This is a genomic window from Streptomyces sp. I05A-00742, assembly GCF_013055795.1.
Classification (GTDB): Bacteria; Actinomycetota; Actinomycetes; order Streptomycetales; family Streptomycetaceae; genus Streptomyces.
The window spans coordinates 1-57043 of the sequence record NZ_JABETO010000029.1; the positions used below are offsets into that span (position 1 = coordinate 1).

The 57043-nt window shown below is 72.8% G+C and carries 51 protein-coding genes and 1 pseudogene (1 of these 52 cut by a window edge); 22 read left to right on the forward strand and 30 right to left on the reverse strand.

All coding sequences use genetic code 11. From position 1 onward, the window contains the following. On the reverse strand, positions 1 to 858 hold an 858-nt coding region (locus HN013_RS23510), incomplete at its 3' end, for an alpha/beta fold hydrolase (protein WP_312018697.1). Between the two features lie 613 nt (positions 859 to 1471). Between HN013_RS23510 and HN013_RS23515 the strand changes: the two genes are divergently transcribed. The 3 genes from HN013_RS23515 to HN013_RS23525 are packed head-to-tail and all read left to right on the forward strand — an operon-like array spanning position 1472 to position 4612. Then, complete coding sequence (locus HN013_RS23515; RefSeq protein WP_212764722.1) at positions 1472 to 2599, forward strand: FAD-dependent monooxygenase; 1128 nt, start codon at positions 1472 to 1474, stop codon at positions 2597 to 2599. A gap of 41 nt (positions 2600 to 2640) precedes the next feature. Continuing rightward, positions 2641 to 3582 (forward strand): VOC family protein, encoded by a 942-nt coding sequence (locus tag HN013_RS23520; protein WP_171169446.1) that lies wholly within the window; start codon positions 2641 to 2643, stop codon positions 3580 to 3582. Positions 3583 to 3634: 52 nt separating this feature from the next. Further along, positions 3635 to 4612 carry an AraC family transcriptional regulator gene (locus tag HN013_RS23525; RefSeq protein ID WP_171169448.1) on the forward strand — a complete coding sequence of 326 codons (978 nt, stop codon included), beginning with the start codon at positions 3635 to 3637 and terminating at the stop codon, positions 4610 to 4612. Between the two features lie 78 nt (positions 4613 to 4690). On the opposite strand, the gene HN013_RS23530 is transcribed toward HN013_RS23525, so the two are convergent. From HN013_RS23530 to HN013_RS23555, 6 genes are all read right to left on the reverse strand, one after another. Continuing rightward, positions 4691 to 5263: a hypothetical protein gene (locus HN013_RS23530; protein ID WP_171169451.1), complete on the reverse strand. Its 573-nt coding sequence runs from the start codon at positions 5261 to 5263 to the stop codon at positions 4691 to 4693. Between the two features lie 5 nt (positions 5264 to 5268). Beyond that, positions 5269 to 6390: an ROK family glucokinase gene (locus tag HN013_RS23535; protein WP_171169458.1), complete on the reverse strand. Its 1122-nt coding sequence runs from the start codon at positions 6388 to 6390 to the stop codon at positions 5269 to 5271. Between the two features lie 217 nt (positions 6391 to 6607). After that, positions 6608 to 7561, reverse strand: a complete 954-nt coding sequence (locus HN013_RS23540; protein WP_249375309.1) for an ATP-binding cassette domain-containing protein — start codon at positions 7559 to 7561, stop codon at positions 6608 to 6610. Continuing rightward, positions 7558 to 8604: an ABC transporter permease gene (locus tag HN013_RS23545; protein WP_171169460.1), complete on the reverse strand. Its 1047-nt coding sequence runs from the start codon at positions 8602 to 8604 to the stop codon at positions 7558 to 7560. Before HN013_RS23545 ends, HN013_RS23540 begins: the two co-directional genes overlap by 4 nt. Continuing rightward, positions 8601 to 9572: a sugar ABC transporter substrate-binding protein gene (locus tag HN013_RS23550; RefSeq protein ID WP_312018699.1), complete on the reverse strand. Its 972-nt coding sequence runs from the start codon at positions 9570 to 9572 to the stop codon at positions 8601 to 8603. Before HN013_RS23550 ends, HN013_RS23545 begins: the two co-directional genes overlap by 4 nt. A 242-nt stretch (positions 9573 to 9814) precedes the next feature. Beyond that, positions 9815 to 10564: a GntR family transcriptional regulator gene (locus HN013_RS23555; protein WP_171169464.1), complete on the reverse strand. Its 750-nt coding sequence runs from the start codon at positions 10562 to 10564 to the stop codon at positions 9815 to 9817. Positions 10565 to 10792: 228 nt separating this feature from the next. On the opposite strand from HN013_RS23555, the gene HN013_RS23560 reads away from it, so the two are divergent. After that, entirely contained in the window at positions 10793 to 11419 is a 627-nt protein-coding gene (locus HN013_RS23560; RefSeq protein WP_171169466.1) for a LysE family transporter, read from the forward strand. 229 nt (positions 11420 to 11648) lie between these two features. Here the strand turns inward: HN013_RS23560 and HN013_RS23565 are convergent, their stop codons facing one another. Both HN013_RS23565 and HN013_RS23570 read right to left on the reverse strand, forming a co-directional pair. Further along, the gene (locus HN013_RS23565; protein WP_171169468.1) at positions 11649 to 12296 is read right to left on the reverse strand and encodes a bifunctional 4-hydroxy-2-oxoglutarate aldolase/2-dehydro-3-deoxy-phosphogluconate aldolase; all 648 of its coding nucleotides are present in this window, start codon (positions 12294 to 12296) and stop codon (positions 11649 to 11651) included. Between the two features lie 297 nt (positions 12297 to 12593). Beyond that, positions 12594 to 13016 carry a ribonuclease domain-containing protein gene (locus HN013_RS23570; protein ID WP_171169470.1) on the reverse strand — a complete coding sequence of 141 codons (423 nt, stop codon included), beginning with the start codon at positions 13014 to 13016 and terminating at the stop codon, positions 12594 to 12596. A 137-nt stretch (positions 13017 to 13153) separates the two neighbouring features. Between HN013_RS23570 and HN013_RS23575 the strand changes: the two genes are divergently transcribed. The 3 genes from HN013_RS23575 (at position 13154) to HN013_RS23585 (ending at position 14826) form a co-directional block, all read left to right on the forward strand. Continuing rightward, positions 13154 to 13798 carry a helix-turn-helix domain-containing protein gene (locus HN013_RS23575; RefSeq protein WP_171169472.1) on the forward strand — a complete coding sequence of 215 codons (645 nt, stop codon included), beginning with the start codon at positions 13154 to 13156 and terminating at the stop codon, positions 13796 to 13798. Continuing rightward, entirely contained in the window at positions 13791 to 14066 is a 276-nt protein-coding gene (locus HN013_RS23580; protein ID WP_171169442.1) for a DUF6126 family protein, read from the forward strand. Before HN013_RS23575 ends, HN013_RS23580 begins: the two co-directional genes overlap by 8 nt. Before the next feature lie 100 nt (positions 14067 to 14166). After that, positions 14167 to 14826, forward strand: coding sequence for a transcriptional regulator (locus HN013_RS23585; protein WP_171169474.1), 660 nt, complete (start codon positions 14167 to 14169; stop codon positions 14824 to 14826). A 22-nt stretch (positions 14827 to 14848) separates the two neighbouring features. Here the strand turns inward: HN013_RS23585 and alc are convergent, their stop codons facing one another. Both alc and allB read right to left on the reverse strand, forming a co-directional pair. After that, positions 14849 to 16021, reverse strand: coding sequence for an allantoicase (alc, locus tag HN013_RS23590; RefSeq protein ID WP_171169476.1), 1173 nt, complete (start codon positions 16019 to 16021; stop codon positions 14849 to 14851). Continuing rightward, on the reverse strand, positions 16018 to 17352 hold the full coding sequence (allB, locus tag HN013_RS23595) for an allantoinase AllB (protein WP_171169478.1): 1335 nt from the start codon (positions 17350 to 17352) through the stop codon (positions 16018 to 16020). Before allB ends, alc begins: the two co-directional genes overlap by 4 nt. A gap of 229 nt (positions 17353 to 17581) precedes the next feature. Here allB and HN013_RS23600 point away from each other — a divergent pair, with 229 nt between their 5' ends. After that, positions 17582 to 18367: an IclR family transcriptional regulator gene (locus HN013_RS23600; protein ID WP_171169479.1), complete on the forward strand. Its 786-nt coding sequence runs from the start codon at positions 17582 to 17584 to the stop codon at positions 18365 to 18367. Between the two features lie 71 nt (positions 18368 to 18438). Here the strand turns inward: HN013_RS23600 and HN013_RS23605 are convergent, their stop codons facing one another. After that, positions 18439 to 18843, reverse strand: coding sequence for a DUF5955 family protein (locus HN013_RS23605; RefSeq protein ID WP_249375311.1), 405 nt, complete (start codon positions 18841 to 18843; stop codon positions 18439 to 18441). 156 nt (positions 18844 to 18999) lie between these two features. On the opposite strand from HN013_RS23605, the gene HN013_RS23610 reads away from it, so the two are divergent. The 3 genes from HN013_RS23610 to HN013_RS23620 all read left to right on the forward strand — a co-directional run bounded on the left by HN013_RS23610 (position 19000) and on the right by HN013_RS23620 (position 22418). Continuing rightward, positions 19000 to 19686, forward strand: a complete 687-nt coding sequence (locus HN013_RS23610) for an NTP transferase domain-containing protein (protein WP_171169481.1) — start codon at positions 19000 to 19002, stop codon at positions 19684 to 19686. A 235-nt stretch (positions 19687 to 19921) separates the two neighbouring features. Then, on the forward strand, positions 19922 to 21538 hold the full coding sequence (gene aceB, locus HN013_RS23615; RefSeq protein ID WP_171169483.1) for a malate synthase A: 1617 nt from the start codon (positions 19922 to 19924) through the stop codon (positions 21536 to 21538). 121 nt (positions 21539 to 21659) lie between these two features. Continuing rightward, on the forward strand, positions 21660 to 22418 hold the full coding sequence (locus HN013_RS23620) for a MerR family transcriptional regulator (RefSeq protein WP_171169485.1): 759 nt from the start codon (positions 21660 to 21662) through the stop codon (positions 22416 to 22418). Positions 22419 to 22453: 35 nt separating this feature from the next. Here HN013_RS23620 and HN013_RS23625 read toward each other — a convergent pair whose 3' ends face one another. From HN013_RS23625 to HN013_RS23650, 6 genes are all read right to left on the reverse strand, one after another. Further along, on the reverse strand, positions 22454 to 24001 hold the full coding sequence (locus HN013_RS23625) for a YfcC family protein (protein WP_171169487.1): 1548 nt from the start codon (positions 23999 to 24001) through the stop codon (positions 22454 to 22456). Positions 24002 to 24049: 48 nt separating this feature from the next. After that, a complete protein-coding gene (locus tag HN013_RS23630; protein ID WP_171169489.1) occupies positions 24050 to 25525 on the reverse strand; it encodes a nucleobase:cation symporter-2 family protein in 1476 nt (491 codons plus the stop codon). Between the two features lie 108 nt (positions 25526 to 25633). Further along, positions 25634 to 27016: an 8-oxoguanine deaminase gene (locus HN013_RS23635; protein WP_171169491.1), complete on the reverse strand. Its 1383-nt coding sequence runs from the start codon at positions 27014 to 27016 to the stop codon at positions 25634 to 25636. 24 nt (positions 27017 to 27040) lie between these two features. Then, the gene (pucL, locus tag HN013_RS23640) at positions 27041 to 27958 is read right to left on the reverse strand and encodes a factor-independent urate hydroxylase (protein ID WP_171169492.1); all 918 of its coding nucleotides are present in this window, start codon (positions 27956 to 27958) and stop codon (positions 27041 to 27043) included. A 7-nt stretch (positions 27959 to 27965) separates the two neighbouring features. Continuing rightward, positions 27966 to 28832 (reverse strand): 2-oxo-4-hydroxy-4-carboxy-5-ureidoimidazoline decarboxylase, encoded by an 867-nt coding sequence (uraD, locus tag HN013_RS23645; protein ID WP_171169494.1) that lies wholly within the window; start codon positions 28830 to 28832, stop codon positions 27966 to 27968. A gap of 166 nt (positions 28833 to 28998) precedes the next feature. After that, positions 28999 to 29400, reverse strand: a complete 402-nt coding sequence (locus tag HN013_RS23650; protein ID WP_171169496.1) for a helix-turn-helix transcriptional regulator — start codon at positions 29398 to 29400, stop codon at positions 28999 to 29001. Between the two features lie 108 nt (positions 29401 to 29508). On the opposite strand from HN013_RS23650, the gene HN013_RS23655 reads away from it, so the two are divergent. After that, a complete protein-coding gene (locus HN013_RS23655; protein WP_171169498.1) occupies positions 29509 to 30756 on the forward strand; it encodes an MFS transporter in 1248 nt (415 codons plus the stop codon). 124 nt (positions 30757 to 30880) lie between these two features. On the opposite strand, the gene HN013_RS23660 is transcribed toward HN013_RS23655, so the two are convergent. From HN013_RS23660 to HN013_RS23670, 3 genes are all read right to left on the reverse strand, one after another. Continuing rightward, entirely contained in the window at positions 30881 to 32002 is a 1122-nt protein-coding gene (locus HN013_RS23660) for a serine hydrolase (protein ID WP_171169499.1), read from the reverse strand. 248 nt (positions 32003 to 32250) lie between these two features. Next, a complete protein-coding gene (locus HN013_RS23665) occupies positions 32251 to 32628 on the reverse strand; it encodes a helix-turn-helix domain-containing protein (RefSeq protein WP_398980597.1) in 378 nt (125 codons plus the stop codon). Next, positions 32625 to 32903 (reverse strand): hypothetical protein, encoded by a 279-nt coding sequence (locus HN013_RS23670; protein WP_171169587.1) that lies wholly within the window; start codon positions 32901 to 32903, stop codon positions 32625 to 32627. The genes HN013_RS23665 and HN013_RS23670 overlap by 4 nt, the downstream gene beginning before the upstream one ends. 552 nt (positions 32904 to 33455) lie before the next feature. Here HN013_RS23670 and HN013_RS33205 point away from each other — a divergent pair. The 6 genes and pseudogenes from HN013_RS33205 to HN013_RS23700 all read left to right on the forward strand — a co-directional run. Next, positions 33456 to 33695: pseudogene (locus tag HN013_RS33205) on the forward strand (transposase); the annotation flags it as partial. Positions 33696 to 34088: 393 nt separating this feature from the next. Further along, positions 34089 to 37946 carry a type I polyketide synthase gene (locus HN013_RS23680; RefSeq protein ID WP_212764725.1) on the forward strand — a complete coding sequence of 1286 codons (3858 nt, stop codon included), beginning with the start codon at positions 34089 to 34091 and terminating at the stop codon, positions 37944 to 37946. 174 nt (positions 37947 to 38120) lie between these two features. Further along, on the forward strand, positions 38121 to 38918 hold the full coding sequence (locus HN013_RS23685) for a TIM barrel protein (protein ID WP_171169505.1): 798 nt from the start codon (positions 38121 to 38123) through the stop codon (positions 38916 to 38918). Positions 38919 to 39189: 271 nt separating this feature from the next. Then, a complete protein-coding gene (locus HN013_RS23690) occupies positions 39190 to 40077 on the forward strand; it encodes a 2-hydroxy-3-oxopropionate reductase (protein WP_171169507.1) in 888 nt (295 codons plus the stop codon). Beyond that, positions 40074 to 41801, forward strand: coding sequence for a glyoxylate carboligase (gcl, locus tag HN013_RS23695; protein WP_171169509.1), 1728 nt, complete (start codon positions 40074 to 40076; stop codon positions 41799 to 41801). Before HN013_RS23690 ends, gcl begins: the two co-directional genes overlap by 4 nt. 147 nt (positions 41802 to 41948) lie before the next feature. Next, entirely contained in the window at positions 41949 to 42638 is a 690-nt protein-coding gene (locus HN013_RS23700; RefSeq protein WP_171169511.1) for a hypothetical protein, read from the forward strand. Positions 42639 to 42657: 19 nt separating this feature from the next. Here the strand turns inward: HN013_RS23700 and HN013_RS23705 are convergent, their stop codons facing one another. Together HN013_RS23705 and HN013_RS23710 are read right to left on the reverse strand one after the other, a co-directional pair. Then, positions 42658 to 42876, reverse strand: a complete 219-nt coding sequence (locus tag HN013_RS23705) for a hypothetical protein (RefSeq protein WP_171169513.1) — start codon at positions 42874 to 42876, stop codon at positions 42658 to 42660. 293 nt (positions 42877 to 43169) lie between these two features. Then, the gene (locus tag HN013_RS23710) at positions 43170 to 44060 is read right to left on the reverse strand and encodes a LysR family transcriptional regulator (protein WP_171169515.1); all 891 of its coding nucleotides are present in this window, start codon (positions 44058 to 44060) and stop codon (positions 43170 to 43172) included. A gap of 98 nt (positions 44061 to 44158) precedes the next feature. Here HN013_RS23710 and HN013_RS23715 point away from each other — a divergent pair, with 98 nt between their 5' ends. Further along, entirely contained in the window at positions 44159 to 45160 is a 1002-nt protein-coding gene (locus HN013_RS23715) for an NADP-dependent oxidoreductase (protein ID WP_171169517.1), read from the forward strand. A 270-nt stretch (positions 45161 to 45430) separates the two neighbouring features. Here HN013_RS23715 and HN013_RS23720 read toward each other — a convergent pair whose 3' ends face one another. After that, positions 45431 to 47062, reverse strand: a complete 1632-nt coding sequence (locus HN013_RS23720; RefSeq protein WP_171169519.1) for an AMP-binding protein — start codon at positions 47060 to 47062, stop codon at positions 45431 to 45433. Next, positions 47059 to 48816, reverse strand: coding sequence for an AMP-binding protein (locus HN013_RS23725; protein WP_398980601.1), 1758 nt, complete (start codon positions 48814 to 48816; stop codon positions 47059 to 47061). The genes HN013_RS23720 and HN013_RS23725 overlap by 4 nt, the downstream gene beginning before the upstream one ends. A 429-nt stretch (positions 48817 to 49245) precedes the next feature. On the opposite strand from HN013_RS23725, the gene HN013_RS23730 reads away from it, so the two are divergent. Both HN013_RS23730 and lysA read left to right on the forward strand, forming a co-directional pair. Beyond that, positions 49246 to 49665: an SAV_915 family protein gene (locus HN013_RS23730; RefSeq protein ID WP_249375313.1), complete on the forward strand. Its 420-nt coding sequence runs from the start codon at positions 49246 to 49248 to the stop codon at positions 49663 to 49665. A 110-nt stretch (positions 49666 to 49775) separates the two neighbouring features. Continuing rightward, positions 49776 to 51119, forward strand: coding sequence for a diaminopimelate decarboxylase (gene lysA, locus HN013_RS23735; protein ID WP_171169522.1), 1344 nt, complete (start codon positions 49776 to 49778; stop codon positions 51117 to 51119). 149 nt (positions 51120 to 51268) lie between these two features. On the opposite strand, the gene HN013_RS23740 is transcribed toward lysA, so the two are convergent. Both HN013_RS23740 and HN013_RS23745 read right to left on the reverse strand, forming a co-directional pair. Further along, positions 51269 to 52120, reverse strand: coding sequence for a helix-turn-helix transcriptional regulator (locus HN013_RS23740; RefSeq protein ID WP_171169524.1), 852 nt, complete (start codon positions 52118 to 52120; stop codon positions 51269 to 51271). A 130-nt stretch (positions 52121 to 52250) separates the two neighbouring features. Continuing rightward, the gene (locus HN013_RS23745; RefSeq protein ID WP_171169526.1) at positions 52251 to 52763 is read right to left on the reverse strand and encodes a GNAT family N-acetyltransferase; all 513 of its coding nucleotides are present in this window, start codon (positions 52761 to 52763) and stop codon (positions 52251 to 52253) included. Between the two features lie 249 nt (positions 52764 to 53012). On the opposite strand from HN013_RS23745, the gene HN013_RS33210 reads away from it, so the two are divergent. Continuing rightward, positions 53013 to 53696, forward strand: a complete 684-nt coding sequence (locus tag HN013_RS33210; RefSeq protein ID WP_171169529.1) for an L-2-amino-thiazoline-4-carboxylic acid hydrolase — start codon at positions 53013 to 53015, stop codon at positions 53694 to 53696. 24 nt (positions 53697 to 53720) lie between these two features. On the opposite strand, the gene HN013_RS23755 is transcribed toward HN013_RS33210, so the two are convergent. The 3 genes from HN013_RS23755 to HN013_RS23765 all read right to left on the reverse strand — a co-directional run. Further along, a complete protein-coding gene (locus HN013_RS23755) occupies positions 53721 to 54521 on the reverse strand; it encodes an MgtC/SapB family protein (RefSeq protein WP_171169531.1) in 801 nt (266 codons plus the stop codon). Between the two features lie 219 nt (positions 54522 to 54740). Further along, positions 54741 to 56591, reverse strand: coding sequence for an FG-GAP-like repeat-containing protein (locus tag HN013_RS23760; RefSeq protein ID WP_171169533.1), 1851 nt, complete (start codon positions 56589 to 56591; stop codon positions 54741 to 54743). Between the two features lie 288 nt (positions 56592 to 56879). Next, a protein-coding gene (locus HN013_RS23765; RefSeq protein WP_171169535.1) for an alkaline phosphatase crosses the window boundary here: on the reverse strand, positions 56880 to 57043 show its 3' end. Its footprint extends 1438 nt past the window's final position; the window shows 164 of its 1602 coding nt (coding positions 1439-1602); its start codon lies off the right edge, out of view; the stop codon is at positions 56880 to 56882.

Sequence of the window (57043 nt, forward strand, 5' to 3'; positions counted from 1 at the left end):
CGCGGCTGCCGTCGGCAGCGGGCCGGCCGGCGGGGCCGGGGCGGCGGCGGGGCCGCGCTGCGGCCGGGTGCCCGGCAGCCGCCAGTCGGCAGTGAAGTGGCGTACGAGCAGGTCGGTGACGGCGGCGGGCTGCTCGACCGGGGCGAGGTGCCGGGTACCGGGGACGACCGCGAGCCGCGCGTCGTGGATGCCGGCGACGAGCACCCGGGCGTCCGCGGGCGGAGTGACCGGGTCCTCGGCGCCGACGAGCACGAGCGTGGGCACGCCCACCCGGTCCAGGCCGGAGCGGACGTCGAAGGCGGCCAGCGCCTCGCAGGCGGCGGAGTAGCAGGGGACGTCGGTCGTGCGCACCATATGAACGGCCCAGTCCACTATGGCGGGCTGGGCCGCGGCGAAGCCGGGGCTGAACCAGTTCTCGGGCGCGGCCCTGGCCGCCGGGTCGAGGCCGTGCGAGCGGGCCTCGGAGGCTCGTACGCCCCAGCCGTCGGCCGACCCGAAGCGGGCGGCGGCCCCGATGAGGGCGAGGGAGCCGAGCCGGTGCGGGTGGCGCAGGGCCAGGTCGGCGCCGACCGCGCCGCCGATGCAGCATCCGGCGTAGGCGAAGTGCTCGACGCCGAGTTGCCCAAGGGTGGCGAGCAGCCGGTCGGTGAGGTCGCCAACGGTCACAGCGGGCCGGGCGGGTGCCCCGCCATGACCGGGGAGGTCGAAACGGAGGACGCGCCAGTGGCGCGTGAGTTCCGGTACCTGCCGGTCCCACATATGCCAGGTGGTGCCCAAGGCGGGCCCCAGGACCAGGACGGGAGCGTCCTCTGGCCCGTCAGAGCGGTATTGCAGGGTGTTCGCCGGTGTCTCACTCACCCGCCAGACCCTCTCATGTATCACACCGCTCCCACGACGGGGGGCATGACTATACGGGCCTGACCAGGTGGAAGACCTTCCGGGCGTCGTGGTCCACGGCGTCCTGCGGCGCGAGGGCGTCAGGTGCGGCCGAACGCCGTGTCGCCGGACCATCCGTCTCCGGTCTGCGGGCAGTGCCCGGCCCGGCCTCGTCGCGCGCGGCTTCTCTCCCGGTCCGACCGCTCTCAATACCCGCTGGTGTGGCGACATCACCTACGTCCCTTGTCTCCTGGCGGGTGGCCGGCCGGGCCACCGCCGGCCGTCTGTGGATCGAGCTGGTCTCCGACGCCCTGGAGGGGCCGTCGGCACACCGGCGCCGAATCCACCGCTCAGAGTCCCGAGTTCGGCTCCGGATCTCGGTCGGCCGTACGTCCAAGCACACCGGGCACTCCCGGATCGGTGGCCCGCGACCGAGCCGGGACGGGCGGGACGTCGACGCCTTCCCACCGGATGCAGTCGCCGATCAGGTACAGGCAGTCGATTGCGGGCAGCGGATACCCGCCGCCTGATTCGGATGAGGCGGAGCGCCGACGGAGCTTACGGTTCCGAGGAAATCAGGCGTCCTGGAGGCGGCATGAACAGTTATCGCGGTCCGCGTACGGCGGTGGTCGTGGGCGCGGGCGTTGCCGGTCTGACAGCGGCCGCTGCTCTGGCGGGCGCGGGATGGCAGGTTGAGGTCGCTGAGATCGACTCGTCGAGGGCGGCTTCGGGCTGGGGGTTGTGCCTGACCGGTCCTGCGCTGCGTGCTCTGGCTGGGCTGGGTCTCGTGGACGACTGTCTGGCCGCGGGCTACGGCATGAGCGTGATCACGCACGTGGACGTGGACGGCGAGCCCGCGGGCGAGACCCGGCTGCCGCGCCTGGCCGGTGCGCGGCGACCGTCGATGGCGGGCGTGGCACGCCCCGTGCTGCACCGCGTCCTGTGCGCGGAGGCCGAGCGGCGCGGCGTGGTCGTGCGGCAGGGACTGACCATCACGGCGGTGGACCAGGAGGGGGAGCTGGTCCGCGTGCGGTTGTCGGACGGGACGGTCCGGCGGGTGGCGCTGTTGGTGGGTGCGGACGGGATCCGTTCAACTACCCGGAGCCTGCTGGGCCTCGGTGCCTCGCTCGACTATCACGGGCAGATGGTCTGGCGGGCTCTGGTGCCCCGCCCGCGGTGGGCCACCGGGATCCACCAGTTCGCCGGGGAGGCCGGCACGGTCGGCCTCGTGCCCGTCTCGGTCGGCCGGGCGTACGTGTTCCTGACGGAGAACGGAGTGGAGCGGAGCGTCCTGCCCGAGGCCGAGCTCGTCCCGCGTCTGCGGCGGCTGCTGGGAGCCTTCCCGGACCGGGTGGCGGAGATCCGCTCTCTGGTGTCCGCGTCGGAGTGGGTGGTGCGCCGTCCGGTGCTGACCGCGTTCCTGGAGGGCGCCTGGAGCCGGGGCAACGGCGTCGTCATCGGTGACGCCGCGCACGCGCCGGCACCACAGATGGCCGGCGGCGCGGCGCTGGCCATCGAGGACGGGCTCGTGCTGGCCGAAGAGCTCGGGCGGCACAGGTCGGTCGGGGCGGGGATCGAGGCGTTCGTGAGGCGGCGCGGGCAGCGGTGCCGAACGCTCGTGGAGACCTCGGTGGCGATCGCCCGCCTGGAACAAGCGCGACGCCATCGCGAAGCGTATCGGCTCACGGATTCCGGTCACCGGCTCATGGCCGGGCCCGCGTGACCGTCCGGCGCGAAGAGACCGACTGGGCGAGGGAGTTCACCATGAGCAACAGCAGTCTGATCACCCACCTGCGGCACATCGATATCGCCATGCCGAACTTCGCCGAGCAGCGTCGGTTCTACACCGAGCTGTGGGGGCTGACGGAGACGGCCGGTGACACCGGTGTCTCGTTCCTGGCGGCCGAGGGCTCCCCGGAGCAGTATGTGGTGCGGCTGCGCGAGGACGCCCGCAAACGCACCGATCTGATCGCCTTCGGCGCTGCCGGCGCCGGCGATATCGACGCCCTGGCCGCACAGTTGATCGCGCAGGGGGTGCGGCTGGTCCACGAACCGAGACCGCTGGACACGCCCGGGGGCGGCTACGCGGTCCGTTTCTTCGACAACGAGGGCCGCGTGGTGGAGGTCTCCGCCGATGTCGCCGCGCGCCGGCACCGCAGGATCGAGGCCCGCGAGCCGGTCCCCGTGCGCCTCTCCCATGTCCTGATGAACTCCCCCACCCCCGAGGCCACGGTTGCCTGGTACATCAGACACCTGGGGTTCCGCCTCTCGGACACCATGCGCCTCGGCGGCCGCGGCGAGATCATCTGGTTTCTGCGGTGCAACACCGTCCACCACAGCTTCGGCATCGTGCGCGGGCCGCACGCGGCCTTCCACCACGCCTCCTTCGAGATGCGCGGAATCGACGAGTACATGCGCGGCACCGGCCGGATGCGGCGCATGGGCATCGAGCGGCTGTGGGGGCCGGGGCGGCACCGTGCCGGTGGCAACTCCTTCAGCTACTTCCTCGACCGGGCCGGCAACACCGTCGAGTACACCACCGAGCTGGAGATCCTGGACGAGGACACCTGGCACCCCCACATCTATGATCTGTGCGACCCCGCCAACGCGGACGAGTGGGGCACGGCCGATGAGATGGACGAGTTCATCGCCGCCAAGTCCCACAACGACGTGGACCCGGGGCTGTTCGTCGCCCCACCGATGTGAGCGGGTCCGCGGAGCGACTCACAGATCGGGCGCACCGAGGGAGGCGAACGCCGTGCCGGAGCCGCTGCGCACCCACCTCATCAGCAGATCCCGGAACCCCGTCGACCTGCTGAACGCCGCCACCCTGCTCTTCGGTGGTTCTGTCGCCGCCTCGCCGCTGGACGGTCTGTGCGGCGGCGATCACGAGCTGCGCGGCGTGGCCGCTCAGGACTTCGCGGTGGGCTACTTCGCCTCGCCGCTCGATGTGCGCGTCGCCCCGGCCGAGGGCGGCCACAGGTCCTACTTCGTCAACATCGGTGTCTCCGGCGCGATCTCGGCGGCGCTCGGCGGCCTGCGGACGACCCTGGACGCGTCGACGGCGGGAGTCGTCAACCCCGGGGACTCCCAGGAACTGCGGCCCGTGCGTGCCCGCGGGACGCGGTTCCTGGGGCTGCGCATCGACGCCGCCCTGGTCGAGCAGGAGTTCTGTGCGCTGACCGGGCAACCGCCGCTGTCCCCCATACGTTTCGACTTCGCCCTGGACCTGGCCACCGCCAAGGGCCGGGCGGTGCGGCTGCTGGTCCGTTCCCTCCTCGAACAACTGGACTCGGGAGACCCCCTGTTCCAGCGCCCGGACGTGCAGCGCGGCCAGCTGCGGTCCATCGTCACCGCCCTGCTCCTGGCGCAGCCGCACTCGCACACGGCCGGGCTGCGCGACGGTCCTCCACCCTGCCACCCGCGTGCTGTGCGCGCGGCCCTCGCGTTCATCGAGGCGAACCTCGCCGATCGCATCAGCCTCGGTGACATCGCTCAGGCCGCCCGGTGCAGCCCCCGCACCATCAGCTCGGCGTTCCGCGACCGGCTCGGCGTCCCGCCCCTGTCCTACGTCCGCAACGTGCGGCTCGACCGGATCCGTGCGGACATCCTCGCCTCCACCGACCCCATCGGCACGATCGCCTACCGGTGGGGCGTCTCCCACCTCGGCCGCTTCGCGAGCGCGTATCGCGACCGCTTCGCCGAACTCCCCTCCGACACCGCGGCCCGGAGATGACCCCGGCGACGCGTCGTCCCGGCCGCGCCACCTCGGACCGGCCGCACCGCCTCGAACCCGCCGCGCCGCCCCGGACCGTCAGGGCGTCGTCGTGGAGACCACGAACACCCGGGGGTACCGCGGGTCGTCGAGGTTCGCGGTCACCTCCAGGTTCGGCTTGGGCTTGTCCTCCTCGCGGACCGTGCCCGTCCAGCGGTGCTTGCCGTCGAAGTCCCAGCCGACCGTGCCGGCCTCTTCCTCGTCGATGGTCACGTCACCGTCCTCCAGGTCGGAGGAGTTCATCCCGTGGTCGCCCAGCCACTGGCCGAACTTCTCCTGGGTGGTGGTGAACTGGAGGAACAGCGAGCTGGACTTCCAGGAGTTGGTCTCGAAATGGGCGACGTCCTCGGCGCCCGACGGCACCGTCACCTCGTAGATGCGCCGCTGGAGCCGGGAGGGCCAGCCCTCCTCCAGCCCGGTGACGGTGGCCTCCTCCTGCTTGTCGCCGTTGCCGTTCCGGCTCTGCATCGCGGAGATGTAGAGGTAGCCGGCGGGGATCGCGATCAGCAGGAAGACGATCAGGGGCTTGAGCCAGCGACGGGTCCCGCGGGTGCCGTCCGGGCCGTCCTCCCCGGGCGTCCGGGCGTCCGTCGTGCGGTCGGTGTGCTCCATGGTGATCACCCGCGGCCCGCCTGCGCGTACCGCTCGTACCGTTCGACGCGGCGCCGGTTGGCGCGCCGGAAGCGGCGGGCGACCAGCCGGGCCAAGTCCGCGGCGCCGACCATGCCGGCCTCGGGGCCGAGCTGGGCCTTGACGATACGGGCCTCGGGCCGGTAGCCGCGGCCGGTCAGATGGCGGCGGAAGGCGTCCCGGGCGGGGCCGATCAGCAGGTCGTCGGCGGCGCTGACGCCACCGCCGATGACGAAGCAGGACGGGTCGAGGGCGGCGGCCAGGTTGGCGATGCCGACGCCCAGCCACTGGCCGATGTCCTGGAGCAGCTCGACGCACATGGCGTCGCCGTTCCGGGCCAGCTCGGTGATCAGCGGGCCGGTGATCTCGGGGATGTTGCCGCCGACGCGGTCGATGATCCCGTACGCCACCGGGGACTCCGCGGCGGCCAGCTCGCGGGCCTCGCGCACCAGCGCGTTGCCGGAGCTGTACTGCTCCCAGCAGCCGCGGTTGCCGCACGGGCAGCGGTGGCCGCCGGGCACGACCTGCATATGCCCGAACTCCCCGGCCACCCCGAACTTGCCGCGCTTGACCTGCCCGTCCTCCAGGATCGCGCCGCCGATCCCGGTGCCGAGGGTGATCATCACCAGGTGGTCCTCGCCCCGGCCCGCGCCGAAGCGCCACTCGGCCCAGGCGGCGGTGTTGGCGTCGTTGTCGACCATGACGGGCACGGCGAGCCGGCCCGCCAGCCGGTCGCGCAGCGGCTCGTTGCGCCAGGAGAGGTGCGGGGCGAACAGGATGCGGTTGCGGTCGGCGTCCACCCAGCCCGCCGCGCCGATGCCGACGGCGTGCACGTCGTGCCGGTCGGAGAGGTCGAGGACCAGCTCGACGATGGTGTCCTCGACGACCTTGGGGCTCTTGGACTTGTCGGGGGTCTCGGCGCGCACCTTCTCCAGGATGGCGCCGTCGGCGTCGACGACCCCGGCCATCACCTTGGTGCCGCCGATGTCGATGCCGACGGTGGGGACGCGGGGCGCGGTCAGGTGCGAACGCCGTTCCCGCGATCCCGCGGTGCGCAGGACGGTCGCCCGCGCGGAGCCCCGGTAGACCCGCTCGCGGTAGATGCTCATCGCGACACCTCCGTGCCTCGGTGGGCTCCGGCGGCTGATCGGGGGCGTGCTCGCACGAGGTCGTCGTCCCTGCGGTGCTCGGGGAGGCCCGGGGCCTCGCGGTTTGCGGTCGGTGCGGGTGCTGCCCGCGTCGCCGATTGTGCCTCACCGGGGGCGTTCGCCGCACAACGGGCGGCGGGGCCCGGCACCACTCCCGGCGCCGGGCCCCGCGTCATGATCAGGAGTCCCCGTCGCGGGCCCCGTCCGCCGTCCCGGCGGTGGGGCCGGGCTTCCCGGCCGCGGGGTCGGGCTTCCCGGCCGCAGGGCCGGGCGTCTCGACCGCGGAGCCGGACTTCCCGACCGCAAGGTCCGGCTTCCCGACCGCGGGGTCGGGCTTCCTGGCCGCGAGGTCCGGAACGGGCGCGCGCTCCAGCTCGTGGCTGAGCTGCTCCAGCTCACTGCCGCCCGCCATCTGCCGGGTGAGCTCGTCCAGGGCGATGTCGGCCTTGGCGTGGCTGCCGGCCATCGCGCCCCGCTTGAGCAGCACGAACCGGTCGCCGACGAGGTACGCGTGGTGCGGGTTGTGGGTGATCAGCACCACACCGAGGCCCGCGTCGCGCGCGGCGGCCACGTACTTCAGGACGACGCCCGACTGCTTGACGCCGAGCGCGGCCGTCGGCTCGTCCAGCACCAGGACCTTGGCGCCGAAGTGGACCGCCCGGGCGATGGCCACGCACTGGCGCTGGCCGCCGGAGAGGGTGCCGATGGGCTGGTCGACGTCGTGCAGCTCGATGCCCATCCGGGCCAGCTCGGTCCGGGTCGTCTCCCGCATGGCGGCCACGTCGAGGCGCTTGAACGGGCCCCGGCCCTTCGTCGGCTCCGAGCCGAGGAAGAAGTTGCGCCACACCGGCATCAGGGGCACCACGGCGAGGTCCTGGTAGACCGTGGCGATGCCCCGGTCCAGGGCCTCCCGGGGCGAGCCGAGACGCGCCTCCTCGTCCTCGATCTCGAAGGTGCCGGCGTCGTGCCGGTGCAGCCCCGCGATGATCTTGATGAGGGTGGACTTGCCGGCCCCGTTGTCGCCCAGCACACAGGTGATCTCCCCCGCGTGCACCTCCAGGGAGACCCCTTCGAGGGCGCGGATGCTCCCGTAGAACTTGCTGACGTCGGTCAGCCTGACCAGAGCACTCATTTACTGGCCTCCGCGCGCTTCCGTACCCAGGCGTTCAGCAGGGTCGCCAGCAGGAGCATCGCGCCGAGGAAGAACTTGAACCAGTCCGGGTTCCACTGCGCGTACACGATGCCCTTGCTCGTCATACCGAAGATGAACGCGCCGATCGCGGACCCGACGGCCGAGCCGTAGCCGCCGGTCATCAGACAGCCGCCGATGACGGCCGCGATGATGTAGAGGAGCTCGTTACCGACACCCTCGCCGGACTGGACGACGTCGTACGACATCAACAGGTGCTGGCCCGAGATCCAGGCGCAGAAGGCGACCGCCATATAGAGGCCGATCTTGGTGCGCCGGACGGGCACGCCGACCGCGCGGGCCGCGTCCACGCCGCCGCCGACCGCGAAGATCCAGTTGCCGGCGCGGGTGCGCAGCAGCACCCAGGTGGCCACGGCGACCAGGCCGAGCCACCACAGGACGGTGACCTGGAGGTCCACGCCGCCCACCGTGAAGTGCGAGGCGAAGAGGGCACGGGCGGACTCGAAGCCCTCCATGTCCCCGATGGTCTTGGTGGAGACGGTGCCGCTGATGAGCTTGGTGAAGCCGAGGTTGAGGCCCGTGAGCATCAGGAACGTACCCAGCGTGATGATGAAGCTGGGCAGTTTGGTGCGGGTGAGCACAAAGCCGTTGAAGAAGCCGATCGCCAGGGTGGCGAGCAGGGACACCCCGACGCCGACCCAGACGTTGGCCGTCATCTGGTAGCTGAACATCGAGGAGATCAGCGCGGAGCTGGTCACCATCACACCGGCGGACAGGTCGAACTCGCCGCCGATCATCAGCAGCGCCACCGGTACGGCCATGATGCCGATGGTCGACGACGCGTAGAGCACGGTGGAGAGGCTGGACGCCTCCAGGAAGGAGTCGGCGACGATCGCGAAGAAGACGAAGACGGCGGCGGCGCCGACGACCGCGCCCAGCTCGGGGCGGCCGAGCATACGGCGCAGGTAACCCCGGTGCGCCGGCCCTTGGTCCGCCTCGGGGACGGTGGCGGCGGTACTGCTCATCGGGTCCCCCGCTTGGTGTACTCGGCCAGGACCTTGGCGTCGTCCTTGGTGACGATCTGCGGGCCGGTGAGGACCGGACGGCCGCCGCCGAGCATGTCGCGGTTGTAGCGGTACAGCCAGAGCAGGTCCACGGCCTCGTAGCCCTGGAGGTAGGGGTCCTGGTCGACGGCGAACCCGAGCGAGCCCTCCTTGAGCGCCTCGGCGACCTTGGCGTTGAGGTCGAAGGTGTCGACCTCGGCCTTGCTGCCGGCCTGTTCGGCGGCCTTCACCGCGGTCGGCGCGAAGGGGGCACCGAGCGTGACGACGGCGTCGACGTCCTTGTCGGACTGGAGCTTGGCCTCGATGGAGGACTGCACGCCGGGCATATTGGTGCCCTCGACGTAGAGGTTCACCACCTCGCCCTTGAAGGACTTCTTCACGCCCTCGCAGCGCTGCTCGTGGCCGATGTTGCCCTGCTCGTGCAGGACACAGACGGCCTTCTTCCTCCCGCGCTCGTTGAGCTGCTCGCCGACGGCCTCGCCGGCGACGACCTCGTCCTGCCCGATGTGGGTGAGGGCGCCGAACTCCTTGGACTTGTCCGAGCCCGAGTTCACGGTGATCACCGGGATGCCGGCCTTCTTCGCCTTCTCCACGACGTCCTTCATGGCGTCCGGCTTGGCGAGGGTGACGATCAGACCGTCGACCTTCTGGTCGATCATGGCCTGGACGCTCTGGGCCTGCTTGTTCCCCTCCACGTCGTGGGCGTAGAGGAACTTGATGTTGTCCTTGACCGCCGCCTGCTTGGCACCGTTCTGCACGATGTCCCAGAAGGTGTCGCCATCGCCCGAGTGGGTGACCATCGCGAAGGTCCACCGGGGCGTGTCGACCGCGCTGCGGCCCTGGGCGGCCTTGGCGGCCCGCTCCTCGGCGCGCTTGCCGCCCGTACTGCTGCACCCCGCCAGTGTGGCGCCGAGCACCGCTGCCAGCACGGCGCTCACCGCACGTACGCCTGTCCGAACCCTTGCCACGAGGACTTGCCCTTCCACTGTCTGTCACGGTGCGGCCGGGCCCCGGTCCCGCGAGCCCAACCGCCCAAGTATCCGTCACGATCCGTCACGGCCGACCGCGGGGGCTTTCACCCGGTGCGGTGTTCAGGTGTTCTAGTGGCGCGCGCCACACCACGTCAATACTTTGTCAGAACATTCTGACGACCGAGCGGTCCCCGACCGTCTCACGGCCTGGCCAGCAGCTGGAAATCGAAGGAGTAGCGGGAGGCGCGGTAGAGGTGGGAGCCGAACTCCACGGCCCGTCCCCTGTCGTCGAACGTCGTCCGCTCCATCGTCAGCAGCGGCGCCCCCTCCGGCTCCGCCAGCCGGCCGGCCTCGTCCGCCGTCGCGGCCCGGGCGCCGATGGTCTGCCGGGCGCTGTGCAGGGTGATGCCCGCGGTGCGCATCAGACGGTACAGCCCGGTCCCGGCCAGGACGTCACCGTCGAGATCGAGCAGCCCGACGGGCAGATGGTTGCACAGGTGGGCGACGGGCTCCCCGTGCGCGAGCCGCAGCCGCTCCAGCCGGACCACATCGGCGCCCTCGGACACCCCGAGGGCGGCGGCGACGGCCGCGGGGGCGGGCACGGCGGCCAGCTCCAGCAGCCGGGTGGCGGGCTGCTGGCCCGCCGCCTCCAGGTCGTCGTAGAGGCTGCTCAGCTCCAGCGGCCGTCTGACCTGGCTGTGCACGACCTGCGTCCCGACGCCCCGGCGCCGCACCAGCAGACCCTTGTCGACGAGCGACTGGATCGCCTGGCGGACGGTCGGCCGGGACAGCCCCAGCCGTGCGGCGAGCTCGATCTCGTTGCCGAGCAGGCTGCCGGGCGCGAGTCCGCCCCGCTCGATGGCGGCTTCGAGCTGCTGGGCCAGCTGGTAGTAGAGCGGGACGGGGCTGCTGCGGTCCAGGGTGAACTGGAGGGATCGGTGCTCTGCCACCCGAGGGAGGGTAGCCGGGGGACCTGATGACGGGAAGTCCGGAGGTCCGGTTGTCCGGACATATGCGTCGTGACCTGTGCGTGCGAGCGGGGTGCCGTGGCGCGCGCGGCCGTTGAGCGCTCCCCCGGTCGCGCGGCCGCGCCGGTCCGCGCGGGCTGCCGTACGGGCCCCGGATGCGCGAGGATCGGCCCGGCGCGGGACGCGGTGCCCGCGGGAGGGGGAGCGCCGGTGAAGGTCCTGGCCCTCGGTGTGGCGCTGGGCCTGAGCGCGGGTGTCAGCCCGGGGCCGCTGCTGGCCCTGGTGGTGTCCGGCACTCTGCGCGGTGGGCTGGGCGTGGGCCTGCGGGTGGCGGCCGTGCCGGTGCTCACCGATCTGCCGGTGATCGTGCTGTCGGTGACCGCGCTGTCCGCCCTGCCGGACCGGGCCGTCGCCGCGGGCGGCCTCGCCGGTGGCCTCTTCCTGCTGTGGCTGGGCGGCTCGACGCTGCGGGAGGCACGCACGGCCGAACTCCCGCGCCCGGACGACGCCGGGGCGCCCGCCGAAGGCCGTCGGACCGTCCGGCAGGGCGTGCTGGTCAACCTCCTCAGCCCGCACCCGTGGCTGTTCTGGCTGACCACGGGGTCACCGCTGCTCGTCGACGCGTGGCGGGACGGGCCCGGGGGCGCGGGCGGCTTCCTGGCCGGCTTCTACGCCCTGCTCGTCGGCAGCAAGGCGCTCCTCGCCCTGGTCGTGGCCCGCACCCGGCGCCGGATGACGACCCGGGCCTTCCGGCTGCTGCTCGCCGGGGCGGGCGGCCTGCTCCTGGCGGCGTCCGCGCTGCTGCTCGCGGAGTTCGGCGGGGCGCTGACCGCCTGACCGGCGGCCCCGCGCTGACCGCTCGACCGGCGGCCCCGGGCAGGGCAAGGCGCCGACCGACCGACCGGGGGCCGGCCACGGCAGGACGCCGACCGACCGGGGCCCGGCAACGGCAAGACGCCGACCGACCGGGGCCCGTGCATGGCAAGACACCGACCGACCGCCGGACCGGAGGCCCGTGCGCGTCGGTCCGGGGAGGCCCGTGCCCGTCGGCCCGGACAGGCCCGCGCTACGTTCCCCCCGCGCGATCCGCCTCCGCGAGCCGCCCGATCAGCTCCTCCACCCGCTTCGCCACCGAATCGCGGTCCCCGTCCGCCAGTTCGGCGCCCATGCCGCAGGCGACCGCCCCCGCGGCGATCCACTCGGGAGCGGCGTCGACGTCGATCCCCCCGCTCGGCACCAGGGCCGCCTGCGGCAGCTCGGCGCGGATCTCCCGGATGCGCTCGGGGCGGTGGCAGGTGGGGCAGGAGGAAGGGAAGAGCCTGAGCGCGTCGGCGCCCAGTTCCAGCGCCCGGACGATCTCGGCCGGGGTCGAGACGCCCACGAAGACCGGGACGCCGTGGCGGTGGCCGGTGCGCAGCACCTCGGGGTCGAGGGCAGGCGAGCTCAGGAAACGGGCGCCCGCCTCGACGGCCAGCCGGGCGGAGGCGGCGTCCAGGACCGTGCCGGCGCCGATGACCGCCTCGTCACCGACCTCCCGGACCAGGGTGGCGACGGCGTCCAGGGCGAAGGGAGTGGCGAGGGATATCTCCAGGCTGGTGAGTCCGGCCGCGAGCAGGGTGCCCGACGTCAGCGTCGCCTGGTCGTAGCTGTCGCCGCGCACCATGGCGAGGACGCGTTGCCCCAGCGCTGCCCGGGTGATCTCCCAGCGATACACAACAGTTCGCCGCCCTTCTCGTCACGCGTGGAACGTCACGCGTGCGTCGTCTGCGGAACGAGAAGAACGGTAACGGCAGGGACTGACATCCGCCCCCGCCGCGCACCCCGCCGCCGAGGCGAAGGCGTGCGCCGGGGCACGGCCGGGCGTGACGGCACCTGCACTGTTGCACGCCGTATCTGACGCTCCGTCAACTCCTGCTACCGGGCACCCAGAAGTGGAATCCATCGTTCCAACAACGCCGGGCCGGCCGGGGCGACGCGCACCCGGCCGGCGAAGGGGCGGTCAGGAGAGGGGTCAGCAGGAGAAGTCGACGCGGGCGAAGGACCGGTAGTGGTCGGCGGTGTAGTAGTCCTCGCGGCTCTTCTTGCCGGCGACGATCCGGCGGGCGCCCCGGTCGGGCGAACCGGGCGTGATCACCGTGTACTCGTGGTAGTAGCCGCTGCTCTGCTTCGGCAGGACGCCCTCCCGGTTACTGAAGACTGTCCCGTCCTTGGGGTACGGGTACGGGCCGCCCTCCTCGATCAGGTCCAGGGTGTCGTGTGCCTGCGAGGGCAGCCCGGAGTAACAGATGTGGCCGACGCCCCGCACGGCGACGGACACGGTTCCTCCGTCCGCCGAGGGGGCGGCGGCGGTGGCGACGGTGGGGGTGCCGACGAGGAGGGAGGAGGCCAGAACGGCGAGCGCGCCGACGCGCGCGAAACGGTGGGGGATGTTCATGCGCCCAGCATGACGCGCGTAGCACATGTCATGTCAACGACAAACACGCGATGTTCCCCCACCGTTCACCGACTCCGCGTATTGCCTGGGAGGCAAAGAGTTTTGCCTTTGAGGCACGGCAGGGCTATACCGGGAACATGAGCCCACAGACCGGAACGGAAGACCCCGCGACCGAGGATCTCCCCGCCGTCGCCCCGCAGTTGCGCGCGCTCAGGACCCGCAGCGCGCTGACGCTGGAGGTCGCGGCGGCCCGGGCCGGGCTGTCGCCCGCGCATCTGTCCCGGCTGGAGACCGGACGCCGTACGCCGTCGCTGCCCATGCTGCTGGCCCTCGCGCGCACCTACGGAACGACGGTATCCGACCTCCTCGGGGAAGTGCCCCAGACGGCGGACCCGATCGTGCGCGCGGACCGGATGGAGGCGCAGCGGGCGGGCGGCTGGACGTACTGGCGGGCCGGCGGCTCGGGCCGCGCCATGCAGGCCCTGCGGCTGCACGTGCCGCACGGCCAGGACGCGGCGGGCCAGGAGGAACTGGTGCGGGTGCACCCGGGCGAGGAGTGGCTGTACGTCACCGGGGGCCGGCTCCGGCTGGCGCTCGGCGGGACGACGCACATGCTCGGCCCCGGCGACGCGGCCCACTTCGACTCCCTCACCCCGCACCGCATCGCGGCCGCCTCCCACGGCGGGGTGGACCTGCTGTTCATGCACACGCTGATGCAGAGCGGCGCGGCCGGGCTGTGCCTCGGCGACGCCGGACCGACCCGGAGGGGACACCATGACTGACACCGTGCACCGCCAGGCGGCGGACCACAGCGAGACGGCCACCACCGGGACCGCCCCCGCCCCGGAGGAGGCCGCCAACGGGCCGGAGGTCACGGCGGGTCCCGTCGTCCACGCGGCCGGGGCCGGGATCGGGGCCGGTGCCGGAGCCGGCAAGGCCGAGGTGGAGGACCGCGCCCCGATGGGCATGAAGGTCCGGGTCTTCATTTACCTCGTCGCCGTCCACTTCATCTCCGCCTTCTTCTTCCTCCTCTTCTACATCGGCAAGTAGACCGCCACCCGGCACGTGGGCCCCGGTTCCACCGGCGTCCGCCGGTATCCTGAGCGCCCCGTCCCTGCACCTTGGGCTCGCCGCCCGGGAAGGCGGAACGATGGCGCGCACGGCGCAGGACGTCCTGACGGACGCGGTGCGGGAACTCGCCCCGGACACGGGCGCGAACCGGCTCGTCCCCCTGATCGCGACCGGCGCGGCCCCGCGCTCGGCGATCGCCGCCTTCGCCCTGGAGCAGCACCACGTCATCGCCTCCGACCGGCGCAGCTACCGGCACCTGGCGGAGCGGTCGGCCGCCCGTCCGGCGGTGGCGGCGTTCTTCGACCCGCTCGCGCGGGGCGAGACCACCGCGCTGGAGCTGCTCGGCCCGCTCGCGGCGGCCTGCGGGCTGGACGAGCGTGCGGTCGGGGCGTACGAGCCGACGCCCGGCGGCCAGGCGTACCCCGCGTACACGGCCTGGCTGGCGCTCCAGGCCGAGCCGGTGGACGTGGTGGTGGCCGTGACCGTCAACTTCGCGGCGTGGGGCGGCTACTGCACCACGGTGGGCCGGGCGCTGCGCACGCACTACGGGTTCGACGACACGGCGTGCGGTTTCTTCGACTTCTTCGCCCGGCCCGATCCGGACGCCGCCGAGCGGGCGCTGGCCGCGGTGGCGGCCGGGCTGGCGGACGGGGTGCTCACGGAGCGGCTGGCGCACCGGTACGGGCGGCTGTTGCAGGGCTACGAGACGATGTTCTGGAACTCCCTGCCGGAGGGCTGAGGCCTTCCCCCGGAGCCGTACCTCATCTCCCCCGGGCCTCCAGCGCCTTCGTCCCCGCCTCCGTGAGCGCGCCGTGGGCCCTCAGCCGGGCGATCCCGCCGTCCGGGTGGACGTCGAGGCGCAGGTGCGTGGCGACCACCCCGCCCCCGCCCAGCGGGAACCGGTGGACGGAGTCGGGCTGGAGGCGTGTGCGCGGCAGGATCTCGGTCCATCCGCCGTCGCCCTCCGCGTCGCGTGCCGAGAGTGACGCCCAGCCCGCCGCGTTGCCCTTGAGGCAGGCGGTGTCGATCTCGACGGCACGCAGGAGCGACTGTCCGGCCAGCCGGTAGCGCACCCAGTCGTGACCGCGGTCGCGGCGGCGGCGGGTCTCCCAGCCGTCGTCCATCCGCCGTGAGCGGCCCGGCAGGATGGTGCCCAGCGGGGAGGAGTAGAAGCGGTCGGAGGCGTCCTCGACCAGGCCGCCGTTCTCCAGCGCCGCCACGTCCACGGTGCCGAGCGCGGCGAGCCAGGCCGGGTCGGGCACGGGCTCGCCGTGGACGCGCAGCCGGGCGATGCCGCCGTCGGGGTGCTGGTTGAGGCGCAGGTGGGTGAAGCGCCGGGCGCGGTGGACGGCGAAGGCGTTGGCGGCGTGGCCGCCGACGGGGGTGCGCGGGACGAGGACCGTCCACTCCACGTCGTCCGCCAGCAGCTCCTCCGGGGACGGCGTCCCGGGCAGGGCGGCCGCCTCGACGCTCACGGCCCGCGGGTGGTTGCCGCGGAAGTGGGCGGTGTCGACGACGAGGCCGTGGACGACGCCGGGGGCGCCGAGCCGGACGAGCGCCCAGTCGTGGTCGTCGTCCGCGGGGTACGGGTGCGCGGCGGACGGCCCGCGGCGGCGGCGGGTCTCCCAGCCGTCCATGATCTTGCCCTTGTGGCCGAAGCGCTCCGGGTAGAACCGGGCGGGCCCGGGGACGAGCAGGTTCTCGCGCTCGGCGAAGAACTCGTCGTTGGCGGCGGTCACGGCGCCGCCGAGCCGGCGGTCGGCGAGGTCGGGGAGGTGGCCGAACGGGAGGTCGGCGGTGCGGTAGTCGGCGTACGGGTCGCCGCCGGGGTAGGGGCTCGCGGGGCCGGTGAAGGAGGTGACGGCGGTGAACGGCGGGGTGCTGGTGAACGACGAGGTGGCGGTGACGGCGGTGGGTATACCGCTCGGGGTCATACGCGCTCCAGGAGTCGGCCGGTGGGTTCGGTGAGGGCGCCGCGGTGGTGGATCCTGCGGCCGCGCAGCCAGGTGGACCGGACGACGCCGCGCAGGGTGCGTCCCGCGTAGGCGGTGACCGGGTTGCGGTGCTGGAGCGCGGCCGGGTCGACGGTGAACGTCTCGTCGGGGGCGAGGACCGCGAAGTCCGCGTCCCGGCCGGCCTCGATGGCGCCCTTGGCGGTGAGGCCGGCGAGGGCGGCGGGGGCGGTGGCCATCCAGCGGGCCACGTCGTGCAGGGTGTGGCCGCGGCGCCTGGCCTCGGTCCAGACGGCGGGCAGGCCGAGCTGGAGGGAGGAGATGCCGCCCCAGGCCCTGCCGAAGTCGGGGACCTTGAGGTCGGCGGTGCACGGGGAGTGGTCGGAGACCACGCACTGGACGGTCCCGGCGGCCAGCCCGGCCCACAGCGCGTCCTGGTTGGCGGCCTCCCTGATGGGCGGGCAGCACTTGAACTCGGTGGCGCCGTCCGGGACTTCCTCCGCCGTGAGGGTGAGGAAGTGCGGGCAGGTCTCGGCGGTGATCCGCACGCCGGCCGCCCGGGCCGCGTCGAGCGTGCCGAGCGCGTCGGCGGAGGACAGGTGCAGGACGTGGACCCGGGTGCCGTGCCGCCGGGCGACCTCGACGAGCCGTGCCACCGCCTCGTTCTCGGCGTCGCGCGGGCGGGAGGCGAGGAAGCCGGCGTACCGGCGCCCGTCGGGGCGGGGCGCGCGGTCCAGCCGGTGGGGGTCCTCGGCGTGGACGATCAGCAGGCCGTCGAAGGCGGCGAGCGCGGCGGCGACCGTCTCCAGGTCCCCGGCGTCCAGGTGCGGGAACTCGTCGACGCCGGACGGCGAGAGGAACGCCTTGAAGCCGAACACCCCGGCGTCGTGGAGCGGGCGCAGGTCCGCCCGGTTGTCCGGCAGCGCCCCGCCCCAGAAGCCGACGTCGACGTGGGCGGCCGGGCGGGCCGTCTCCCGCTTGACGCGCAGGTGGCCGACGGTGGTGGTGGGCGGGACGCTGTTGAGCGGCATGTCGACGAGGGTGGTGATGCCGCCGGCCGCCGCGGCGCGGGTGGCGGTGCGGAATCCCTCCCACTCCGTGCGGCCCGGGTCGTTGACGTGCACGTGGGTGTCGACCAGGCCGGGGAGCAGCACGTCGTCGCCGAGGTCCTCGACCCGGACGCCGGGGCCGGGCGCCGCGGTGTGGTCCCGGACGGCGGTGATGCGGCCGTCCTCGACGGCGACGGAAGCGGGGCGGATGCCCTCGGGCGTCACGACACGTCGTGAGCGCACCACCAGCTGCCGGTCGGACACGACGCCCCCCTGAGGGTCAACAGGCGGATTTCAACGTTCTGTTGAACAGCGATGGCCCGCAGTCTCCATTCCCGCCGGAGGCCCGTCAACCCCCGGGCCGCCACCACTCCCCCCACATGCCTCTTTTCGGATACCGGGAGAGCGGTTTCGTGCACCAGAACCGAGCGTGAGCCACTCGCCACGGCCCGGTAGGCTGCTCCCACCCCACCCCCCGGAAGGACCGCGACCAGTGCCCTCGTCCGCCGAGCCCAGAACCCCGTCCGCCACCGGGGGCGTCCAGTCCCTCGAACGCGCCTTCGACCTGCTGGAGCGCATGGCCGACGCCGGCGGCGAGGTGGGCCTGAGCGAGCTGGCCACCAGCAGCGGGCTGCCGCTGCCCACCATCCACCGGCTGATGCGCACCCTGGTCGCCAGCGGCTACGTCCGCCAGCAGCCCAACCGCCGCTACGCGCTCGGCCCCCGGCTGATCCGGCTCGGCGAGAGCTCCGCCCGGCTGCTGGGCACCTGGGCCCGCCCGTACCTCACCCGCCTGGTGGACGAGACCGGCGAGACGGCGAACATGGCCCTGCTCGACGGCGACGAGGTCGTCTACGTCGCCCAGGTGCCCTCGCGCCACTCCGTGCGGATGTTCACCGAGGTGGGCCGGCGGGTCCTGCCGCACACCACCGGCGTCGGCAAGGCCCTGCTCGCGCAGGCGCCGGACGACGAGGTACGCGCGATCCTGGGCCGGACGGGCATGCCCGCCGCGACCGAGAAGACCATCACCGCGCCCGAGGTGTTCGTCGACGCGCTGGCGCGGGTCCGGGAGACCGGCTACGCGGTGGACGACAACGAGCAGGAGATCGGGGTCCGCTGCCTGGCGGTGCCGGTGCCGGGCTCCCCCACGGCGGCGGCCATCTCCATCTCCGGTCCGGCGGGGCGGGTCACGGAGGAGTCCACGGAGCGGATCGTTCCGCTGCTGAAGCAGATCGCGGCCGAGCTGTCGGCCGCCCTCGCGAGCACGACGCCGTCCTGATGCCGGCCTGATGCCGTTCCTGACGCCGTTCCTGACGCCGTCCTGACGCCAGGAGTCCTGTCGTGGGCCGGTCAGCCCCTGCGCTCCGGCCGGGCGGGATGCGCGGCCGCATGCTCGCCGAAGTCGCCGTGCTCCCCGAACTCACCCTGCTCACCGGCCAGCCGCCCGGCGAACCGCTCGACCGCCTCGCGCACCTCGCCGAGGGCCGGGGCCAGGGCGCTGACCGAGCCGACGGCGCCGGCGACGAGCAGCAGGGAGCTGCGCAGCCGGGAGATCTCGGGGCCGCCCGCGCGGGCCATCGCGTCGAGCGCGGCGAGTTCGTCCTCGGCGGCGTCGCGGTCGGGTAACCGGGCGGGATGCGCAGCCAGGGCCCGCCGCAGCCGGGCGACGGCCGCGCTCAGCTCGTCCACCCTCGGATCCCGCTCACCAGGACGGCCCGTCAGCTCCTGTTCCACCACTACGGCGCCTTCCGCCATGACTCTCCCCCTGCCCACGCCCACGCGCGGATCAGTTAACGCCACTTTCCGTGTGCCGCGCCACACGGAAAGCGAAATTCAGGCCGCATCTTCTCTGGCGAGTGACGAACAGACGTATGGCGCACACGCTGCCACGATTGCGCTATGCAATGAGACATGGCGCTGACGAGGGACACGAATACGACATACGGGGGAGCATCGCCCGTCGCCGGGCTGCTGCTCGCGGGCGGCGGCGGCCGGCGGCTCGGCGGGCGGCCCAAGGCGCTGCTGGAACACCGGGGGCGCACCCTCGTGGAGCACGCCGCCGCCGCGCTCGCCGCGGGCGGGTGCGGACCCGTGCACGTGGTGACGGGCGCGGCCGCCGCGGACGTCAGGGCCCGGCTCGACGGATCGGCGTGCGTCGTCGTGGAGAACCCGGGGTGGGCCGGGGGCATGGGGTCCTCGCTCCGCGCGGGGCTGGCCTCGCTCGCCGGGGCCGAGGTGTCCGGGGCCGAGGTGTCCGGGGCCGAGGTGTCCGCGGTGGTGGTGTCCGCGGTGGTGGTGTCCGCGGTGGTGGTGACGCTCGTGGACCAGCCGCGGATCGGCGCGGCCGCCGTGGCCCGGGTGGTGGCCGCGCACCGGGCCGGGGCGGGCCTGGTGGCGGCGGCCTACGGGGGCCGGCGCGGCCACCCGGTGCTGCTGGCCCGGGAGCACTGGGCGGGCGTGGCCCGGGAGGCCACCGGGGACCGGGGCGCGCGGGCCTACCTCCGGGCGCACGCGGACGCCGTCCGGCTCGTCGAGTGCGCGGACATCGCCGCGCCCGACGACGTCGACACCCCGGACGACCTCGCGCTCCTCGCCTGACGCCGCCCGGGCGCTCCGGGTGGCACTCCGCGCCACTTCCGCCGCTTCCACCGCCTCTGCCGCGGCCGCCCGCGCACCGGCCGGAAAACACCTGCGGTATTGAACTTCCGTCATACGAAAACTACCCTCCCGAACACCGCCGGGTGCACTTCCCGGCACTCCGTGCCACTGCCCCGTCCCACCGCCCGGACTCCGCACCCCACCCCCCGAACAGCCCTGCGAGGAGTGACAGCCCATGCCCGCATCAAGGCCGACCCCGTTGACCGTCGCCGGCACCCCGAGCGTGCCGCGCCGGGAGGAGGTCCTGACCGGCCCGGCACTGGAGTTCGTCGCCGCCCTGCACAAACGGTTCACCCCCCGCCGCGACGAACTGCTGGCCCGCCGCGCCGAGCGGCGCGCCGTGCTCGCCCGCACCGGCACCCCGGACTTCCTCCCCGAGACCGCCCACGTCCGCGCCGACCCCACCTGGCGGGTGGCCCCCGCCCCGGCCGCGCTGGAGGACCGCCGGGTGGAGATCACCGGGCCGACCGACCGCAAGATGACGGTCAACGCCCTCAACTCCGGCGCCCGGGTGTGGCTCGCCGACTTCGAGGACGCCTCCGCCCCCACCTGGCAGAACGTCGTCCAGGGCCAGGCGAACCTCATCGACGCCTTCGAGCGCCGCATCGACTTCACCAGCCCCGAGGGCAAGACCTACGCCCTGCGCCCCGACGGGGAGCTGGCGACCGTCGTCGTCCGCCCGCGCGGCTGGCACCTCGACGAGCGTCACCTCACCGCCGCCGGCCGGCCCGTCCCCGGCGCCCTCGTCGACTTCGGCCTCTTCTTCTTCCACAACGCGCGCCGCCTCGCGGAACGGGGCAAGGGGCCGTTCTTCTACCTGCCGAAGACCGAGTCGCACCTCGAAGCCCGGCTGTGGAACGACGTGTTCGTCTTCGCCCAGGAGTACCTGGGTCTGCTGCACGGCACCGTCCGGGCCACCGTCCTGATCGAGACGATCACCGCGGCCTACGAGATGGAGGAGATCCTGTACGAGCTGCGGGACCACGCCTCCGGCCTCAACGCGGGCCGCTGGGACTACCTCTTCTCGCTCATCAAGACCTTCCGCGACTCCGGCGAGAAGTTCGTCCTGCCCGACCGCAACGCGGTCACCATGACCGTGCCCTTCATGCGCGCCTACACCGAACTCCTCGTCCGCACCTGCCACAAGCGCGGCGCCCACGCGATCGGCGGCATGGCGGCCTTCATCCCGTCCCGCCGCGACCCCGAGGTCAACGAGGCCGCCCTGCGCAAGGTCCGGGCCGACAAGGAGCGCGAGGCGGGCGACGGCTTCGACGGCTCCTGGGTCGCCCACCCCGACCTGGTGCCCGTCGCCCGTACCGCCTTCGACGCCGTGCTCGGCGAACGCCCCCACCAGAAGCACCGGTTGCGCGAGGACGTCCGGGTGACCGCCGACCAGCTCATCGCGCTCGACACCGTGGAGGCCCGGCCGACCTTCGAAGGCCTGCGCAACGCCGTCCAGGTCGGCGTCCGCTACATCGAGGCATGGCTGCGGGGGCTGGGCGCGGTGGCCATCTTCAACCTCATGGAGGACGCGGCCACGGCCGAGATATCCCGGTCGCAGATCTGGCAGTGGGTGCACACCGGAGTCGACCTGGAGGGCGGCGGCAAGGCGACGCCCGACCTCGTCCGCGAGGTGGCGGCCGCCGAACTCGCCGCCCTGCGCGAGGAGAAGGGGGACGCGGAGTTCGCGTCCGGCCGCTGGCAGGAGGCCCACGACCTGCTGCTGAGGCTCGCCCTCGACGACGACTACGTCGAGTTCCTCACCCTCCCCGCGTACGGGCTGCTCGACTGATCGCTACCGGGACGGCCGGGGAGTTCCGGGCCGGGCCCAGGAGGGGCCGGACCGCGCCGGGAAACGGATCCGGGAGAGGATCGGAGGGCGTACGTCGTTCTCGGAGAGCGGGCAGGATTCGATGGAGTGGACCATCCAGCAGGTGGCACGGAAGGCGGGTGTGACCACCCGCACCCTGCGTCACTACGACGACATCGGGCTCCTGCCTCCCTCCAGGACCGGCCACAACGGCTACCGGTACTACGACGCGGACGCGGTGGCCCGCCTCCAGCGCATCCTCCTGCTGCGGGACCTCGGCCTCGCCCTGCCCGTCATCGTGGACGTCCTGGACCGGGAGCGGGACGAGGAGGGTGCCCTCGGCGAGCACATCGGGCTCCTCGAAGCCGAGCGCGACCGCCTGGACCGACGGATCCAGGCGGCCCGGCACACCCTCGACGCCCGGCGCTCCGGGAGCGACCCCTCCATGAAGGTGATGCTGGAGGGGTTCAACGACAGCTACCGGGACGAGGTCGTCGGACGCTGGGGCGAGCACGCGTTCCGGCAGAGCAACGACTGGTGGCACGGGAAGAACCTGCAGCAGCGGATCGCGTGGAAGCGGGACACCGACGCGCTGGTCACCGCGTGGACCGCGGCCTGGAAGGACGGCGTGTCCCCGGAGTCGGAGCGCGCGCAGGCGCTGGCCGCCCGGCATGTGGAGTGGCTCGGCGGGATCCCGGGCACCCCGGTGGCTGAAGGGGACCATGAGCGGTCCGTCCAACTCGTGTGCGGGCTGGGCGACATGTACGTCGAGGACCCGTGCTTCGCCACCACCTACGGGAGCCCGGAGGGCGCCGCGTTCGTCCGCGACGCCCTCCACGAGTACGCCAGGGTCTCCATGTAACAGCCGGGCCTTCCTATGACGGCCGCCCGGAGAAACTACGTCGCCACCGCCCCGAACGCCACGAACCCGCAGATCAGCACCGCCAGGACGGCCAGCAGCGGCCAGACGAAGCGCAGGTACCGGTCGTAGCCCACCTTCGCCAGCGAGACCCCGCCGACCACCACGGCCGTCGTCGGCACCCACAGGTTCATCCACCCGCTCGCCGCCTGCCACGCCGTCACCACCACCGCCCGGGAGACGCCGGCGAAATCGGCGAGCGGGGCGAGGATGGGCATGGCGAGGGTGGCGTGGCCGGAGGTGGAGGGGATGAGGAAGGCGAGGGGGAGGTTGACGACGAAGACCATGATGCCGAAGAGGGACGCGGCCGTGCCGGAGACGGCGCTCTCGATGGAGTGCAGCACGGTGTCCGTGATACGGGCGTTGTTCATGATGACCGTGACCCCGCGGGCGAGGACGATCGTCAGCGCCGGCGCGATGAAGTCGGCCGCGCCCTGGACGATCACCGCGCTCAGCCGCTGCTCCCCGAGGCGGGCGACGATCCCCACGAGCAGCGCGGCCGTGATGAAGAGGGCGGCCAACTGGGCGAAGGACCAGTTCAGTTCCCAGCCGTAGGGCTCGGCGTCCGCCCGGCCGGTGAGCGCGCTCGACCAGGGGATCACCGAGAAGATCATAAAGGCGAAGACGAGGGTGACGACGACGAGCACGGTCCGGTGCAGCCCGGTGAGCGAGGGCGGCTCCTCGGACGCGGCGGCCAGCTCCCGGTCACCGGGCAGGAAGCCGACGAGGGAGCGCTCCGGACGGGCGCGCACCCGGTGGGCGTACCAGAGGACGTAGCCGATGGTGACGCCGGTGAGGACGACCCACATCGCGAAGCGCAGCGCGATCCCGTCGCCGAGCGAGACGTCGGCGGCGGACGAGGCCACGCCCGTGGCGAAGGGGTTGACGGTGGAGGCGAGCACGCCGACACCGGCCCCGAGGATGATCGCGCCGGTGGCGACCATGCGGTCGTACCCGAGGGCGAGCATCAGGGGCACGATCAGTCCGTAGAAGCCCAGCGTCTCCTCGGCGAAGCCCTCCACCGTGCCCAGCAGCGAGAAGACGGCCATGATGCCCGCGATCAGCAGCGCGCCGCGGGCGCGCAGCCGGTGGGCGAGGCGTTCGATGCCGCGGTCGAGGGCGCCGGTGGCGAAGACGACGGTGATGAACGCGCCGATGGCGAGGACGAACAGGAAGACGGCGGCGCTGCCGTAGAGGACGCCGGTCGCGTCGGCCGCCACCTGGCCGGTCCGGGGGTCCCGCACCCCGTAGAGGCCGTTGACCGGGGCGAGGAACAGTTCGCCCAGCCGGTGGACGAAGTCGCCGGGCGCGGCGTCGCGGTGGTAGGTGCCCTGGACGGGGGTGCCGTCCTCGGTGCGCCGGTAGGTGCCGGCGGGGATGACGAAGGCGAGGGCCCAGACGACGATCGTCACGGCGGCCAGCACGGTGAGCGCGCTGGGGAAGACGAACCCCCGTTTGCCGTCGGCCCCGTCTCCCTCGGCCCCGGTGGGCTGCCCGTCGGCGTCGTCGTCCGTGCGCCGGTCCATGGGGGCCCCTCTCCGCACGACAGTGCAGCCGGTTTGCCCCGATTATCACTAGATCATTGGTTTTTCCCCTTCCGCCACGCGGGGCGGCCCGGCATTCCCTCCGCCGCGGCCCAGGTGGTGGAAGGCGAGGTTGAGCAGGACGGCCGTCAGACATCCGGCGCTGACGCCGGAGTTCAGGACGGTCTTGACGGTCTCGGGGACGGTGTCGCCGGCGTAGAACGTCCTGGAGACGACAGGGATCATGCCCATGCCAAGCGAAACGGCGGCGATCAGCAGGTTGTCGCCCCGGTCGAGACCGGCCTTGAGCAGGACGCCGACGCCGCTGGCCGCGACCGTCCCGAACAGCACGAGGCCGGCGCCGCCGAGCACCGGCTGCGGCACCAGGGCGATCAGCGAGGCGAAGGCGGGGCTCAGCCCGAGCCCGACGAACATCAGCCCGCAGGCGGCGACGGTGAAGCGGCTGCGGACGCCCGTGATGGCGACCAGCCCGATGTTCTGCGCGAACGCGCTGTTGGCGAAGCCGTTGAACACCGGGGAGACCGCGCTGCCGAGCGTGTCCGCCCGCAGCCCGCCCGCGATGACCTTCTCGTCCGCCGGACGTCCGACGATCTCACCGAGGGCGAGCATGTCCGCGGTGCTCTCGGTCATACAGACGAGCATCAGGATGCACATGCTCACCACGGCCGAGAGCTGGATGTGCGGGGTCCCGAAGTGGAAGGGCTCGGGGAAGCCGACGAGGGCGGCGTGCCGGGTGGCGGACGTGTCCACGGCCCCCGCGGGGACGGCCAGCAGGGTGCCGACGACCATGCCGAGCAGGATCGCGATCTGCTGGAGGAACCCGCGGAGCACCCGCCGCAGCACCAGGACGGCCACGAGGGTCGCCCCGGCCAGCCAGAGTCCGGTCCCGGTCGCGGGCCGCTCCGGGTGGCCGCCCTGGATCCAGCCGAACGCGACCGGGAGCAGGGTGAGGCCGATGAGCGTGATGACCGTCCCGCTCACGACCGGCGGGAAGAACCGGACGAGCCGGCAGAAGTACGGCGCCAGGAGGAAGCCGAGCGCCCCCGCCACCATGACGGCCCCGAACACCACGGGCAGGGCGTCCCTCTTGTCCGCCTGGCCGTCGGCGAGGGCCAGCACGGGCGCGACGCCCGCGAAGGAGACGCCGTTCACGAAGGGCATCCGGGCGCCGACCTTCCAGAAGCCGATGGTCTGGAGGAGGGTGGCGATCCCGGCCGTGAAGAGGGCGGCACCCACCAGGAAGGTGGTCTGCGCGGTGGACAGCCCCACCGCGGCGCCGATCACCAGCGGCGGGGCGACCACTCCCGCGTAACTGGCGGCGACGTGCTGGAGTCCGCCGGCCACCAGCCGCCCGGCCGGCGGGACCTCGTCGACGGGGTGCCGCTGCCCGGATCCGGTGGTCCGGGGCGGTGGGGTCTTGTCGCGGGCCGGTTCACCGGTGGCGTCGGCGGGGGCGGGCCGGTCCGCGTCGGGCTGGTCCGCGGGTGGGGTGGGGAGTGCTGTCACGGGGCCTCCTGTCGGCCGGTGCACTGCCGCGTCGGACACGTCGGACTCGTCGGGCTCTTCGGAACCCCGTGGACCCCGGCCGGGGGCCGTCCCCCTCGGCCGGGGCCGTCATCGGTCGCCGTCGGCGATCCGGGCCAGGCGCCGGGCCTCGGCGCGGGCGCTCCGGGCGATGTCCTCCTCGTCGGCGGTGACCAGCCGCCCGTCCTCGACGACCACCCGTCCGTTGACCAGCGAGAGCCGGACCGGCGCGGGCGGGCCGAGGACGAGGGCGGCCACCGGGTCGGCGATGGTCGAGTGGCCGAGCCCGTCGAGCCGCCACAGCACCACGTCGGCGAGCTTGCCCGGCTCCAGCGACCCCAGGTCGTCCGCCCGGCCGAGGACCCGCGCGCCGCCGTACGTCCCCATCCGCAGGACCTGACGGACCGTCAATGCATCGGCTCCGCCCGCGAGTCGGTGGATGAGCAGGCTGTTGCGCAGCTCGGTGTGGAGTTCGCCGGACTCGTTGGAGGCGGTACCGTCCACGCCGAGGCCGACGGGGACGTCCGCCGCGAGCAGGGCGGGGACGGGCGCGATGCCGGCGGCCAGGCGGGCGTTGGAGGACGGGCAGTGGGCGACGCCGGTGCCGGTGCGGGCGAAGGCGGCGATGTCGGCGTCGTTCATGTGGACGCAGTGGGCCATCCACACGTCGTCGCCGAGCCAGCCGGTGGAGTCCAGGTAGTCGGTCGGGCCCATTCCGAACCGCTCCTTGCAGAACCGCTCCTCCTCCACGGTCTCCGAGCCGTGCGTGTGCAGCCGGACGCCCTTGCGGCGCGCCAGCACGGCGGCCTCGCGCAGCAGGTCGGTGGAGACGGAGAAGGGGGAGCAGGGCGCGACGCCGACGCGCAGCATGGAGCCGGGCGACGCGTCGTGGTGGGTGTCGATCGCCTCCTCGGTGGCGGCGAGCGCGGCGTCCGTGGTCTCCACGGCGAAGTCGGGCGGCAGCCCGCCCGCGGACTCGCCGAGGTCCATCGACCCGCGCGTCGGGTGGAAGCGCACGCCCAGTTCGCGGGCGGCGCGGATCTCGGCGCCGAGCAGGTCGCCGCTGCCGCGCGGGAAGACATAGTGGTGGTCCATGGCGGTGGTGACGCCGCCGCGCACCATCATGGCGAGGGACGCGCGGGCCGCCTCGTACACCATCGGCTCGTCGATGCGCGCCCACACCGGGTAGAGGGCGGTGAGCCAGTCGAAGAGAACGGCGTCCTGGGCGAGGCCGCGGGTGAGCCACTGGTAGAAGTGGTGGTGGGTGTTGACCAGCCCGGGGGTGGCCAGGTGGCCGGTGCCGTCCACCCGGCGGACGACGCCGGTGAGCCCCTCGGGGGCGGGACCGGGGCCGGCGGACTCGATCCTGTTGTCCGCGACGACGAGGTGGCCGGAGGCGTGTTCGGTGTCGTGCGCGTCGACGGTCGCGAGGGCGCAGTTCTCGATGACGATGCGGGTCGGCGGTGCTGTCACGGGATTGCCCTTCGGCGGTGGGGGTCAGAGGCGGGTCAGGTCCACCGGGATGCCGGGTTCCGCGCCCTCGCGCAGGACGGTGGCCTCGATGAGGCCGTAGGGGCGGTCGGCCGCGTAGTACACCTCGTGGTTGTTCTTGAGGCCGAAGGGCTCCAGGTCCACGAGGAAGTGGTGTTTGTTGGGGAGGGAGAGGCGTATCTCGTCGATCTCGGGGTGGTGGTCGATGACGCGGGCGCCCATCGCGTACAGCGTCTGCTGGAGCGAGTGGGAGTACGTACCGGCGAAGGCGTGCAGCAGGTGGTCGCGGACCCGCGTCCAGCGGTCGTCCCACCGCGGCGCGGGCCGCTCGTCGTCCGTCCATCCGTACCGCCAGCGGGAGTTGACCTCGGTGGCGAGGACGCGGTCGCCGGTCTCGGGCAGGGTGGTGTAGCGGTCGCGGGCGAAGCCGCGGAACTCGGAGCCGGTGGAGTTGAGGACGACGAGGTCCTTGAGGCCGGAGATCACCTCCCAGCGCGCGCCGTCATAGGTGATCTGCGCGGTGCGCGTCTCACGCCCGGCCCGGACGAAGGAGTGCCGGGCGTCGCCCCCGCCGGGGACCTCGATCCGGTCCCAGGTGTGCTCCTCCACGCGGATGCGCGCGCGGTGGATGGCCTCCTGGCCGGTGACGAAGTGCCGGGCGAGATGGATGCCGAACTCCTCGGCGGAGGCGATCCCCCGCTCCTTGGCGAAGGCGAAGACGGTGTTCTTGGTGGTGTCCGTCGTCAGCACATTGGCGTTGGAGCCGGAGCGGTGGACCTCCGCCATCTCGCCGGACAGGGAGACGGAGACGTCGAGGTCCTTGATGTGGTGGGTGGTGCCCTCGCGCGTGACCCTGACGACATGGCACTCGGCCTTGCCGTACTGGTTCTGGCCGAGCACGGGCCGGCCGGCGGCTTCGGTCATGGGCGTGCTAGCTCCCTCGGTAGACGGAGTAGCCGAAGGGGCTGAGCAGCAGCGGTACGTGGTAGTGCTCGCCCGGCGCGACGGCGAACGCCGCCGTCACCTCCGGGAAGAACGCTGCGCCCCCGGCTCCCTCACGGGACAGATGGGGTCCGACCTCGAACAGCAGCTGTGCGTGGGTGACGTCCCCCGGCAGCGCGGGAAGATCCGTGCACCGGCCGTCGCCATCGGTCTCGGACGCCGCGAGCGCCGTCCAGGCGCCCTGACTTCGTACGGCGAGCGTCACGGTCACACCGGCCGCGGGCCGGCCGGCGGCGGTGTCCAGGACGTGGGTGGACACCGTGGCTCCGGCGGGTGCGGCTTCCCCGTCCGAGGCGGCGGCGACGAGCCGGGCCAGCCGCAGGCGGTTGATGCGGCCCAACTCCCGCCGAACGACGTCCCGTTCGCTATCAGGTGAGTTGCCGATCCGCTGACGGAGTGCCTCCCGCAGCTCGTCGGCGGTCAGTCCGGCGGCACAGACGAGAAAAATGTGCCCGAACTTCTCCCGGTAGGCGTGGTTGAGTTCGCGCATCTCGGCGGCGAGGTCCGCCGGGGCGTCGGCCATGCCGCGCTGCTCGCGGGCCGAGACGGAATCGTCCGGTGCGGGCCGCCCGATCGGCGGATGACCGTCCGCCGCCTCGGCGAGACCCGCCGCGTCCAGCGCCGCCACCGCTGCGTCGGAGGCCGCGAACAGCGCCTCGGCGTCGGGGTACGGGCGGCGGGCCAGCAGCGCGGCCACCCACGCCGAACTCGCGCAGACCTCCAGCAGCGCGGCGCGTGCAGCGCCGTCCTCCGCCGCGTTGAACCGGGTCAGCCCCGGCGTCGAACTCGCAGTCACGGGAACCTCCGTGGCGCTTCTCGCCGCGCTCGGAAACAAGCTGCGGATAGCTAACGCCCCGGACACCCCGACGTCAACAGTTTGTTGAAAGGCTGCCCCGATCGGACCGCGTGGCCAACCGCCGCCCCTTCCGCGCGGTGAGCCGGCTGCCTGCACAAACGTCCTGTTACCGTCCCCCGCCCGAGCCGCCCTCCTCCCCCGCTCCGGATTCTCCGGAGGCGGCGGTTCCTTCCGGGCCGGACGTCACCGCCGGCGCGGCGTCCAGGATGGAGGCGAGCAGTCCGGGGAAGCGCCGGTCCAGCTCCTCCCGGCGCACCGCGCTGATACGCGTGTTGCCCTGCAGGTGCGTCTCGACCAGGCCGCTCTCGCGCAGGGTCCGTAGATGGTGGGAGACGGTCGAGCGTTTGACCGGGACGTCGAGCCCGCCGCACGGGGCGTGTCCCAGCCGGCTGAGCAGGCGGACGATCTGCAGCCTGACGGGGTCGGCCAGGGCCTGCAGCACCGTCCCGATCTCCACCGCGGCCAGGTCCGGCTGGGGCAGCCGGGCCTCCTGGTTCGACCTTCGCATCCCGCCTCCACGCTTGTTCGATGTAGCTCGACAGCTACGATACACATCGAACTACTATTGCGATGCTCATCGACATAGATGACGTCCATCGACACTCGGGGTGTACTCATGACACAAACCGTGCAGGTCACCGGCACACACCAGCGGTCCTGGCGGGTGCATGCCTGTGTGCTGGCCCTGGGCACCTTCGCGGTCGGGACGGACGCCTTTGTCATCGCGGGGCTGCTGCCCGAGATCAGCGATTCGCTCGACGTCTCCACGGGCGCGGCCGGCCAACTCGTGAGCGTGTTCTCGCTGGCCTACGCTCTGCTGTCCCCCGTGCTCGCCACCGTGACCTCCCGGTGGTCACGGCGCAGCGTGCTGATCCTCGCGCTCGTGGTCTTCGCCGCCGGCAACGTCGTCACCGCGGTCGCACCGGACTACACCCTGGTGCTGGTCTCGCGCGTCATCGCGGCGGCCGGCGCCGCGATGTTCACCCCCAACGCGGGCGCGACCGCCGCCACGCTGGCGGGAGCCGAGCAGCGGGGGCGTGCCATCGCGATCGTGACCGTCGGCCTGACCGCTTCCCTCGCCCTGGGGGCACCGCTGGGCACCGCGATCGGCAACGCGCTGGGCTGGCAGGCCACCATGTGGTTCGTCACCGCGCTCGCCCTCCTCGTCGTCCCCGTCATCGCCCTGCGGCTGCCCGACATCCCGGTCGCCGCCCGCGCCGGGCTGCGCCGACGGCTCGCCCCGCTCACGGACCGCCGGGTCGCCGGCGTGCTGGCCTGCACACTCATCGCGTTCACCGGCGTCTACCTTCCCTACACCTACATCAGCGCGGTCTTCGAGCCCGCCACGGCCGGGGACGCCGGCCGGGTGGCGCTGCTGCTGCTGGTGTTCGGCCTGGCCGGCACGGCCGGCAACCTCACCGCGGGCCGGCTGGCCGACCGCAGGGGACCCCGCACCGTGGTCATCGCGGCGACCTCGCTGCTGACCGTGGCGTTCGCGCTGATGGCCGTCGCCCACTCCTCCTTCGCCGTCGCCGTGGTCCTGTCGGCCGTGAGCGGTATCGGGTCCTGGTCGGTGACCGCTCCGCAGCAGCAGCGCATCATCGCCTTCGCCGCTCCGGGCACCGAGCCGCTGCTCGTCTCCCTCAACGCGGCCGTGATGTATCTGGCGATCTCGCTGTCGAGCGTGCTCGGCGCCGGCATCCTCGGCTCGGGGAGCTCCGCCGGCCTCGCCTGGGCCGGCGCGGGCTTCACCGTGGCCGCGGCAGTGATCACCGTGCTGACAGGACGTTTCGAGCGCGGCACGGACACCGCCGCCGCGCAGGTCACACCCCGGGCCGGCGCTCACGGCTCCCCGGCCGAATAGCACCTCCCACCGGGCGGCACACCCGGCCGACTCCCCCTCCCTGCCCGGCCTCGCGCGGTTCGTTACACGGCGAATCCGCGGAGGGAGGGAGGGGTCGTCGGCGCCGGGCAACCGGCCGGCCGGATCAGGAACAGAGCGCCTTGTCCATGGCGGTGTCGAGATAGTCGTTCTGTTCCGCGCCCTTGATCGTGTCGTTCAGCACCACGGCGGCCCGGCCACCGTTGGTCGTGATGCCCGCGGCCGTGCTCCAGCCGAAGACCTGCCCGTCGTGGCCCCAGAAGTCACCGCATGACTTTTTGGCCTTGATGATGCCCAGCCCGTACTCGATGCTGCCACCCGTCTTCGAGGTCGTCTTCATCGCGGCCAGCTGGTCGGGTTTGAGCAGCTTGTTGGTGTTCAGCAGGGTGTCGTAGAACTTGATCAGGTCCGGACCGTCCGAGGTCATGCTGCCCGCGGCATCGGCCATCGAGATGTCGAACTCGGTGATGTCGATGCGGCGGCCGTCCTCCACCGTGATGTATCCCCTGGGATGCGGTCCGGGGATGCCGTAGCCGGTCGGAACCGCGGTTCTGGACAAGCCGAGCGGCTTGATGATCCGGTTGGTGACTTCGGTGCCCCACCACCGTCCGGTGACCTTTTCGATGAGCATGCCGGCCACGATGTAGTTGGTATTGCTGTAGGACCAGCTGGTGCCCGGAGTGAAGACCGGCGGCTCGTCCAGTGCCAGGTCGAGCAGGTCCTTCGGTGTGAAGTGCCGGTAGCGGACCTTCTCGATGCCCATCGCGTACAGATCGTCCTCATGCTCCGGCAGACCGCTGCGGTGCTGCAGGAGCTGCCGCACGGTGATCTCGCGGCCGTCGTTGCCGTTGTGCCGGATCAGGCCGGGCAGGTAGTGGTCGATGTCCCGGTCGAGTTCGATCCTGCCTTCACCGACCAGTTGCAGAACGACCGTGGCCACGAAGACCTTGGTCTGCGAGCCGATCCGCGCGGTGGAGGGCACGGGGAAGGGCCGACCGGTCCTGAGGTCGCCAACACCGCTGTTGAGCACCTGCGGTAAGCCGTTCCTGCCGCCGAAGGCCGCCTGAGCGCCGGGAACTCCGCCCTTCGTGGTGAGCACATCCAGCACTTGCTGGACCTCGCGGGATGGATCGGACGGCGACTGTGCCGCGCTGACGGGTTCCGCCGCCGCCGTCAGTACGGCCACGGCGATGACCGCGTGGGTGAATATCGACCAGATTCTTCGCATGACTCGCTCTCCGTCGACGCAGCACAGCTGATGTCCGCACTGCTCATGTTCTTTGTCCCACGTGACAGAATGAGGCTGAAGTGCTTGTTTGGCATCGTCCGGTAGTCGGTTGTCAGCGCGCAGCAGACTCCGAATAATGAGCGGATGGCGGGCCCGCCACGACCCCGGCGCAGCCCCCGCCCGGCAGCCGGGTGCAAGGAGCACTCACCCCCTGTGCGAACAGCCGGGGCCCACGCCCAATCGCCGCCTCAGTCCGTGCGGTTGAGGTAGTTGTAGATGGTGAACCGGCTGACCCCGAGCGCCGCGGCGACCGTCTCCACCCCGTGCCGCAGGGCGAAGGCGCCGCGGGCCTCCAGGTTGCGGACGACCGATTGCTTGGCCTTGCGGTCCAGGCGGGCCAGCGGTACGCCGTGGCGGCGTTCGAGGTCGGCGAGGATGCGCTCCAGGGAGTCGGCGAGGTGGGGCAGGCGGACGGCGACGACCTCGTGGCCCTCCCAGCTGAGCACCACGTCGTCGGGGTCGGCCTGGCCGGGGTCGAGCAACTGGCCGCCCATCGCGTCGACGAGGGGTGTGATCGCGGCGCGGAAGCGCTCGGCGCCGGTGGAGGCGGAGGCGGAGGCGGTCACGATCCGGCCCCGGGGGTTCCGGTGGCGCCGGGGGCCTCGTCGACGACGTTGACCTGCAAGGAGATCCGGGTGGCACCCGCCCCTATCGACCGGCGCAACAGCTCGCCCACGGCGGCCAGGACGGCGTCGTCGCGGCCCTCGGCGGTGTTGCCGAAGGGGCCGACGTCCACGGAGTCCAGGTCGGCGCCCTGGACCACCTCGCGGGCGACGACGGCATGCCGCGGCGGCCGGTCGAGGTCGAACGGTTCCGTGGTGAATTCCACTCTCAAGCGCACCATGCGGCCACGGTAACGGCACGGCCCGGCGTCTCACTTGGTCAGCGCTCAACTTTGTGGGTTCGAAAGAGGGTTCACTCTGCGTCGTGGACGACCGGGGGATCCCGCCACGTACGGTGACCGCCTCCGGTGCGTCCGGCAGGGCGCCGACAGGGGTCCACGAGGCTCCACGGCGTGTCCTATGAAGAGTTCTGAAAAGGGTTCACCAAGTGAGACATGAAAAGCATTTAGTGACGTGGATCACATTGCCGCTTCTGTGATGGTACATCCATCATTGTGTTGGCCAACGATTTAATGACGCTCTTTCGGGATCTCCGGCCACACGTCCCGAATGCTCCGCAAAACCGCGGGTCACGGAAGCAACCGGAAGCCGGGCCGACACCGAACGCCGCGGCACCGGGCCAACGGCCCGCGCCACCCCAGTTCCCATACCGCGCCCACGCGATTACGGAGAACGATGTGAGCACACCCGCGTTACCGACCCGCCCGACACCGACGGACTTTCCGCTCCCGCGGCCCATCGCCCTGTCCCTGCCGGCTCAGGCACCGACGGTGCTCACCGGGCGCCTGGTCCCGGACGACCTGTGGCACCTGGCGAAGGAGGCCATACCACCCACGCCGAAACGGCCCCAGGGCGGCGGCCAGCGCCGGGCCGACGACCGTGAGGTCCTGGCCGCCATCGTCTTCGTGGCGGGCTCGGGGTGCAGCTGGCGCCGCCTGCCGCCGGTGTTCGGCGCCTCCTGGCAGACCGTGCACCGGCGCTTCACCGAGTGGACCGCCGCCGGCCTGTGGGACCTGCTGTGCGCGGCCGCCGAACGCCGTGCCGTCTGCGCGCGCTCCGACTGGACGCTGACCGTCTGCCGCCGCATCCGGGCCCGCGCGGCCTCCTCCGCCTCATCGGCGTACGCGGTGTCCGCGGCCCGGTCCGGCGACGCCTCGCCACCGGACGCGCTCTGGCGCGTTCCCGCCGCCGCCGGACGCGCCGCGGGGTGAATTCCCCCCGCTGAACACTCTTTCCGGCCACCCCCGCGCCGTATTCGACGGAGCCCCGACGGAAACACCTGTGCCGTTTCCGCCAACCGCTCCCCCTCCGGCGTGCCCGGCCGCCCCCCTTCCCTGTTCCGCCTTGTTCTGCCCTGCTCCGACCCACCGTCATGTTCTGCCGAGACGAACGGAATGACGCGCATGCAGCAGCACGAATCGGTCGCACTCATCGGAATCGGCTGCCGGTTCCCCGGCGGCATCGACTCCCCGGAATCGTTCTGGAATTTCCTCTCCGGCGGCAAGGTGTCCGTCGAATCCACCCCCGAGGACCGCTGGCGCCCCTACACAAAGATCAGTCCGGAGTTCTCGGAGGCCCTGCGCCGCGCCGAGCGGCCGGGCAACTTCATAGGTGACGTGGACGGTTTCGACGCCGAGTTCTTCGGCATCACGCCGCGTGAGGCGGAGTTCATGGACCCGCAGCAGCGGCTCGTCCTCGAAGTGGCGTGGGAGGCGCTGGAGCACGCGGGCATGGCCCCCCGCTCGGTGGCGGGTTCCGACGCCGGCGTCTACATCGGCACCTGCTCGGACGACTACGGGCGCAGGCTGCTGGAGGACCTGCCCCGGATCGAGCCGTGGACGGGCATCGGCGCCCAGCTGACCGGCATCGCCAACCGGGTGTCGCACGTCCTCGACCTGCACGGCCCCAGCTTCGTCCTCGACTCGGCCTGCTCCGCGTCCCTGGTCGCCGTGCACCTGGCCTGCCAGTCCCTGCTCACCGGCGAGACCTCGCTCGCCCTGGCCGGCGGCGTCAACATCATCCTGTCGCCCGCCTACACCCTCACCCTGGAGGCGGCGGGCGCCCTCTCCCCCGACGGCCGCAGCAAGCCGTTCGACGCCGAGGGCGACGGCTACGGGCGTGCCGAGGGCTGCGGCGTCCTGGTGCTCAAGCGGCTGTCGGAGGCCGAGCGGGACGGCGACCGGATCCTCGCGGTGATCCGGGGCTCCGCCGTCGCCCAGGACGGCGCGACCAACGGCATCATGGCCCCCAACCCCGACGCCCAGCGCGATCTGCTCCGTCTCGCCTGGGAGCGCTCGGGCCTGGACCCGGCCACCGCCGGCTACATCGAGGCGCACGGCACCGGCACCCGGCTCGGCGACCCGGTCGAGGCCTCGGGCCTGCACGCCGTGTTCGGCACCGGGCGGCCGGACGGCAAGCCCTGCTGGATCGGCTCGGTGAAGTCCAACATCGGCCACGCGGAGCCCGCTTCCGGGGTCGCCGGCATCATCAAGGCCACCCTGATGCTGCGCGAGGCCGAGCTGGCCGCCACGGTCCTCACCAGCGAGCCGAGCCCCGACATCCCCTGGGACGAGTGGGGGCTGCGGCTGGTCACCGAGCACCAGCCGTGGCCCAAGGGCGGGACCCCGCGCCGGGCGGGCGTCTCCGGGTACGGCTACGGCGGCACCATCGGCCACATCGTCCTCGAAGAGGCGCCCGCCACGGTGGAGGAACCGGCCGCGGAGCCCGACGGCGCCGTCCGCGCGTACCCCCTCTCCTACCGCTCCCGCGCCGGGGTCACCGCCTACGCGCGTCGCCTCGCCGACTGGCTGGAGCAGCACCCCACCACCCCGCTGCCCGCCGTCGGCCACACCCTGGCCACCCGCCGCAGCCACCTGGAGCACCGGGCCACCGTGGTCGCCGACGGCCGCGCCGAACTCGTGGCACGGCTGCGCGAGCTGGCCGCCGACGAGACCGGGGAGCAGCAGCTCGACGGCGTCGTCACCGGTGCCGTCCCCGTCCGGCCGGGGGGTGGTGACCCGGGGACGGTGTGGGTGTTCTCCGGGCACGGCTCGCACTGGTCCGGGATGGGCACCGAACTGCTCGCCACGCGACCGGAGTTCGCGGCCGTCATCGACACGCTGGAGCCGGTGTTCCAGGAGGAGCTGGGCTTCTCGCCCCGGCAGGCCCTGGCCGACGGCGACTTCGAGTCCGTCGACCGCGCCCAGTCCATGATCTTCGCGGTGCAGGTGGGCCTCGCCGAGGTCTGGCGGGCGCACGGCCACCGGCCGTCCGCCGTCATCGGGCACTCGGTGGGCGAGATCGCCGCGGCCGTGGTGGCCGGTGCGCTGAGCCTGGAGGACGGCGCCCGGCTGAGCGGCCGGCGGTCGGCCCTGCTGCGCCGGGTGGCGGGCAGGGGCGCGATGGCCATGGTCGGGCTGCCCTTCGACGAGGTGGCGGCGCGGCTGGCGGACGACGCGCGGATCTCCGCCGCGATCGCCTCCTCGCCCCTGTCCTCGGTGGTCTCCGGCGACGCGGAGGCCGTGGCGGCGCTGGTCCGCGACTGGCAGGCCGAGGGCCTGCCGGTCCGGAACGTCAACTCCGACGTCGCCTTCCACAGCCGGCACATGCTGGAGCTCACGGACGGTCTGCGCGACGGCCTCCAGGAGCTGGCGCCGCGCACCCCCGAGGTCCCGCTCTACACCACGGCCCTCGCCGACCCCCGCTCGGACGCCCCGCACGACGCCGCGTACTGGGTGTCCAACCTGCGCGAACCGGTGCGCCTGGCGGAGGCGGTGACCGCCGCCGTCGAGGACGGGTACCGCCGCTTCCTGGAGGTCTCGCCGCACCCGGTGGTCTCCCACTCGATCAACGAGACCCTGGCCCACCTGGACGTCAACGGCGCCCACGTAGGCCACAGCCTCCGCCGCGACAAGCCCGAACTGCGCACGCTGCTGGCCGCCCTGGGCGGTCTGCACGCCCATGGGGCGGAGATCGACTGGTCGCTCCACCACCCGGCCGCGCACCCGGCCGAACTGCCCCCGATCGTCTGGCAGCACCGCCGCCACTGGCTCGACGCCGTGCTGCCGGCCGCCGCGGTCGTCTCCCACCAGCACGACATCAGCGGCCACACCCTGCTCGGCGCCCCCGTGGACCTCGCCACGGCCAACGGCACCCCGCTGCGCGTCTGGAACACCGTCCTGGACGAGGCCAGCAGGCCCTTCCCCGGCGGTCACTCCCTGCACGGCGCCTCGATCGTGCCCGCGTCCTCGATCATCCACACCTTCCTGGAGGCCGCCCCGGGCGCGGGCGGGAGCAAGGCGCTCTTCGACCTCTCGCTGCGCTTCCCCATCGCCCTGGCCTCGTCCCGCGAGGTGCAGGTGGTGCAGGAGGGGCTGACGCTGCGGCTGAGCACCCGGCCGGTCGGGGCGAAGGGCGGTCCGGGCAACTGGCTGACGCACACCTCCGGTTCGACGATGGCCGACAGCGCCGCTCCGTTCCCGGCCGGCTTCCTGACCGTGCGGGCACCGGAGGACCTGGAGACCGCCGACCCGTCGGTGGTGATCGGACGGCTCGACGCGATCGGCGTCGAGGGCATCGCCTGGCCGTGGGAGGTGCGCGAACTCCTCAAGGGCGAGAACGTCCTGCGCGCCGTGATCCACGCCCCCACCGTGCCCGGTGACCAGACCACCTGGGCGCCGCTGCTGGACGCCGCCCTCGGCGTCGTCCCGGTCATCTACGGCGGCCCGCCCACCGTCCGGATGCCCGCCCACATCCGTGAGGTGCGCGTCGTGGGCGAGGCTCCCGAGACGGGTGTGGTGGACATCCGGCTCGTGGACCCAGAGACGGACACGGTCGACATCGTCATCAGCGACGAGAGCGGCCGGCTCTGCGCCTGGCTGCCGGGCACCCGGTTCGGCGCCCTGCGCTCCGAGGTGCCGGCCGACCGCGCGGCCGCGTCCGAGGCCGAGGCCGCATCGGCCGCCGGGGCGGACGCGGCGGCTCCCGTCGACTGGCGCTCCCTGCCGGCCGACGTCCTCGCCGCCCGTATCGACGAGGAGGTCTGCGGGCGCCTCGCCCGGGAGATGAAGATCCCGACCGCCGAGCTGGACCGCGACCGGCCCCTGACCGACCTCGGCCTCGACTCGGTGATGTCGATGGTCGTCTGCGGCCAGCTGGAGAAGCTGCTCGGCATCCGGCTGCCCGTCACGGTCCTCTGGAACCACCCGACGGCCGGGGGCCTCGCGGCCTACGTGGCCGGCCAGTTGGGCGGGGACGCGTAACCCTTCCCTCTCCCTCCCCCGCACACACGACCGGTCCGTGCTGCGGCGTTTCGACGTCGCGCGCGGGCCGGTCGTCCTTTGCGCGGCGCCCCTTGACAGGGTGTCGGGTCGGCCTGCACTCTCATTTCCGTTGAGTGGACTTCAACTTCCATTATACGGAAAGGCTTTCCTCGTATGCCTCTCCCCGATCACCGGCTCGCCGCCAACCTCTCGCTCCTCTTCACCGAACTCCCCCTCCTGGAACGCCCCGCCGCCGCTGCCGTCGCCGGCTTCACCGCCGTCGAGCTGTGGTGGCCCTGGCCGGGCTCTCCCACTCCGTCGGCCTCTGCACTCGACGCCCTGCGCCGGGCCTTGACCGATGCCGGGACCCGGCTCGTGGGGCTCAACTTCTACGCGGGCCGGCTGCCCGGGCCCGACCGCGGGGCCCTCTCCCTCCCGGGCCGGGAGTCCGAGCGGTTCCGCGCCAACGTCGAGGTGGTGGCGGAGTTCGCCGGTTCACTGGGCTGTACCGGGCTCAACGCGCTGTACGGCAACCGCGTTGCCGGCCTTGATCCCCAGGTGCAGGACGCGCTCGCCCTGGAGAATCTCGTCCTTGCGGCGCGGGCTGCGCACGAGGTCGGGGCCTGCGTCCTGATCGAGGCGCTCAACTCCGTGGAGTCCCCGGACTATCCGCTGGTCACCGCCGACGCGGCGGTCGCGGTCGCCTCGCGGGTCAATGCCGCCACCGGGCTCGGTAACGCCCGCTTTCTGATGGACCTGTACCACCTCGCGGTGGGGGGTGCGGATCTGGACGCCGTCATCGATCGGTACGCGGGTGTGGCCGGGCATGTGCAGTTCGCGGACTTTCCCGGGCGGGGGGAGCCCGGGAGTGGGCGGCTCGATTTTACGGCGTTGGCGGGGAGGTTGCGGGGTGCCGGGTACGGCGGGTGGATCGGGATGGAGTATCGGGCCGCCAGCGGGCGGGTGGGGTGAGGGGTGCCCCGATCCCGCCCTTTCACCGCTTCTTGCGGGGGCAAGCCCCCGCACCCCCGCGAAGCGCGCTGCGCGCGCTGTCCTCAAACGCCGGACGGGCTGGGTTTCGCGCCCGGGCGCACACTTCAGCCCGTCCGGCGTTTGAGGACGCGCGCCGCAGGCGCGCTCACCGGGGGCGCGGGGCCCTCCCCGCAGAAACGGTGAAAGGGAGGGCCCGGGGCACCCCACCCCACCCCCAAACAACCCGCACCCACCCCCCGAAAGGACCCCCATGCCCACCCAACTCCCCAGAATCGCCTGGACAGGCCTCGGCATCATGGGCTCCCCCATGGCCGAAAACCTCCTCAAAGCCGGCTACCCCCTCACCGGCCACACCCTCGAACCGCACAAACTCGACCGCCTCGCCGCCCAAGGCGGCACCCCCGCCACCACCGTGGCGGAAGCCGTCCGCCACGCCGACGTGATCATCACGATGCTCCCGGCGGACGAGGACGTCGAATCGGTCGCCCACGGCGACGGCGGCATCCTGGCGCACGCCCGCCCGGGCGCCCTGCTCATCGACATGTCGACGGTCACCCCACGCACCGCCGTCACCCTCGCCCGCACCGGCGCGGACCACGGCCTGCGCGTCCTGGACGCCCCCGTCTCGGGCGGCGAGGCGGGCGCGATCGAGGGCAACCTGTCGATCATGGTCGGCGGGCACCGGGCGGACTTCGAGGCGGCGCGGCCGCTCTTCGACGTCCTGGGCGGCACGGTGGCGCTGTGCGGCCCGCACGGCGCGGGACAGACGGTCAAGGCGGCGAACCAGCTGATTGTCGCGGCGACGCTTCAGGCGTGCGCGGAGGCGGTGGTCTTCCTGGAGCGTTCCGGGGTGGACCTGGCCACGGCGCTGGACGTGCTGAACGGGGGGCTGGCCGGGTCGGCCGTGCTGAGCCGCAAGAAACACGTGTTCCTGACCCGGGACTTCAGCCCGGGCTTCCGTATCGATCTGCACCACAAGGACATGGGCATCGTGACGTCGGCGGCCCGCGAGGCGGGGGTGGCGCTGCCCCTGGGCGGGCTGGTCGCGCAACTGGTCGCGGCGGTGCGGGCGCAGGGGGACGGCGGGCTCGACCACTCGGCGCTGCTGCGCGGGGTGGAAAGGATGTCGGCCGCATGAGGGCGCCCAGGATCCCCGCCATGCGGGCGGTGGTGCACATTCTGGCGGACGAGGGCGTGGACACCGTCTTCGGCTGCCCGGGCGCGGCGATCCTCCCGCTGTACCAGGCGCTGGAGGCGGACGGCCGCATCGAGCACCTCGTCGTCCGGCACGAGGAGGCCGCGGCGCACATGGCCGACGGGTGGGCCAGGACCAACGGGCGCGTGGGCGTGGCCCTGGCGACCTCGGGTCCGGGCGCGACCAATCTCGTCACCGGCCTCTACACGGCGTTCGCGGACTCGGTCCCGATGGTGTGCGTCACCGGCCAGGCGGTGTCGGGGAAGCTGCACCAGGAGGCGTTCCAGGCGGTGGACATCGTGGCGGTCGCCCGGCCGGTCACCAAGTGGTCCGTGCAGGTCAAGGAGGCGGCTCAGCTCCCGTGGGTGTTCCGCGAGGCGTTCCGCACCGCGCGGGAGGGCAGGCCGGGCCCGGTGCTGGTCGACATCCCGCTGGACGTCGCCCGGCGCGAGATCCCGTACGCGCCGGAGACCGACAGCCGGCTGCCCGTCCGCACCTGCCCACCGCACGGACCGTCCGTCGAGGCCGCCCTCGACCTGCTGCTCGCCGCGGAACGGCCGCTGGTGCTGGCCGGGGGCGGGGTGATCACCGCGGGGGCGGCGGTGGAACTCCGGGCGCTGGTCGAGGAGCTGGGCGTGCCCTTCCAGGTGACGCTGATGGGCAAGGGCGTCGTCGAGGACGACCACGAGCTCAACATGGGCACCACCGGCATCCAGACGTCCCAGCGGTATGCCAACGCCTCGTTCCTCGAAGCGGACTTCGTGCTCGCCGTCGGCGCCCGTTTCGGGGACCGGCACACCGGGGCGGACCTCTCGGTCTACCGGGGGTCGCGCACGTTCGTCCAGGTGGACGTCGAACCCACCCAGCTCGGACGGGTCGTCGGGCCGGACCTCGGGGTCGTCTCCGACGCCCGGGCCTTCCTGGCCGCCCTGCTGGCCGCCGCCCGCGCCCGGGACGCGCGGCCGCGGATCGCGCCGTGGCGGGCCCGGTGTGCCGAGCTGAAGCGGACGCTGGTCCGCCGCGAGGACTTCGACGCGGTCCCGGTCAAGGCGCCCCGCGTGTACAAGGAGATCAACGAGATCTTCGGCGCGGACACGTACTTCGTCACCGCCATCGGGCTCTACCAGATCTGGGGCGGCCAGCATCAGAAGGCCCACCGGCCCCGGCACTACCAGGTCTGCGGCCAGGCCGGGCCGCTCGGCTGGGAGCTGCCGGCCGCGATCGGCGTCAAGAAGGCCCTGGAGGGCATGGGCCGGGGCGGTACCGAGGTCGTCGGCGTCGTCGGGGACTACGGGTTCCAGTACACGGTCGAGGAACTGGCCGTGGCCGCCCAGTACGCCGTCCCCTTCGTACTGATCATGCTCAACAACGAGTACCTGGGCCTCATCCGTCAGGCGTCCCTCCCCTACGCCATGAACTACCAGGTCGACATCCACTACGACGAGACCGGCACCGATCACGTCAAGATCATGGAGGCGTACGGCTGTTCAGGGCGGCGGGTCGTCCGGCCCGGCGACATCCGCCCTGCCATCGAGTGGGCGCGCGAGGAAGCGGTCGCCACCTCGCGTCCGGTCCTGGTCGAGATCATGATCGAGCGCGAGGCCAACACCCCGCACGGCACCGACATCGACGCCGTGCGGGAGTACGAGCCGCTCCCCGCGCCGTGAAACCTCCGGACGGCGGCGCACCACATCCCGGGTCGCGCCGCGGCGCCGCCGTCCGGAACCCGCCTTCTGCCATTCGCGCCCCCGGCGGCATCCGCATCGTGGACTATGGAGTGCCTCAGTCCTACGGACCTGTTCGCTGGAGCCGACATGGCCAAGAGCGTGCCGGTGCACTGCCCGACGTGCGGCCGGGAGCACCCGTTCACTCCGCCCACCTATCCCTGCGCCTGTGGCGCTCCCCTCACCCTGCCCGTGCCGCCCGGCGCCGACCCGCAGTTGGTCGTCCACCGGACCTGGCGGAACGGCTGGGTCGCCGTCCGCTGCGGAGGCTGCGGGCGTCAGGGCCAGTGGCCCAGACCGGAGTTCGACTGCTCCTGCGGGGCCGTGGTCCAGCTGCCCGTGGAGCCCGCCCCTCCGGTGCCCGGCGCCGAGGCCCGTACGGCCGCCCGGCGCCCGGTCCGTCCCGCCTTCCGCCCGGTCGCCATCCGCACGGAGCGCGACGCCGTCACGGCGGCGCAGCGTTATCTGCGCTGGCTCGGTTTCACCCAGGTGCGGCGGCCGGACCGGCCGGCGGGCACGGGGGTCGTCGATCTACGGGCCACCGGGCTCGTCGTCCGGGTGGACCCCACGACGCTGCCCACGACGACGCGGGACGTCGAGTGCCTGTGGCTGCACGCCCTGGCCGGTGACGCGACCGGCGTCTGCTTCTCCCTCGCGGGCTATACGACCGAGGCCCGGTCCCGCGCGGACGGGTTCGCACTCCCCCTGTTCGTCATGGACCTCACGGGAGCGCCGCGCGCGCTCAACGACTGTGCGGAGGACCTGGTACGGCGGCGCTGACGCCCCTCACCGCCGGTCCTCACCCGTGCTGTTCCGCCACCTGCCCGAGGGCGATGACGTGGTTCACCGTCACCGCCGCTTCCTGCTTCCACGCCTCCAGTGCCTCCTTGCCCGAGGTGACGACGTCGTCGAGGAAGAAGCCGGCCCGGGCGGTGGACGGTTCACCGGCCGGGGTCTGCGCGGTCTTCCGCGCGGGGGTCGAGAGCACGCCCAGGAACGCGGCGGCTCGGAGGGTCATTACGGCGACGTCGCGCATGAAGTACCTCTAATCCGCTCATCGGCTGAGACACATCACGACTGCCCTCGGCGTTACGGCGACATGCCGTGCATCACCCGCACGAGGTCGTCACGGAAACATCAAAACGTTTCCCCGGTTGTGAGTTCGGGGCCCCCGAGGATCATGTCCTCACGCACAGCATCCCCGTGGGCACCTCCCGGCAAAACGATCCACCGCGCACTTCACCCAACTGAGGGAAAACCGGGGGAAAGTCAGAGAGAAGCAGAAAAGAGCCGGAAAGCGGAACAGGACGGTCAGCGCACACCGGCCGTCCCCCGCAGCTCCCGGACGAGTTCCCGGACCGCCGCGCTCCGCGCCAGTTCCGGCGTCGTCACATAGCCGACGCTGCGCGTGGGCCGCCGCGGCCCCAGGTCCGTCACGGCCACCGAGGGCGGGACGACGGCCAGCGACAGGGCCGGCATCACGGCCATGCCCAGCCCCTGGGCCACCATGGACAGCACCACGCTGTCGTCCTCCGCCTCGATGGTGGCCCGCGGGATCCAGTCCTGCTCGGCCCACCAGGCCCGGGTGTACGAGCCGCAGTTCTCGGCCCAGTCGACGAGCGGCAGCGTCCGGGGGGCGGGGTGGCCGGCCGGGTGGACGAGGGCGTACGGCTCCGAGACGAGCGACGCCGAGACGAGCCCCGGGGGCAGTGCCTGAGTCCCGTCGAGCGTGGCGATGCCCAGGTCGGCACGGCCGTCCGCGACCTCCCCCGCCGTGCCGCGGCCGATCTCCCGGACGATCCGCACCTCGGGCGCGAGCCCCGGGTGCCGGGCCGCGAGCCGGGCCAGCGCGGCGGGCAGGAGGTGGGCCGCGGCGCTGCGGAAGGCGGCGATCCGCAGCGGTCCCGTGAGCCCCTCGGGCCCCGCCCCCCGGGTCTCCGCGCCCATCGTCTCCAGCAGCCGCAGGATGCGGCGGGCCCTGGCCACGGCCCGGGCCCCGGCCTCCGTCGGCCGGGCGCCGTGCCGGCCGCGGTCGAACAGCACGGCCCCGAGCCTGCGCTCACAGGTGCGTACGGCGTGCGAGACGGCAGACTGGGACAGGCCCAGCCGCTCCCCGGCGGCGGTGAAGGTGCCCGTCTCGTCCACGGCGACCAGCACGCGGAGCTCCGGGAGGGTGGGTTCGTTCTGCTCGTTCCGTGACACCCCCGGAATCTACGTCCATGAACGCCATTCATGGAAATCGTCCATCCATCGATCCTGGCGGCTGGGACGCCGTCGGCGCCCGGCCTACGGTTGCGCCCATGACCAGCACTCTTCGCTCCGTACACCTGGTGGCCCGCCCGCAGGGCATGCCCACCGCCGACCACTTCGCCTTCGTCGAGGAGCCGCTGCCCGCGGTGCTCCCCGGCACCGCGCTGGTGGAGAACCTCCTGCTGTCCGTCGACCCCTACATGCGCGAGGCCATGGACACGGAGTGGGAGCTGAACGCCCCGCTGGAGGGCCGGTCGATCGGCCGGGTCCTGGAGTCCCGCGACCCCGCCCTGGCCGTCGGCGACCTGGTCTTCCACCGGGAGGGCTGGCGCACCCACGCCCTGGTCTCGACGGCGGAGGGCGCCCGGGTGCTGCCGCGCCACGACGGCGTACCGCTGAGCGCCTGGCTCGGGCTGCTGGGCGGTACGGGCCTCAGCGCCTACGTCGGCCTCACCCGGATCGCCCAGGTCCGGCCCGGCGACACCGTCTTCATCTCGGCGGCCGCCGGCGGTGTGGGGAGCACCGCCGGGCAGCTCGCCCGGCTGCTGGGCGCGGGCCGGGTGATCGGCAGCGCCGGGTCGGCGGCCAAGGTCGCGCACCTCGTGGACGACCTCGGTTTCGACGCCGCCTTCGACTACCACGACGGGCCGGTGGCCGAGCAGTTGGCGAAGGCGGCCCCGGACGGCATCGACGTCTACCTGGACAACGTCGGCGGCGACCACCTTGAGGCGGCCATCGCCTCGATGCGCCAGCACGGCCGGATCGCCTGGTGCGGGGCGGTGGCCCAGTACAACAGCGCCGAGCCGCCGCCGGCGCCGCGCAACCTCTACGACATCGTCGAGAAGACCATCCGCCTGGAGGGCTTCCTGGTGCGCCAGCACGGGGACGCGCAGGCGGAGTGGGAGGACTTCCTCGTCCCGCACCTCCAGGCGGGGCGGGTGGTGCAGGACGAGACGGTGGTGGACGGGTTCGACCGGATCGTGGAGGCGTTCCAGGGGATGCTGGCGGGCCGGAACACGGGCAAGATGCTCGTCCGGACGGCCGCGGCGTAGGGGTGCCCCGGTCCCGCCCTTTCACCGTTTCTTGCAGGGGCTGCGCCCCCGCACCCCCGGTGAGCGCGCCTGCGGCGCGCGTCCTCAATCGCCGGACGGGCTATTCAGCCCGTCCGGCGATTGAGGACCTCGCGGCGAAGCCGCGATGCCGGGGTCCGGGGCAGCGCCCCGACGTTCAGCCCGTCCGGCGTTTGAGGACGCCGCGCGCAGCGCGGCTCAAGGGGTCCGGGCCCTCCCGGGAAACGGTGAAAGGGAGCGACCGGGGCCGGGCTACCGCACCCCCGCCCCCTCCAGCAGCGCCACCGCCTCCTCCCGCAGCTCCACCTTCCGCACCTTCCCGCTCACCGTCATCGGGAAGGTATCCATGACCCGCAGGTACCGCGGCACCTTGTAATGCGCCAGCCGCCCGCGGCAGTACCGCGCCAGTTCGTCCCGGCTGAGGCCCCCGGCCCCCTCGCGGAGGATGACGCAGGCCATGATCTCCTCGCCCATCCGCTCGTCGGGCACCCCGATGACCTGGACGTCGGCGATCTTCGGGTGGGTGTGGAGGAACTCCTCGACCTCCCGGGGGTAGACGTTCTCGCCACCCCTGATGATCATGTCCTTGCTGCGGCCGACGATCCGGACGTAGCCCTCCTCGTCCATCACCCCGAGGTCGCCCGTGTGCATCCAGCGGTCCGCGTCGATCGCCTCCGCCGTCCGCTCGGGATCGTTCCAGTAGCCGAGCATCACCGAGTAGCCGCGGGTGCACAGCTCGCCCGGCTCGCCGCGGGGGACGGTGGCGCCGGACTCCGGGTCCACGATCTTCACCTCGATGTGCGGGAGCACCCGGCCGACCGTGCCCGTCCGGCGGTCCAGGTCGTCGTCGCGCCGGGTCTGGGTGGACACCGGGGAGGTCTCGGTCATCCCGTAGCAGATCGTGACCTCCTCCATGTGCATCTCGGCGACGACCCGCTTCATCACCTCGGCGGGGCAGGGCGAGCCCGCCATGATGCCGGTGCGGAGCGACGAGAGGTCGTAGGTGGCGAAGTCCGGCAGGTCCAGCTCGGCGATGAACATGGTGGGGACGCCGTAGAGCGAGGTGCACCGTTCGCGTTCGACGGCGTGCAGGGTGGCGGTGGGGTCGAAGGAGGGGGCGGGGATGACGACGCAGGCGCCGTGGGAGGTGGCCGCGAGATTGCCCATGACCATGCCGAAGCAGTGGTAGAAGGGGACGGGCAGGGCGATGCGGTCCTCTTCGGTGTAGCCCAGCGTCTCCCCGACGAAATAACCGTTGTTGAGGATGTTGTGGTGCGAGAGGGTGGCGCCCTTGGCGAAGCCCGTGGTGCCCGAGGTGTACTGGATGTTGACGGGGTCGTGGGGGTTCAGCCTGGCCTCGCGCTCGGCGAGCCGCTCGCGCGGGATCCCGGTGCCGAGCCGGACCAGGCCGGTCCACGTCGGGTCGTCGAAGTAGACGACGTCGCGCAGCGCGGGGCAGTCCGCGCGGACCTGCTCGACCATCCGCCGGTAGTCACTCGACTTGTACGCCACGGCCGACACCAGCACCGAGACGCCGGACTGCCGCAGGACGTAGGCCAGTTCATGGACCCGGTAGGCCGGGTTGATATTGACCATGACGGCGCCGATACGGGCGGTGGCGTACTGGACGATCATCCACTCCGGGCAGTTGACGGACCAGATGCCGACCCGGTCGCCCTGGGCCACCCCCTTGGCGAGCAGCCCCAGCGCGACCTCCTCGACGGCCCGGCCGAACTCCGCGTAGGTCCACCGCCGCCCGCCCTGGACGTCGACGAGCGCCTCGCGTTCGCCGAAGAGCGCGACGGACCGGTCGAGACTGGCGCCGATGGTCTCTCGAAGCAGGGGGGTGTCGACGGGGCCGCCCGCGTACGAGGGTGTGCTCACCGGTGGTCTTCCTCTCTGAATTCGGTGCCGCCTCCCTGCGCGGTGCGTTCACGCAGTTCGATGCGGCGGATCTTGCCGGACACGGTCTTGGGCAGCTCGGCGAACTCCAGCCGGCGGATGCGCTTGTACGGGGCGAGGACGGCGCGCGAGTGCGCGAACAGCGCCTTCGCGGTCACCGGACCCGGCTCCCAGCCCTCGGCGAGGACGACGTACGCCTTGGGCACGGAGAGCCGCAGCGGGTCGGGGGCCGGTACGACGGCGGCCTCCGCGACGGCCTCGTGCTCCAGCAGCGCGCTCTCCAGCTCGAAGGGCGAGATCTTGTAGTCGCTGGACTTGAACACGTCGTCGGCGCGGCCGATGTAGGTGATGTAGCCGTCGGCGTCCCGCGAGCCGATGTCGCCGGTGCGGTAGTACCCGCCGGCCATCGCCTCGGCGGTGCGCGCGGGGTCGCCGGCGTAGCCGGTCATCAGGCCGACGGGACGGTCGGCGAGGTCGAGGCAGATCTCGCCCTCGTCGGCCGGCTCACCGGTGACCGGGTCGAGGAGGACGACCGTGAAGCCGGGGCTCGGGCGGCCCATGGAGCCGGTCTTGAGCGGCTGGCCGGGCGGGTTGGCGACCTGGACGGAGGTCTCGGTCTGCCCGAAGCCGTCGCGGATCGTCACGCCCCAGGCGCGCCGGACGGCCTCGATAACCTCCGGGTTGAGGGGTTCGCCGGCCGCCACCGCCTCGCGCGGTGGGGTGCGCAGGGCGCTCAGGTCGGCCTGGATGAGCATGCGCCACACCGTGGGCGGGGCGCAGAAGCTCGTCACGCCGCAGCGGTCCATCTCGGCCAGGAGGCGGGAGGCGTCGAAGCGGGTGTAGTTGTGCACGAAGACCGTCGCCCCGGCGTTCCAGGGCGCGAAGAAGTTGGACCACGCGTGTTTGGCCCAGCCGGGCGAGGAGATGTTGAGGTGCACGTCGCCTGGGCGCAGCCCGATCCAGTACATCGTGGTCAAGTGGCCGATGGGGTACGAGGCGTGGGTGTGCTCGACGAGCTTGGGGCGGGCGGTGGTGCCGGAGGTGAAGTACAGGAGCAGGGGGTCGTCGGCGCGGGTGGGGCCGTCGGGGACGAAGCCCTCGTCGTCGCCGTCCTCGCGGTCCGGGCCGTCCTCGTACGCGAGCCAGCCGGACGGCGGGGTGCCACCGACGGCGATCCGGGTGTACTCGCCCGGGACCTCGGCGAACTTGCCGGTGTCGGCGGTCCGGACGACGACGTGCCGGGCCCCGCCGCGGCCGATGCGGTCGGCGAGGTCGGCGGGGCCGAGCAGTGGGGTGGCGGGGATGACGACGGCCCGCAGCTTCATCGCGGCGAGCATGGTCTCCCACAGTTCGGCCTGGTTGCCGAGCATGACGACGATGCGGTCACCGGCCCGTACGCCGCGCTCGCGCAGCCGGCGGGCGACGCGGTCGGAGCGGCGGCGCAGGGTGTCGAAGGACAGCTTCGTCTCGCCGCCGTCCTCCTCCACGATCCACAGGGCGGTGCTCCCGTTGCCGCGGGCCAGCGGATCGAACCAGTCCAGCGCCCAGTTGAACTCCTCCGGCCGGGGCCAGACGAAGCCCTCGCGGGCCGCTCGGTAGTCCTCCCGGTGGGCGAGCAGGAAGTCCCTCGCCTGCCGGAAGGCGTCCGGTCCGGCCGACGCCGGTGCTCCAGCCGTGTTCTGTGCCGCCACGTGTCCTCCAGGTTGCGCGCGAGCCGTCGATCCGCAGGTGAGCATCGTGCGACGGTGATCGAAGACCTTCCAGCCCCCGGCAGGGGTGTCCGCGCGTCGCGAACACGGGATTCCACGGGATTACCGTCCCGTTCCAGTTCTTCCGAATTTTTTGCCCGCCTATGGCAGCGTGGTAGTGGGACCCGGCGCACGGGAGGGGCGCACACCCGGCGCACGGAATCACGACGGTCGGTCGCATGTCCGGGGCGCCCACCGCCGGCGGCCGCTCGGCCGGGCACGGTGCGAACATCCCGTCAACGTGCCGTCAAGGCTGCCCGGGCCGGGGTCAACAGGCTGTCAAGGAAACGGTCGTCCGGACCCCGGTCGGGCATACCGTGAGCAGCGCGGCGCTCCGGCCGAACCTCCGGTGATCCGCTGTTCCGTCGCATGGTTTCCCCCCGGTTCACTTGTCCCTCATCCTTCCCGAGGATCGTCATGCATGTAAACCGAACCCCCGCCGAAGCGGCCGCCGTGGCGGCCGTGACGGCCGCCCACAGCCCCGCGGCCGACGGCGGGGAGTCCTCCGAAGAGCCCTCCCATCCGGGCGGGGCGGTGCCACCGCCCGTCGTGCTGTACGTGCCCGTGCGCCCCTGCCCCGTCGGCTTCGCGCTCCGCGTCTTCCGCACCCCCCTCGGCGTCCGGACGGCCGTCGCCTTCACCACCCCCGGGCGGCTCGCCGCCTGTCTGGGCCGGCACCAGCCGGCCGTCCGGCTCGCCCTGCCCGCCGTACGGGCGCTCGCCGCGCCCCTCGGCGTCACCCTGGTCTCCGTGGACCCCCAGCTGACCGCCCCCGCGGTCCGGCCGTCCCCCGACGGCCCGGCGCCCGCGCCCCTGCTGCCCACGCTCCCCGGCTGATCCCCCGGGCCCCGTCCACCGCCGGCCCCGGCCGGGGGCGGTGTGCTCCCCGCCCCCGGCCGGGGCCCTTCCGACCGACCAGGAACCCGCAGGCACCCGAAGGAAGTCCCGTGTCCCTCCCCCTCGCCCCGCTGCCGCCCGCACCCCGCGCGCCCGAGTCCCCGGCGCCGCTCTGGCCCGCCTCCACCGCCACCCCGCCCTCCGGCGGTCTTGCCGTCGGCGGCATCCCTCTCACCGAACTCGCCGACCGCTTCGGCACCCCCGCGTACGTCCTCGACGAGGACGAGGTCCGCGCCCGGGCCCGCGCCTGGCGCGCCGCCCTCCCGGACGCCGAGATCGCCTACGCGGGCAAGGCGTTCCTCTCCCGCGCGATGATCCGCTGGATCGACGAGGAGGGGCTGAGCCTCGACGTCTGCTCCGCCGGGGAGCTCGCCCTGGCCGCCCACGCCGGCTTCCCCGCCGAGCGCGTCATCCTGCACGGCAACGCCAAGAGCCCCGCCGACCTGCGCCTCGCCCTCCGCCTCGGCGTGGGCCGGATCGTCCTCGACAGCCTCGGCGAGATCCCCCGGCTCGCCGCCCTCGTCCCGCCCGGGGAGCGCCGCCGGGTGCTCCTCCGGGTCGTCCCGGGGGTCGAGGCCGGTGCGCACGCCGCCGTCCGCACGGGTGTCGAGGGCCAGAAGTTCGGGCTCCCCGTCGCGGGCGGGGAGGCCGAGGAGGCCGTCGCGCGCGTCCTCGCGCAGCCCGGGCTCGAACTCGCCGGTCTGCACTGCCACCTGGGTTCCCAGATCACCTCGACCGGCCCCTACGCCGTCGCCGTGCGGAAGCTCGTCGCCCTCCTCGCCCGGCTCCGCGACCGGCACGGCGTCACCTTCCCCGAGCTCGACCTGGGCGGCGGCTTCGCCATCGCCTACCGGCCCGGCGACCCCGCCGTCGACCCGGCCGCCTACGCCGACCGCGTCACCGCCGAACTCGCCCTCCGCTGCGCCCACGCCGACCTCCCCGTCCCCCGCCTGATCATCGAGCCCGGCCGCTGGATAGCCGGCCCCGCCGGCGTCGCCCTCTACCGCGTCCTCTCCCTCAAGACCACCGGCACCCACACCTTCGTCGCCGTCGACGGCGGCATGAGCGACAACCCCCGCCCCGCCCTCTACGGCGCCCGCTACACCGTCCACCTCGCCAACCGCTCCTCCTCCGCGCCCGCCCGAGCCGTGACCGTCGTGGGCCGCCACTGCGAGGCCGGCGACGTCCTCGCCGAGGGCGTTCCCCTTCCCGGGGACCTTCGTCCGGGCGACCTGCTCGCGGTGCCGGCGTCGGGTGCCTACCACCTGTCGATGGCTTCCGGCTACAACCAGGTCGGCCGCCCGCCGGTGGTTGCCGTTTCGGAGGGGCGGGCGCGGCTGCTGGTGCGGCGGGAGACGGTGGAGGATCTGCGGAGCAGGGATGTGGGGGTGTAGGGGGGTGCCCCGGTCCCTCCCTTTCACCGTTTCTTGCGGGGGCAAGCCCCCGCACCCCCGAGCACGCCTGCGGCGCGCGTCCTCAAACGCCGGACGGGCTGAATCAGCCCGTTGGGGGTGCCCCCTCTGGGGGAGGGACCGGGGCCAACTCACAGCTCCCGCGCCACCGCGCGCATCAGGGCCCGGGACCCGTCCCGATCGAGCGCCGCGGACTCCATCCACGCAAGCTGCGCCCGACACTTGGCCAACTGCAACTCCGCATGCCAGAACAGCGGCCCCAGCTCAGAATCCAACTGCGCCGTATCCAACTGCCGCACCGCCCCCTCCGCATACACCAGCGCATGCCCCGCCCCGGGAAACGCCCCACTCGCCAGCGGCACCACCCGCAGCACGAGATGCTCCCGCTCGGACATCTCGGCCAGATACTCCAGCTGCCGCCGGGTCACCTCACGGCCCCCGAACTGCGTCCGCAGCGCGGTCTCGTGGATGTAACCGACGTAGTCCAGCGGCCGGTCGCCGTGGAGGACCCGCGCCCGTTCCATGCGGAAGGCGACGCGGAGCTCCACCTCCAGCCGGCTGAGCGGCGGCAGCACGGCGGCGAAGATCGAGCGGGCGTAGTCCTCGGTCTGGAGGAGCCCGGGAAGGTGCATGACCTGCGAGGTCAGGACCCGCTCGGCGTGCCACTCCAGCTCGGCGATGTCGAGCATGCCGGGCGGCAGGTCGGCCCGGTACCGCTCCCACCAGCCGTGTTTGCGGTCGGTGGCCATGTCGGTGAGGGCCTCGATGTACCGCTCGTCGGAACACGCGTAGTTGCAGGCGAGGATGCGCAGGCGCTCGGGGGAGACGACGCGTGTCCCCGACTCCATGTGCGAGATCTTCGTACGGTCGACGCCGAGCAGGCGAGCGGCGTAGTCGGTGGAAACCCCGGCCGCGGTGCGCATCTTGCGCAGCTCGCTCCCCAGCCTCTTCTGACGTTCGGTGGGTGTCGTTCTGGGCGGCATGTGCCTTTCCTACTGGGTTCGGAGCCCGCCCCGCCCGGAGCGCCCGTCTCTTCACCCGATGGAGGCACGAGCCACCCCGGGCGTGGCACGGGTGCCACGGGCGCTCCGGGGTGCCCGCCGCCGGAAGGGCTCACAGCTCGCGGCGCATACACACCCGGGGCCACCGGTCCAGACCGTGCGCGGCCTCCCGGGCGCGGATCGCGCGGAGCCCGGGGGTGAGGTCGTCGTCGGACAGCCGGCGGAAGCCGCAGCGCTCGTAGTAGGGCGCGTTCCACGGGACGTCGGTGAAGGTGGTCAGGGTCAGGGCGGGGATTCCCGCCGCGCGGGCGCCGGCCGCCAGGTGGTCGAGGAGGGCGCGCCCGATGCCCCGGCGGGCGGTGTCCGGGTGCACGGAGACCTGCTCGACGTGCAGGTTCCCGTCGACGGGGTCGGCGAGGAGGTAGGCCACCGGTCCGTCGCCGAGGTCCGCCACCCACGCCCGGCCGTCCCGCCGGTACCGCTCCAGCCGGTCGAGGGGGAGCGGCTCGTCCTCGGCGATCTCGGCCATGCCGGTCCCGTGGAAGAGCAGACCCGCGGCGCGCTCGATGTCCTGGAGGAGCGGGAGTTCGGCCGGGGCGGGGTGGCGCAGGTGCACGGGACGCATGGGATCAGTGTGATCGGTGTGCCCCGGCCCGTCGAACCGATTCCGCCCGCCGGGCGGCGGACTGCGGCCGGTTGACTCCGGCCCACCGGCCCACCATCATGAGCCGTCAACTGAACAAGACAGGTCAGCGCCGTGGTGGTCGGTGGGTGCGCTGGCCGAGCCCGCTCTGTCCCGGGCCCGGCCGCACGCCCGTACCGCACGGGCCCCGCGTCGCCGGTCCGGGAAGAGCCCGACCCGACGGGAGAACCCGTGACCCACCGACCTGCCGACGCCTCCTCCGCGTCAGACCCCTCGTCCTCCGAGTGGGCCGACCAAACACGCGGCCTCATCGACGGCTTCTTCGCCGCCCTCACCGACGCCCACCCCGCACGGACCGGCCTGGACGCGCGGCTGCGCGAACGGCACGCCCACCTCCTCGACACCCAGCGGCGCCGCGTCGTCGACGAGCCGTCCCGGTACCACCTGGCGCTCACCCTCGCCGTGGTGGCCGCGTACGAGGAGCTCTCCCCCGGCACTACCGACGAGGAACTGCTGCCCCTCCTGGAGAAGGCGTTCGTCGAACCGCTCCGGCCCGAGATGCTGGCGGGCGTCGGCGCGGCGCTGGACGCCTCGCCCGACCCCTTCGCCACGATGGTCGGGTACAGCAGGCAGCGCGAACAGGGCTACTTCGGCAGCACCTTCACCTTCAGCCACCCGCGGGACGACGACGAGGTCCATGTCGCCCAGGTCGAGCACTGCTTCTACCACGAGGTGCTGGAGGCGAACGGCGTCGCCCGGCTCACCCCGGTCCTCTGCGCCTTCGACGCCAACTGGATCGACGCCATCGACCCGGAGCGGCACGCCTTCGCCTTCGAGCGGCCCACCACCATCGGACACGGCGGTCCGCACTGCCCCTTCCGGTTCCTCCGCACGACCTCCGGCGGCGGGCGGTAGCAGGCAGCGCCGCGCGCACGGCGCTCAGCGGCCGGTGAAGAGGTTCCGCACCCGTCGCCGCGCCCTGTTGCCGCGCCCGTAGTCGTCGTCCCCCGTGTCCTCCGACTCCTCGTCGGGGGCGTTGAGGACGGTCCAGCTGACCGCCGAGACCGCAGGTTCCAGCGACAGCCGGCTGACGGCCTCCTCCAGGAGGCTGTCGTCCCGCCGCTCGGTGGTCAGCTCGGCCGAGACGGTGACCTTGCCCGCGTCCTCGGCGTCCCGGCTGTGCACCGAGCGCAGCCGGAAGCCGGGGCGGGCGACGGACTGGACGACGAGGGTACGGACGTGGGCCTCCTCCGGCTCGGTGCAGACGGCCTCGAAGTGGTAGTCCGTCGCGACCTCGGCGCCCGCGCGCGGCTCCCGGTCCAGCCGCCGGGCCAGGGGGCGCAGCAGGGTGTTGGCGGCCACGACGCCCGCCGTGCCCAGCATCGCGATCACATAGAGACCGGTGCCGGCGAGCGCGCCGACGGCGGCCGAACACCACAGGGTGGCGGCGGTATTGAGGCCGCGCACCCGTAGGCCGTCGCGCATGATGACACCCGCGCCGAGGAAGCCGATACCGGAGACGATCTGCGCGGCGACCCGTGAGCCGTCGTAGCCCGTCGTACTGGTCGCGTCCGAGAAGCCGAACGTGGAGAGCAGGACGAAGAGCGCGGATCCGGCGGCCACGAGCGCGTTCGTGCGGAGCCCCGCCATCCGGGCGCGCCACTGGCGCTCCAGCCCGATGATCGCGCCCAGCCCCAGGGCGGCCCCGATGTTGGCCGCCATCTGCCACTCGTGCACCATGATCCGTCTCCTCCTCCATTGTCTCCTGTGTCGCTTTGGTATCGGCTGGTCACAGTCCGCTGTTGAACGGGCGGCCCGTCCGCACCACCACCAGCGCCTGCATCGGCGGACCCTCTGATAAACCGGGTGGAGAGGAGACGCGGCGCACAGAGAAGCGGGGAGGTACTGGCTGTGGCCGGTACCTCCCCGCTTCGTCGTTCTTACTCGGTCACTCCCGCGTCAGGGCGACACCAGGGTCTTCCAGGTGCCGATCCGGTTCGCGCCCGTGCCCTCGTAGAGCGAGGTCTCGCCCTCCACCCAGCGCACGAGCAGGTCGTTCCGCCGGCCCGAGCCGGTGAAGTCGCCCGCCGTCATCGCGGAGTTCCGCGTGTAGGAGGGGTGCGCCGGCTGCAGGGTGGCGCCCCGGCCGAGCGCGCCGGACTTCGCGGTGATGCCGCCGAACGCCTCCAGCTGCCCGTTCGCCCGGCGGACCAGCAGTTCCGCGCCCTTCCCGGAGAGCTGCCCGGTGGTGAGGGAGACGGCGTCCCGCCAGGCCGCGTCCTTGTGCACGAGGGTTCGCTCCCGGCCCGTGCTGCTGCCGCCGAACCCGCTGTGCAGGGTGACGTCGCCGTCCTTCCAGCGCACGACGACGTCGTTGGCCCTGGCCGAGTTGAAGGCGCCGGCGGTGATCGCGGTGGCGTACTTCCAGTCCGAGCCGTACGGCTTGACCACGTACTCCTTGGTGCCGCGCGGCTGCGCCGTGCTGACGTCGGAGAACACGCTCACCTTGCCGCTGGTCGTGTCCTTCTTCGCGTCCTTGGCCCACAGGACCAGGAGGTCGGGCCGGCCGTCACCCGTGAAGTCGCCGCTGGTGACCGAGCGGGCGTTCTTCCAGAAGCTGTGCGGCTTCACCAGCATCTGCGGGCGCCCGAAGCCGCCGCGCCCGTCACCGGGGTACAGCGTGACCTCGCCGTCCTTCCAGATGACCAGCAGATCGTCGCGGCCCTTGCCGTCGAAGTCACCGGTGACGACGTGGGTGGCGTACTTCCAGTCGCTCGCGGGGCCGAGCGCCTTGCTCTCGTACAGCCCGCGCAGGGGGGCGTCCCCCGGCTTGCCGTTCGCGACCGCGGTCCGGTAGAGGGCCTGGATCTCCTGGCCGTAGACCGGGGAGTAGCTCGTCCAGTCGTCGTGGCCGGCGCTGCCCGTCGGGCCGCCGCCGTTGTACCCGCCGACGTTGCCGATCACGTCACCGGTGCGCGTCTTCGCGTTGTAGCCGGTGATCCACGGGCCGCCGGAGACACCGCCCCAGAACCCGCTGCACCGCATCAGCATCTGCCGGTAGCCCGTCACCCGCTCGGTCGGCACCGTGCAGCTGATCGCCCGCTGGCCGTTGCCCGACAGGTGCGGATAGCCGTGGACGGTGACCTTGTTGGCGAGGCGAGGGGTGTTCCGCAGCCGGAGCCCGGCGCCGGTGACCTCCTCGACCTGCTTCTTGCGCTTGAACTCCGGCCCGACGCGCAGGAACGCGAAGTCGAGGTCGGAGTCGGAGCCCACGCTGTTCGACCGGTAGTTGGCGTAGGTGAAGGACTTCTGGACGGGGTAGCCGCCGAAGGGCTGGTCCTTCACCGCCTTGCCCTGCCGGTACTGCGGGATGAAGATCCCGCCCTTCTGCGCCTTCCCGGCGCAGTGCCCGGCGGTGAGCAGCAGGTTCCTGCCCGCGCTGCGGACGACGCTCGCGGTGCAGAAGGTGGCGCCCTTGGCTTTCTGGTCGAAGAAGAACGTGCCCACGGCGGGGATGCCGTCGCCGTACGTGCCCTTCGGCGTGCCCTTGGGCGCGTTGCCGACCTTCCCGGGCGGGGCGGCCTGGGCGATCCCCGAGCGCGGGGACGCGACCGCCGCGCCCCGGCCGGCGTCCAGCGGCACGGCCGAGGCCAGGCGCTCGGCCGTCCAGTGCTGCTCGACGCCGCGCGCGTCCGGGACGGAGGGTGTGGGCCCGGGGGCGGGTGCCGCGACGGCGGTGGTGGCGGACGCGCCACAGGCGGCCATGCCGAGGGCTATGGCGAGGGTGCGGGACCATCTGGGAGGCGTCAAGGCGACTCACTGGAGTAGGCGACAAATATTCGATCGAATGTTTGCACAGTGAGATCGCGAGCCGTTCGCTGGGTCCGGCGGCGGGTGGGACTTGACGGGATTCGGTGCGCTATGGGGTGGGGCGGGCGGAACGTGTGCCCCCGCACCGCACCGCCCGGAACGGCCCCGGCGGCGTCCCGGGCGGAACTGCGCCGCGCTCACGGCTCGCTCACGGCTCGACGAGATCGCGGCGCTGTACTCACTCCCCCGGCACGGCAGTTGCCGGAGTTCCGCACCGGCCGACCCGGTCTACTCCCCGCGCTCGCCGACCGGCGCGGGGACGAATCCGGGACTGCCCGTACGGGACACGAAACTCGCGTCGGTGCTGACGGGCGCGCCCGGCCGGGTGGCGTACGGCAGGACGCGGTAGTCGGCGCGGGCGCCGTCCGGGGTCAGGGTGACGACGACGTAGC

Excerpts from the sequence above, each read along its gene's own strand:
- HN013_RS23515 (WP_212764722.1), top strand. The coding sequence starts at position 1,472 with ATGAACAGTTATCGCGGTCCGCGTACGGCGGTGGTCGTGGGCGCGGGC.
- HN013_RS23520 (WP_171169446.1), top strand. The coding sequence starts at position 2,641 with ATGAGCAACAGCAGTCTGATCACCCACCTGCGGCACATCGATATCGCC.
- HN013_RS23530 (WP_171169451.1), bottom strand. The coding sequence starts at position 5,263 with ATGGAGCACACCGACCGCACGACGGACGCCCGGACGCCCGGGGAGGAC.
- HN013_RS23535 (WP_171169458.1), bottom strand. The coding sequence starts at position 6,390 with ATGAGCATCTACCGCGAGCGGGTCTACCGGGGCTCCGCGCGGGCGACC.
- HN013_RS23540 (WP_249375309.1), bottom strand. The coding sequence starts at position 7,561 with ATGAGTGCTCTGGTCAGGCTGACCGACGTCAGCAAGTTCTACGGGAGC.
- HN013_RS23545 (WP_171169460.1), bottom strand. The coding sequence starts at position 8,604 with ATGAGCAGTACCGCCGCCACCGTCCCCGAGGCGGACCAAGGGCCGGCG.
- HN013_RS23570 (WP_171169470.1), bottom strand. The coding sequence starts at position 13,016 with ATGAACATCCCCCACCGTTTCGCGCGCGTCGGCGCGCTCGCCGTTCTG.
- HN013_RS23575 (WP_171169472.1), top strand. The coding sequence starts at position 13,154 with ATGAGCCCACAGACCGGAACGGAAGACCCCGCGACCGAGGATCTCCCC.
- HN013_RS23580 (WP_171169442.1), top strand. The coding sequence starts at position 13,791 with ATGACTGACACCGTGCACCGCCAGGCGGCGGACCACAGCGAGACGGCC.
- HN013_RS23585 (WP_171169474.1), top strand. The coding sequence starts at position 14,167 with ATGGCGCGCACGGCGCAGGACGTCCTGACGGACGCGGTGCGGGAACTC.
- alc (WP_171169476.1), bottom strand. The coding sequence starts at position 16,021 with ATGACCCCGAGCGGTATACCCACCGCCGTCACCGCCACCTCGTCGTTC.
- HN013_RS23605 (WP_249375311.1), bottom strand. The coding sequence starts at position 18,843 with ATGGCGGAAGGCGCCGTAGTGGTGGAACAGGAGCTGACGGGCCGTCCT.
- HN013_RS23610 (WP_171169481.1), top strand. The coding sequence starts at position 19,000 with ATGGCGCTGACGAGGGACACGAATACGACATACGGGGGAGCATCGCCC.
- aceB (WP_171169483.1), top strand. The coding sequence starts at position 19,922 with ATGCCCGCATCAAGGCCGACCCCGTTGACCGTCGCCGGCACCCCGAGC.
- HN013_RS23620 (WP_171169485.1), top strand. The coding sequence starts at position 21,660 with ATGGAGTGGACCATCCAGCAGGTGGCACGGAAGGCGGGTGTGACCACC.
- HN013_RS23625 (WP_171169487.1), bottom strand. The coding sequence starts at position 24,001 with ATGGACCGGCGCACGGACGACGACGCCGACGGGCAGCCCACCGGGGCC.
- pucL (WP_171169492.1), bottom strand. The coding sequence starts at position 27,958 with ATGACCGAAGCCGCCGGCCGGCCCGTGCTCGGCCAGAACCAGTACGGC.
- HN013_RS23650 (WP_171169496.1), bottom strand. The coding sequence starts at position 29,400 with ATGCGAAGGTCGAACCAGGAGGCCCGGCTGCCCCAGCCGGACCTGGCC.
- HN013_RS23655 (WP_171169498.1), top strand. The coding sequence starts at position 29,509 with ATGACACAAACCGTGCAGGTCACCGGCACACACCAGCGGTCCTGGCGG.
- HN013_RS23660 (WP_171169499.1), bottom strand. The coding sequence starts at position 32,002 with ATGCGAAGAATCTGGTCGATATTCACCCACGCGGTCATCGCCGTGGCC.
- HN013_RS23680 (WP_212764725.1), top strand. The coding sequence starts at position 34,089 with ATGCAGCAGCACGAATCGGTCGCACTCATCGGAATCGGCTGCCGGTTC.
- HN013_RS23685 (WP_171169505.1), top strand. The coding sequence starts at position 38,121 with ATGCCTCTCCCCGATCACCGGCTCGCCGCCAACCTCTCGCTCCTCTTC.
- HN013_RS23690 (WP_171169507.1), top strand. The coding sequence starts at position 39,190 with ATGCCCACCCAACTCCCCAGAATCGCCTGGACAGGCCTCGGCATCATG.
- gcl (WP_171169509.1), top strand. The coding sequence starts at position 40,074 with ATGAGGGCGCCCAGGATCCCCGCCATGCGGGCGGTGGTGCACATTCTG.
- HN013_RS23700 (WP_171169511.1), top strand. The coding sequence starts at position 41,949 with ATGGCCAAGAGCGTGCCGGTGCACTGCCCGACGTGCGGCCGGGAGCAC.
- HN013_RS23705 (WP_171169513.1), bottom strand. The coding sequence starts at position 42,876 with ATGACCCTCCGAGCCGCCGCGTTCCTGGGCGTGCTCTCGACCCCCGCG.
- HN013_RS23715 (WP_171169517.1), top strand. The coding sequence starts at position 44,159 with ATGACCAGCACTCTTCGCTCCGTACACCTGGTGGCCCGCCCGCAGGGC.
- HN013_RS23725 (WP_398980601.1), bottom strand. The coding sequence starts at position 48,816 with ATGCTCACCTGCGGATCGACGGCTCGCGCGCAACCTGGAGGACACGTG.
- HN013_RS23730 (WP_249375313.1), top strand. The coding sequence starts at position 49,246 with ATGCATGTAAACCGAACCCCCGCCGAAGCGGCCGCCGTGGCGGCCGTG.
- HN013_RS23740 (WP_171169524.1), bottom strand. The coding sequence starts at position 52,120 with ATGCCGCCCAGAACGACACCCACCGAACGTCAGAAGAGGCTGGGGAGC.
- HN013_RS23745 (WP_171169526.1), bottom strand. The coding sequence starts at position 52,763 with ATGCGTCCCGTGCACCTGCGCCACCCCGCCCCGGCCGAACTCCCGCTC.
- HN013_RS23755 (WP_171169531.1), bottom strand. The coding sequence starts at position 54,521 with ATGGTGCACGAGTGGCAGATGGCGGCCAACATCGGGGCCGCCCTGGGG.